Genomic DNA, 54,862 nt, shown 5'->3' on the forward strand with positions numbered 1-54,862 from the left:
TCGCCGACAACGGTCGGCGCCGCGACCCGAGGTCGCGCCTACCTCCGCGGCCTCGGACGCGTCGGCATCCTGGCACTGGCCGCATTCGTTCTTCTCGTCGTGGGAGCGCTCTGGGAGGCCTACTCCCTGCGGTACTTCCTGTACCCACTCACCGAGTTGCTCCTCTGACCCGCTTCGGAGGGGCTCGTCGGATGCGCGGTGGCAGAATGTGGGTGCCGCCGCGTTCCGCGGTCGCAGAGTGCAGAACCCGGGGGACCATCCATGACTCAAGCAGGCCACGTCGCGTCACCTCTCGACGGTGAGCGCGACGGCGAACGCCGACGGCCGGTCGCGCTCGTCACGGGAGCGACTCGCGGCATCGGCGAAGCCATCGCCCACGAGCTGAGCCGCACCCACCACGTCCTGGTCGGCGGGCGCGAGCCACGCGCTGTCGCCGAGGCCGCCGCCCGCATCCCGGGCGCGACGCCGTTCGTCGCAGACCTCACCGACGAGCGCCAGCTCGCCGAGGCGGCCCGCAGCATCCGCCGCCTCGACGTGCTCGTGCACTCGGCGGCCGTGCTCGGCGGGCACGACGCCATCGCTGAGAGCTCGCGCGAGCGATTCCGCCGCGCCTTCGAGCTCAACGTGTTCGCCGTCGCCGACCTCACCCGCCTCCTGCTGCCGCTGCTTCGAACGAGCGAGGGCACGATCGTCATGATCAACTCGGGTTCCGGCTACGCGAGCGGCGCGGGCACCAGCGTGTACAGCGGCACGAAGTTCGCCCTGCGCGCGCTGACCGACGCGCTCCGCGAGGAAGAACGCCAGCACGGCGTGCGCGTGTCCAGCATCCACCCGGGCCGCGTCGACACCGACATGCAGCGTGAGCTGCGGCAGCTCGAGCAGGGCAGCTACGAGCGCGAGCGCTACCTGACGCCGCAGGCGGTCGCGCAGGCGGTGCGTCTCGCCGTCGACACCCCGGCTGGTGGGGCGGTCGACGAGCTCAAGATCCGGCCGATGCGCTGAGCTGACGCAGTCATGGCCGGCACCAATCAGATCTTCACCATCGTCGCGTTCGCGCTGCTCGTCGTGCTCGTGCTCGGCCTCGGTCTGCTCGTGGCGATCCTCGTGCAGCGTCGCCGAACGAAGAAGGCCAAGGCCGCGTCGGAGCTCCGCAAGGCCGAACGGCGCAAGGCGGTAGAGGCGGGAGTCGCGGGCCTGCACGAAGACACCGACACCAGTGGCGGAATCTCGCTCCTCGGGCTATCTGTGCAGCAGCCGATCCCGGATGCGGCTCCCAGCTCGCCCAGCGCTCCCTCGCCCTGGGCCGCCGCGCCTCGACGGACCGAGCGGCCAGCGTCGTGGCTTCCCGCGTCGGTGCAGCAAGCCTCGGGATCGCAGGGTTCAGCGCCCCATGCCCCTGCGCCACACGCGCCTGCTTGGCCAGCGCCTGCCTCGCCTGCGCCTGTCTCGCACGCGCCTGGCTCGGAAACATCGCCCAGCGGACCCGAACCGACGCCGCGACCCCGTGATCTCGGACCCGCGCCGACGCCGCACTCCTACGGCTCGACGTTCTCCGGAGGCGGCACTCGCAAGCACTGACCCGCCCGTGGTCGCGCCTGCACCAGCTCTCTTCCGCATCCGCATCCACACGAGAAATGCCTGTTCCCTTGCTCAGGAACAGGCATTTCTCGCGTGAATGTCCCCCACGGGGTGGGGTGGATGCGCCTGGCAGTCGAGCCGCGCGGCCGGGAGGACTAGGCGTGCGAGGCGACGTGGTCTTCGACGGCGTGCTCCGCCTCGGAGTCGTCGCCCGCGATGACGGCGTCGAGGCTTTCGCGCACGATGCGGAGGCCCGTCTGCAGCTCCTCGCTCGTGAGCGTGAGCGCGGGGAGGAACTTCAGGACTTCCTCGAAGGCGCCAGCGGTCTCGATGACGAGCCCGCGCTGGAACGCCTCAGCGGAGACGCGCGACGGCAGGTCGCGGTCACGGAGGCTGACGATGCCGTACATGAGGCCGCGGCCGCGGACCTTGAAGTCGAGCTGCGGGTAGTCGGCGGCGATCGACTCGAGGCCCGCGCGGAGCTCGGCGGAGCGCTCGGCGACCGTCGTCATGAAGGCGTCGTCGGCCCAGTACTCCTCGAGGGCGACACGCGCCGTGACGAACGCGAGGTTGTTGCCGCGGAAGGTGCCCGTGTGGGCGCCCGGCTTCCACACATCCACCGACGGGCGGAGCAGCACCAGCGACATGGGCAGGCCGGATGCGGAGATCGACTTCGACACGGTGACGAGGTCGGGCACGATGCCGGACTCCTCGAACGCGAAGAAGGAGCCGCTGCGCCCGATGCCAGCCTGGATCTCGTCGAGGATGAGGAGGATGCCGCGCTCTTCGGTGATCTTGCGGAGACGTCGCAGCCACTCCGGGCTCGCGACGTTGATGCCGCCCTCGCCCTGGATGGCTTCGACGATGACAGCGGCGGGCAGGTCGAGGCCGCTGCCGGTGTCGTCGAGCATCTTCTCGAACAGGTCGAGCGTGTCGAGCTTGTCGCCCAGGTAGCCCTCGAAGGGGAGGCGGGTGACATCACCCAGGGTCGTGCCCGCGGCGTCGCGGTACTTCTTGTTCCCGGTGACGGCGACGGCGCCGAGGCTGAGGCCGTGGAAGCCGTTCGTGAACGCGACCACGTTGGTGCGACCGGTGGCCTGGCGGGCGACCTTCAGGGCGGCTTCGACGGCATTCGCGCCGGTCGGGCCCGTGAACTGGATCTTGTAGTCGTAGCCGCGGGGCTCGAGCACGTACTGCTCGAACGCTTCGATGAAGGCCCGCTTCGCAGATGTCGCCATGTCGAGCCCGTGCAGGATGCCACCGTGTTCGATGTACTCGACGAGGGCCTTCGTGAAGTGCGGGTTGTTGTGCCCGTAGTTGAGCACGCCGGCGCCGGCGAAGAAGTCCAGGTACTCGTCGCCGTCCGCGGTCACCAGGGTGGAGCCGGACGCGCGGTCGAAGACCACGGGGAACGAGCGGATGTATCCGCGGACTTCTGACTCGCGACGGTCGAATACTTCAAGGGGCGAGAAGTCGCTCATGCTCAATTCACCTTCTGCTTGTTGACGTGGCCTGTTTTTGACGAGCCGGGCTTGCCTTGGAAAGAGGCGGAGGGCGGAAGCGCAGGGCGGGTTGCCGCGCATCCTGAGATTCCGAGCTTACGGCCATGCCCGGGAATCCGGAGGCTGGCTTGCTACATTGTGGCCGTTCGGGCGGCCTTCGCCCGCGGAGAGATGGGGGTTCCATGACTGATTTCACAGTGCCTGCACCGGTGCAGGCTCTTGTCGACGCGATCAACAGCGGAGACGAGCAGGCGTTTGTCGAAGCGTTCGCCGAGGATGGCTCGGTCGACGACTGGGGTCGCGTGCTCGAGGGGCGTGAAGGTGTCAGCAGCTGGTCGCAGAGCGACGCCATCGGGCAGAGCGCCCAGATGGTGATCAAGGACGCCAGCACCGAGGGCGACACGACCGAGCTGTTCTTCGACTGGCGCAGCAACCGCTTCAATGGCACGTCGCGTGCGTTCGTCACGGTCGAGGGCGACAAGGTGAAGACGTTCCGGATCCCGTCACACCGCTAGGGGTGTGGATGCGCGGGCCCGCCCCGACGGCGCGGGCCGGAGGGTCCGCGCACGTCGAGCATCCGGCCACCGGCGGCGTCAGCGCACGGTGAAGAGGAACCCGTCGATGAGGTCGGTGAGCTGCTTCTCGGTCAGCCGTTCGCGGGCTGTCGACAGCCACTCGGGACGGATGTCGTCGAGCAATCCCTCGCGCACCATCGCGTCGGCCTGCTGCGCGTAGCCGCGCGCCATGTCCTCTGACGACCCGTATCCGACGATGTCTGCGAAGCCGAGGTTCTCGGCGAACGCGTCGAGGTAGACGATTCGAGTGGCCCCGGTGCCGCGCTCGTCGAGGGGGAGCTCGTGCAGGTGCTGGCTCTCGGTCCGGTACCGCTCCCAGAGCTTCGTCCAGCGTCGCTGCAACGGCGGGCGGATGAACGTGAGCACGATGACCGTGGCAAGAGCGACGAGAAAGATCGGAACCGCCCATGCGGGGAGCCACGGGGTGAGCAGGAGCAGCCCGATCGGCACGATGATCAGTCCCGCGAACGCCCGACTGTACGGGCTGGCGAGCAGCCGCGAGACCCAGCCGTCGCGGTCAGTGCGGTCGACCCCGGCGCGGTCGAGCTCGGCGACCACAGCGGACTTCATGGCGGCGCGGCGGGTGGAGTCGTCTCCGCCAGTGCGGTCCACTCGCGCGCGGTTGCCGCGGGCGCGCCTGCCGCCAGGGAAGTAGGCGTCGATGACGGCGCCGGACCATCCGGGGAGAAGTGGGTCCGCGCCGAGCCACTCGATCTCCCATCCGGTCGATCGTGGGGCGCGGTAGCCGGCGTCTCCGATCCGCTGCGCGGCCCCCGCATCCGCTACCTCGTGGATGCGAAGCGCGCCGCGGTGGGCGAGCCACACGAGTTCGCCCGCGAACGCCGTCTCCCAGCCACGACTGTCGTCGTCAAGGCGGGTCAGGCGGTGCTGCGCTGCGAGCGGCGTGAGCAGCAGTCGCGAGCTGGGCCAGATCGGCAATCTTGTGAGGAGGAGCGCGATCGCGCCGGCGGTGACGAGCGCGAACACCACGAGAGCGAGGGCGCGCACGAAGGTCTCGGAGGCGGGGTCGAAGATGCTGGGCTCATTTCACGAGGCGGTGGGGGCGGTCAGATCCGCTGGGTGCTCGGCCGTCTGATGCGCTTCGGGATGCGGGGGAGGGGCAGGCCGGCGCTGCTCGACCCGCGCTCCCTCCCGCGCGCATCCGCTGCCCGACGAGTCAGCGCTTGCCGCCGCCGAGCAGCCCGCCGAGAATGTCTCCCAGACCTCCGCCGAGTCCTCCACCTGCTGGCTTGCTGGAACCGCTCGCGCCGCCGAGCACCTGCCCGAGGATGTCACCGAGTCCGCCGCCGGCCCCGCCGCCCGCGTTCGCGGAACCTGCGGAGGAACCGGACCCACCGCCCAGGATCCCGCCGAGAAGGTCCTCGAGCCCGCCGCCCGAACCCGAGCCCGCGGTCGTGGATGCGCCCTGCTGGCCGCCGAGGAACTTCTTCGCGAGCCACGCGAGCACGATCGGCGCGAGGATCGGGAGCAGCTTCTGCACGAGCCCCGAAGTCTGGCCGCCCGGTGCTGAGCCGAGGGCTGCCGCGACCTGGTCGGTGTTGCTGCCGAAGACGTTCTTGACGATCTTCTCGCCGTCGTTGGTGTCGATGTCGGCGAGCGAGACGCGGCCCTCGACGAGGGATGTGTCCTTCTTCTCAAGCGCGTGCTCGAGCGACTTGGCACCTGCGGGATCGGCCGCGTTCGCCTGGAGACCGCCGATGAGGGTCGGCAACGCTGCCTGGATCCCCTGCTGGGCGGTCTGCTTGTCGACACCGAGCTGGTTGGCGATGTCGTCGACTGGAATGAGCTTGAGCAGTTCGTTGATGTCGGTCATGGGTTCCCCTTGTTCGATGACGCGACACCGATCATGGGGTCGCGTGACCACGAGGGTAGCGCTGGGGGTGGTGCATTCGCCGCAGATCGTGCTGAGCTTGTCGGACAGATCGTCGACGCGTCGTGCGTCGAACCGACACGGCGTCCACCCAAACGGTAGGTAAGCAGGGTAGACACGAAGCAGCAGATGGCCGTCAACCCCCACCCGGAGGACATCAATGACCACGTTCGATCGAGCGGAAGCCGAGATCAGCGAGGAGCGCATTGCCGCGTCTCTCGCCGGAGCGAAGGCGACGACCTACTGGCTCGACGACCCGGCTCGTCCCGCCGCGTCGCCGCCGCTTCGAAGCAACCACACTGCCGACCTCGTGATCGTCGGTGGCGGATACACGGGGCTGTGGACAGCGCTGCTCGCGAAGGAACGCGACCCGAAGCGGAAGATCATGCTGCTGGAGGGAAAGCGACTCGGATGGGCCGCATCCGGCCGCAACGGCGGGTTCTGCGAGGCGAGCCTCACCCACGGGGAGTCGAACGGCAAGGACCGGCTGTCGCACGAGTACTCGAAGCTCGAAGCGCTCGGCCTCGAGAACCTGCGCGAGATCGGGGAGACCGTCAAACGCTACTCGATGGACTGCGACTACGAGGAGACGGGCGTGCTCAACGTCGCGACCGAGCCCCACCAGGTCGCCGAGCTCGAGCAGGCGGCGGTCGGCGACTCCGGCCTCGAGTTCCTCGACAGGAAGACGCTCCAGCAGGAAGTCGCCTCCCCGCTGTTCCTCGCCGCGAACTACGAACGCGAGGGCACCGCCCTCGTGAACCCCGCGAAGCTCGTGTGGGAGCTGCGCCGCGTGGTGCTCGGCATGGGCGTCGCGATCTTCGAGAACACTCCCGTCAGGTCGCTCGAGGCAGACGGCGGCGGCATCACGGTGACCACCGACGAGGGGAGCATCTACGCGCAGCGGGTGGCACTCGGCACGAACGCCTTCCCGGCGCTCATCAAACGCGACCGCTTCTACACGGTGCCCGTCTACGACTACGTGCTCATGACGAACCCGTTGAGCGACGAGCAGCTCGAATCGATCGGCTGGAAGCGGAGGCAGGGCATCACGGACCTCAACAATCGCTTCCACTACTCGCGGCTCGTCACGGACGCCGACGGCCGCACCCGCATCCTCTACGGCGGGTACGACGCCGTCTACAACTACGGCGGCCGCATCAAGCAGGAGTACGACCAGCGCCCCGAGACGTTCGAGAAGCTCGCGGCGCACTTCATCGCCACCTACCCGCAGCTCGAGGGTCTCGGCTTCTCGAACAAGTGGGGCGGCGTCATCGACACCTGCACGCGGTTCTTCTCCTTCTTCGACACGGAGTTCGACGGCAGGGTCGCGCACGCGGCGGGCTTCACGGGGCTCGGCGTCGGCGCGACGAGGTACGCGGCGAACGTGCTGCTCGACCTGCTCAGCGGCGAGGAGACGGAGCGCACGCGCATGGACTTCGTGAAGAAGAAGCCGCTGCCGTTCCCGCCGGAGCCCTTCGCGTCGATCGGTGCGAAGGTGTCGCTTGCCGAAATGGCGCGCGCCGACCGCAACGAAGGCAAGCGCGGGCTGTGGCTGAAGACGATGGACGCGGTCGGCCTGGGGTTCGACTCGTGAGCGCGGGCGGTGAGAGCGCAGCCGATGAGGCCGCTGCCGCGACCGGTGCCGGTGGTGTGACCGGGATGCAGCCCGGATCGGTCGTGCACGCGCGGGGCGCATCCCTGTCACACGAACCCGTCGAGGGATGGCAGAAGGTGAGCGGCGAGCCGACGACCGCGGCGCACGAGCTCGGCGCCTTCGCGGGCACGGAGTTCGGGCTGTGGGAGATGTCGGCCGGGTCGATGCTCGACGTCGAAGCCGACGAGGTGTTCCTCGTGATCGGCGGAACGGCGACGGTCGAGTTCCTCGAGCCCGAGCTGCCGTCGATCGACCTCGAACCGGGTTCCATCGTGCGTCTCGGCGAAGGGATGCGCACCCGGTGGACCGTCACCGGAGCGCCCCTGCGCAAGCTGTACGTCGTGGAGGGCGGGGAGTAGGTCGGCTGAGGTTCCTGAAGCTGCGCCCACTTTGATGGGTTCCTCCGACTCGTGATGGGGCGTTACCCACCACCGGTCGGCAAAACCCATCGAAGTCTGGCGCAGGGCTCGTCGGCCCTCACATTGATGGGTTTATCTGACTCGCGATGGGGGGATTCCCATCACGACTCGGCGAAACCCATCAGGATGATCCACCGGGACGGGCCGCCACGACCTTCGGTGTCACTTTCAACGCACCTTCGGGCTGTGGATATCTCGGAAGACAAGCTCTGCATCCCTCTACCCTTGGCCCATGCCTGAGCCTGAGGAGATGCTCTCCGGAGTGGGGAACGAACCCTTCGCGTTCAGGGATGGGCTGCGCGCGGGCCTGACACGGCAGGAACTGAACGGCCCCGAATTCTCCAAACCTCACCGCGGCGTGCGGGTGCGAGGGGCAGTGCGGTCTCCTCTCGAGATCGCACGCGCCTTCGTGCCGAGGATCAAGGACCGCTGTGTGCTCGGCGGGCTGACAGCGGCGAGAATCTGGGGTCTGCCCGTGCCCCGCCGACTTGACCGCGACTCGACCGTGTACCTCCTCGTGCCGGCTGGGAGGAACCGGCCCGCCGGTCTGGGGGTCAAGTCGCGAAGCATCAGGGCGTCGCTGTGGGATGCTCGCGAGCTGCGCGGCGCACCTGTCGCGTCGCCCGCGCTGACCTGGGCAACCTGCGCCCGCCACCTCGACGTCAACGAGTTGGTCGTGCTGGGGGATGCCCTCGTCGCCACATCCACGAACTATGAGGGCATCGTGCGGCCCGAGGAGCCACCGGAGGGCGCGCGGACGGCGCCGCCCCTCGCGACGCTGGAGGACCTCGAGGAGATCGCGCGAACCTGGGGCAACGGTGTCGGTGGGGCCTCCTTGCGGGCGGCCGTTGCACGGGTTCGTTCAGGCGTCGAATCGCCCATGGAGACCTGGACGCGGCTGGTGGTCGTCGCTGGCGGGCTTCCGGAACCGGAGGTCGGCGTCGAGGTCTGGAACGGGTCGGAGTTCGTGGGGCGTGTCGACCTCGCGTATCGGGCTCAGAAGATCGCCATCGAGTACGAGGGGGACCATCACCGCACTGACAAGCGCCAATGGCGCAAGGACATCGGGCGCGTGAACCGTCTGCAGGAGATCGACTGGTTCGCGATCCGGGCGACCACATCGCAACTCTGGCCCACGCCAACCCGTTTTGTCGAGCAGGTGCGCGCGGCGTTGCGCAGGGCCACGGACGGCGGAGGACCATAGTTCTCGCAACTCGGCTATGTCAGATACCAGGCTCCGTCTGATCGGACGCGTAGCTGGCTCTTCGATTGCTCTCGTCCGGACGGGGTGATTGTTCGTCGTGAGGAGGAGGCCGAAGGCCGCGACCGGCACGTCCGGTTCTTTGCACGTCCGCGATGTGCGGAGTCCCGCGCAGCGGACGGTGCTCAGCGAGAGTCTGTGCTTCGGAGCAGTTCGTCCACGCGATCGCGGTCGATCTCGAGAAGCAACGCGATATCGCGGTTCGCGTACCGTTCGCGGTGCATCGCGGCGACAGCAGTCCTGAGGCGCGTATCAGCGACGAGATGCGCATGGTGCGCTTTCTCGATCGCTTTCTTCGCCGTGTCGACCGCTTCTGTGAGCGTGCCGAGGTCGAAGGTGATGCTGAGGCTGGTCGCACTGTGATCGACCCCGGGCTCGCGCGTCTCGAGGTAGTCGAAGACCTGCCGTGCAACGTCACCGAGCGTCGCTCCTTGCGTCACGTCCTCAGGCCCGAGGTGGAACTCCCATCCGCCGCGCCACCTCTTGGCAACTACGTGCACCACTGACATGTCGATCTCCCCGTGCTCTCCGCGCGGCATCCCCGGCCGGCGACTCATGTGAGACCCCCAGTCTGTCCCTCCGTGCGGCGGGAAAACGGACCGCCTGTCTGCCTGGGGATAAGTCGCGCGGACGCAGGGGGAGGCCCTCAGCCCTTGCGGCCGACCATCACCGTCCGCGGCGAGTAGTCCTGCCCTTTCCAGTACAGCATCACGCGCTGTCGTCCGATGCGATACTCGTCGCGGCTTCGCTCTCCGTCGTCCGGGGGCAGGAACTCCTTGGGCTCCCCGAGATGCTCCAAAACTCCTTCGCGAGTGAACGTCGCAAGCCCCTCGATGAGGTGCGCCGTGCGCGGGTAGTTGGCTTCCGGGGCGTTGCGGTGCGGGTGGAAGGTAAATTCGACGCATTTCACGGCGCCTCCCTTCATCCCCACGATCAGGGAGCGGTCGGCGTTCCGGTAGGCGCACTGGTAAGCGCCAGAGCGGTTGATCTCGATGGGGCCGTCGATGAGTCCGAGGAGAGCGAGGGCCGCCGGATCCTCGATCTTCTTGCCGAGCGCGGCCGCGGCCAGGGTGAGGTCTCCCGCCACCGTGCGCTTCGCGTCGCCGTTGACGCGCATTTTCGGCGGTGTGGATGCGGTTGCGTCGAGCGCGTCGACGAGTGCGGTGAGACGAGCGACTTCCAGGGCATCCTCGTCAGCCTCGGCCGCCTGGCCGGCGCGCTCGCGAAGCCGGGCGGCGGCTCGTGCCGCGTCGCGGTGATGCGCGAACCGCGATACCTCGGGGGTCTCTTCGGCGGGCACGAGCTGCGCTTCGACGATGCGGTGTTCGTTGAGGAGCGCGAGGGCGCGTTCGCTGACCAGCAGCATCCCGTCCCGCTGGGCGAAGTCGTCGTTCCCATCTGCGCGGCCGGTCGGCTCGAGCCGCTCCCAACGCTCCGGGAGACCGCCGGCGTAGGAGACGAACTCCGGCGACGTCGTGACGACCGCCTCGCGCAACTCGAACCCCGAGAAGTCGGAAGCGCGCAGTGCATCGGCGAGTGAACCGGCCACGATGAAGTCCGGATGGACGCCGACGAGCTCGTCCCCGAGCCAGCCCGCGAACTCGCACCGGAGCGGATCCGTCTGGGTCCTCGATCCGGATGCGTCCTGCGTCCATACGGCGCCGTCGCCGACGGTTCCCGTGGCTTCTGGCTCCAGAGTGTGGTGGTTCATCGGGATCCTCGCGTCTCTTCGGAGTTCGGGGTCGGGCGGTCTGCTCGCGGCTCAGGAACGCGCCGGAGGTTTCGGCAGATCCCAGACGTCGGCGAATCGGGCCGAGACGATCGGCTGGGCCCAGATCAGGGAGAGTCCGGTGGCAACGGACGAGATCTCGTGCAGCTCGGGCGTGAACACCACGAACTCGTGAGTGATGGGCCTGCCGGCGCGGTCTGTGCGCCCTTCCGGGTCAGGGAAGCGCAGCGCCGCCCTGTCATCGCCGAGGTGCCAGAGCTCCGAGTCATCGCCGAGCTGCGCGAAGGCTCTGTCGTATTCGGGGAGCGGGTCCGCGAAACCGCCGTCGAGGAGAAATCGGTGCCCCCACGTGCGCCCACGGGTCGCCCAGATGAGCTTCACTTCTTGCTCCTGACGAGGATCCCCTTGCGTTCTGCCTCTTCGAGGTCGAGTTTGAAGCGGGTGAGCATCGCGGTCAGGTAGTCGTGCTTGGCGAGCGCTTCCGCGTTGACAGTCTTGAGCTTCTCGCCGGCGAGTGCCGCTCCCCGCTCGATGGAGTCCTTCGAGACGAGTGACGCCGCGAACCCCGCAATGAGTCCGAGGGGGCCAGGCAGCTTGATCTTCTTGACGACGAACAGGGCCCCCATCGCGGCGAGGCCGGCCATCCCGCCCGCCTTGCTGAAGATCTTCTCCGCGACCTTCCCGCCATCGTGGAGCTTCTTCGCCCAGCTGACGTGGCGTTCGAAGGGCAGGATCGCGGCGAGTGGGAGGACGGCGTCGACGCCGACGCGCTCCGTCACCTCGATCTTGCCCGGCTCGAACTTCGCGGAGGACAGCAGGATGAAGTCCTCGGCGAACGACATCGCCTCCGGCACCTGAACGAAACCGCGAAGCTCCTGACGCAGCTGATCGAGCTCGTCGCTGACCTTCTCGACGAGCAGCGCTTTGAAAGCGTGCGCATCCATCTGGGGAAGAAGGTCGGACTTCGAAAGAGCGAGCACCCAGATGCGCGGGAACTGCGCGAGGGGCTTGCCGTTCTTCAGGAGCTCGGGCTTCAGGCGGAGCAGTTCGGAGCGGATGTTCGTCAGCAGCGACTTCAGGTACAGCTCTTCTGAGCCCTCATTGTCGCGGAGCAGCTGACCGTCGACGAGCAGGAGCGCGACATCGGAGCTCAGGAGCGCCGTGAACGTCTCGACGCGCCTGCGGCTCTCCTCCTCGCCCTCCGCGGACTCCTCGAACCATTCGCCGGGGTAGTCGTGCCACACGAGGCGGAGTGCGTCGAACGGCTTCGAGTTCTTCGCGCGTTCCTCCGACCAGGCCTTTGGCCTCACCAGGAACGAGTACGCGGTGTGCGTGAAGCGGGTGGATGCGGGCACCTTCGCGGCGTTCTTCATGCCGAGGTAGCTCTGGTACAGCTTGTCGCTCTGCCCGGTGTCGTCGGCGACGACCTCATAGAGGTTCTCCTTCGCGAACTGCGGCTCCTGCGTTGGGCCGTAGAAGGAGGAGACGAGCACGGTCTTGCCGCTGCCGCTCCCGCCGAACACTGCGATGTGCTGCTCACGGGTTCTGCTCTTCGCCGTTGCCATGGGCACGTCTCCTGCCGGTGGGGTGTTCGACCATCCGCCGGTGCTGGCGGATGTGCTGCGCGGGAGCCTATGCGCTCGCGGAGTCGTCGTCCTGTGAGCGCTCGGCGTCGCCGCTCGCGAGCTCGGCGAACTTGCGCGCCATGGTCGGGTTGCCGCGGGTGAGCTTCTTGATGGTCACGTCCTGCGCCTTGTCGTTGGCGAGGCGCAGGTTCCGTTCGGATCCGAGCAGCGCATCCTTCACCTTCTGGAGTCGCACGATGGCCTTGTCGATCTCGTCGATGGCCTCCCCGAACCGGCGAGAGGCGAGCTCGTAGTTGCGTCCGAACGCGTTCTGGAACTCATCGAGGCGCTCCTCGAAGTCGGTGATGTCGACGTTCTGCGCCTTCACGGACGCCAGCTCGGTCTTGTACTTGAGTGCGTTCATGGACCCGTTGCGGAGCAGCGTGATCATGGGGATGAAGAATTGCGGCCGGATGACGTACATCTTCGGGAAGCGGTGCGAGACGTCGACGATGCCGGAGTTGTAGAGCTCGCTGTCGGGCTCGAGGAGCGTGACGAGGACGGCGTACTCGCAGCCCTTCTCCTGCCGGTCCTTGTCGAGCTCCTTGAGGAAGTCCTCGTTCTTCTTCTTCGTGGCCGTCGTATCGGCCTCGTTCTTCATCTCGAACATGATCGAGGTGATCTCGGTGCCGCCCGCGTCCGAGTCGCGGAAGATGTAGTCGCCCTTGCTTCCGGTGCGAGCGTCGTTGTCCTTCTCGAAGTAGGCCGTCGGGAACGCGGTGGCGCGGATCTGGTTGAAGACGGTCTCGCAGTGCTGCTCGAGGGTCTCGCCGAGCATCTTCGTGGAGAGGCGAGCCTTCATGTCCTTGAGGCGCTCGATGGCGTCGTCGCGGTCGCGGAGCTGCGTCTCGTACTTGTCCTTCAGCGACGTCTCGACGAACTGCCGTTCCAGGGCGGCCCGCTCGAGGGTGCCCTTCAGCTCGTCGCGTTCCTTCTCGACCTTCCCGACGGCTTCGTTGACGGCGAGCTTCTGCGTGATCTCGAGGCTGTCGAGCTTCGACTTGAGCGCCTGAACCTCGGCTTCCCGCTCGGCTGCAGCCTTCTGCAGGTCGCTCACGCGCTTGGCCGCCGCGAGTTCCTCTGCGGCGATCTTGTCGTGGCGGGCCTGCTCGAGCTCGTTCGCGAGCGTGTCGCGCTCCTTCTCCACCGACTGCAGCGCCTCGCTGACGGCGAGCCGCCGCGTGACCTCGCCGGCCTCGAGCTTCGCCTTCAGCTCCTGCAGCTCGATGTTCCGCTTCGCCGCGGCCGCCTCGAACTCCTGCGCGACCTTCGCCTGCGCCAGCTCGATCTCGGCGCGCTTCGCCGCCTCGGCCAGCTCGAGCCGCTCGTGGAGGTCCTTCTCGAACTCGCCGTCCCGCACCTGCTTCAGGATGTCCGCGTAGCCGGCCTCATCGATCGTGAAGGCCTTGTGGCAGTGGGGGCAGGTGATCTCGTGCATGCGGATTTCCTCATTTGACGTGAATCGGACCCGTGCTGCGCTGGTGACCGGTCAGTGACCGAATCTGTCGAGCGGAGCGTGGCTGGCAGCGAGCGACAACGACTGCCCAGTGCAAGCGTATTCGTGAAGGCTCACGCTGGACGAGCCCGTGAGCGGAACTGTGCATCGGAGTGTTGGCCAGCGGCGCGATCGCGGCGTGCGCCGTCGCAGCCGAGGTCGAGCGAAACCTGCGCGTCGGTAGGGTTGCTGCGTGACGAAGCCAGCATCCTCGAACATCGCCGCTCCCGACCACCCTCGCGTGCGCCTCCACTGGCTCGCTGTCGCGTTCTTCATCGTCGCTCCGCTGCTGATGCTCTTCGGCGGACTGACGGTCGCCGGGACGACCCGCGCCACCTTCGATCTCGCGGAGACACCCACCATGGTGGGCACGGTCATGTTCCTGGTCGGACTCGCCATGCTCATGGTCGCGTTTGTGCTCGTCGGGGTGCGCTCAGCTGCTCAACAGCAGCTCGATCTCCTGCTGGATGCGCGCCGACGCTGACCTGCGTCCGCGCGGGAGTCCAGGCGTCAGGCGTTCAAGCGCCCGATCACCACATCGACGCTGTCGCCGACGTCCTTTTTCAGCTTCTTCCGCAGCGCCGCGCTGACCGAGATGAAGTGGTCGCCCTGCCCTGTTGGCATGAGCGCCGACGTCACGACGACGCCGTCGACGGTCGTGTCGGCTTTCACCGACTTGCCGGTGCCGAAGAAGTCCTTCGAGCCGGGCACCTCGATGACGGACCACGAGGGCATCCACTCGGGGTTGACGATTTCACCGGTGTAGACGAGCTTGTCAGTCATGAGGCGAGCGTAGCGCGGCTGCTGAGGGCTTCAAGGGAAATGGGTCCGTTCTGGTTCTGCGATTATCGGCGGCAAGCAGTTCGGTCAGGGATTCGACTCGAGCGCACGAGTGGCGTGAAATTCCTCTGCTTGCGGGTCGAGTCTGAAGTCCAGCAACTCAACGCGGCGCTCGCGGAGCGCATCCCGGACTTCAGTGGGCGTGGCGCGGAAGTACTCCCGGCGAAAATTGACTTTGTTGATGCGCCGCTCCGCGAAATGCCTGTGCAGCTCTGCCTCGATGGAGACTGCGTCGTCGGCGAAGAAGAGCGCGTGAACATCGAAGCGAAACGGCACAGACGCATCGCCGAGCTCGTGCACCCGGTCCATAGGCTCGAGCCGCCGGGTGAGGCCGATCTTCACGACGTCGGGCCCGAAGGAGCCGACGTTGCTGATGACATAGACGTAGCCGGCCCGAATGTTGGCTGCTCGGTAGTCAACGTTCTCGATCGCATGCTCGACGTCTTCGAGGCGAGTCCTCATTCGCTCAGCACCCTCGAAGTCGCCTTTAGACTCGAGGGTTGCGATGGTGTTCGAGTAATGCGTGCGCTCCTTTTCGAGGCGAGCCTTCTCGGCCTGCAGCTCTTTCTCGGCCTTACGCTGTTCCCGCAACTCTTCCTTGTGGGCGCGCTCCGCGTCCTTCTCTCGTTGCACTGCACGGAGATGGCGGTTCGCCAGCTCGAGTTCCTCGAGGCGAAGCGCATGGAATCGCGGAGAGATGCGAAGCGAGATCATCGAACCGAGACGTTCGATTTGTTCTACCGCCTTGCTCAAACGCGTCTGCGCCGTGTGGAGATTGCCTGCCCGAACCGCCTTGACGCAGTTCTCTGCCTCGGCGTTGTACGAGCGGAGCATGAGCTTTGACATGTCCCGGACGAACTTGCGCCCCTGCGCTTCACTGTTATTGAAGGTGAACGAGTTCGACGCCTGTGTAGCGTGGCCGTCCCGGACGGCGACTTTGATGTTCGATCGGACGGTCTCTAAGCGAGTTGAAATGGCGATCGAGTCCTCCGCGGGGTGCTCAAAGTCGTAGAGGCCGTTCTCTTGCACCTCGACGGCCCCGCGAAGGTCGAGGAGGCTTCCGTTCAATGTGGAGATTTCTTGCTGTCTCTGAGCGAGGTCATCCTCGGCGCCCCGGATACGCGATCGGATCTGGTTTTCCTCGGCCATGAGTGCGTCCACCGCCGCGGCGCGCGCCTCGACCTCGAGCAACCCGTGGTGCTGGACCAATCTGGTCATCTTCGCGAGTTCGTCCCGTAGGAGTTCGGCGTGCCGACGCGTTCCGAGAAAAGGAATCTTTGCAGCTGTCAGTGGCGATAGCGCTTCAATCGCCTCAGCTGGTTTCAGCTCCAGTGCATCCACTGCCTGCTGACCCTCGCGCTGAACGTGCTCAGTCCATCGCACCCCATCCCAATAACGATGCTCGAACCGCTCCGTTGGGTCTGGGTGCCAGCCTGGAGGTGTGGAAGCCTCATGCGTATTCATGGAGCGATGCAATCAGCCCGGAGCCGCTCCCCACAACGTCCGGGGAAATTAGTAGACCGGGACTGACCGTAGGTCAGGTTCCAACCGCGGCTGCGACCTGCGCGACGGCAGCCTCGAGACCGGCCCTCGCCGCATCCGGGTCTTCCGACTCGCGGATGAACGCCTTCGCCCCTCGGGGCATGCCGCAGTAGTCGAAGACCCCGTGCTCGATCTGCGTGCTGAACGACTCCTCATATCCGTGCCGCGCGAACGAAGCCTCCGAGAAGCCGGACACGGGCAGCAGGTGCGCGGTCAGATGACCCAGCTTCGGCACGACCCGGTCGTTCTCGCCGAGCTCGAACGCCCAGCCGGTGATGAAGACGCGGTCGATCCACCCCTTTAGCAGCGCGGGCATCGACCACCAGAAGACGGGGAACACGAGCACGACATCCGTGGCACGGTCGAGGCGAGCCTGCTCCGCGAGCACGTCGGGCCCAGTGATCGAACCGCCCTTGTAATCGGCCCGGTCGTTTGCCGAGAAGCGCGGGTCGAAACCCTCCTGCGCGAGGTGGGCCACGTCGACCTCGACGCCCTCCGCTTCGAGGCGTTCGCGCAGCTGCTGCGCCGCCGTGTGAGTCAGGGAATCTTGATCGGGATGCGCGGTGACGATGAGAGTAGGCACCAGGAGAGTCTGCGCGGGCGACCTTGGAACCGCGCTCAGGGAGCACCGTCGGCGGCCGCGGCGAATCGCGCGGCGAGAGCGGCGGCGGCCTCGGCCAGCTCCGGAGGCCCGAGCACGTCGAAGTCGGCGTCGAACCTCGCGATCGAGGCAAGCAGGCCGGTCCACGACCACGAGCCGAGTCGGACCAGGCAGGAAGTCTCATCTACTTCGGTGATCAACGCATCCGGCAACCAGCTCGCCGCTTCGAATGCGGGCACACGCAGCAGCACGTCGCCCGTGCACGGCCACTCGTTGGCGTCGCCCGCCCCTTTGAATCGGGCTTCGAGGAACGTGCGCGCGTCACCGGTCGGGATGCTGCGTTCCTCGAACTGCGCCCCGAGTTGCACCCTGGGGGTGATGCGGTCAAGGCGGTAGACGCGCCACTCGGCGCTGTCGAGCTTCCAGGCCACCAGGTACCAGCGGCCGCCGCGCGCGATGACCGCGTGAGGTTCGACCCGGCGAGGGGCGACCGGCGTCGAGTCGTCGGCGCCTACTGACTCCGAGGTTGGGCTTGGCGTGTAGTCGAACCGGAGAACGAGGCGATCGCGGGTCGCCGTGCTCACGATCTCGAGGACGTCAGGGTCCACGCGCATCTCGACCATCGCATCCGCTGACCCAGTGAACCGGATGCCGTCGACCCGATGCCGCAACCGCGACGGCATGACCTGCCGCACCGTCTGGAGGGCCCGCGCTGCGGCTTCGTCGATGTCGACGCCCAGAGCTGGCGCGCCCCGCAGTGCCACGGCGATCGCGACGGCCTGCTCGTCATCGAACCGCAGTGGCGGCAGCTCAGAGCCCGCGGCAAGGCGATACCCACCGGCCGGCCCCTTCCATGCCTCTATGCGGTACTCGAGCTCGCGCAACCGGTCGATGTCGCGGCGCACCGTGCGCGGCGTCACGTCGAGGCGGTCGGCGAGCTCCTGCCCCGACCAGTCGCGCCGAGTCTGCAGCAGCGAGAGCAGCGTCAGGATGCGCGAAGAGGTAGCCGAGGTCATGCGCCCAGTCTCCCAGCAGTAGCGGACCGAACCCGTCCTCTACTGCTGGGAGGCTCACCGCAGCGGCAGGTGCCGCGGCCAGCACATCACCAAGGAAGCGGGAACACCATGAGCATCACCACGACAACCCACCTCAACTTCACCGGGACGGCCCGGGCCGCGCTCGAGTTCTACGCCGAGGTCTTCGGCGGCGAGGTCTCCATCGCCACCTACGCGCAGTTCGGGATGCCCGCCGAGTTGCCCGGCGCATCCAACGTCGTGTTCGGGCGAGTGGATGCGCCGAACGGCTTCCGCGTCCTCGCCTACGACACCCCGGGCCGGCCAGGGGAGGGGCTCGCCGGTACTGCGGGGGAGACGAGGCGCGAGCAGGGCGCCACCGTCACGAGCGCGCCGTTCTTCCTCGCGGCGAGCGGAGAGACGCTCGACGAGGTCACGGGCTACTGGGAAGCGTTGTCGGCCGGGGCTGACGTCATCGAACCGCTGGCCGCATCCGCCTGGTCACCCGGTTTCGGGATGCTGAGCGACCGGTTCGGCGTGACCTGGGTGCTCGACGTGGTTGTCACTCCCTGACCCGAGGCTGGAGTGGTACGCTATCCGGTACCATCTGGAGGTGCGTTATGGCAGCTATCAGCGTCACGGAAGCACGCAAGGGTCTGTTCGGGTTGATTCAACAGGTGAACGAGGATCACGCACCCGTTGAAGTCGTCTCAAAGCATGGAAACGCAGTCCTGATGTCGAAGGACGACTACGACGCCTTGGCGGAGACTGCGTACTTGCTGCGCAGTCCTGCGAACGCGAAGCGGCTGCTGGAGTCGATGGAGCGCGCTCGAAACGGTGATGTCACGGTACGCGACCTCATCGAAGAATGAGTCGTCAGCTGGCTTTCGACACGCACGGCTGGGAGGACTACGTCTACTGGCAGGCTCAGGATCGGAAGACCCTCAGGCGCATCAATCAACTCGTCGGTGATGTCCTTCGTGATCCATTCTCCGGAATCGGCAAGCCAGAGCCCCTCCGCCACGTGCTCAGCGGTGCGTGGTCGCGCAGGATCGACGACACCAATCGGCTTGTGTACCTGGTCGAGGACGAGCGGATCGTCATCCTGCAAGCACGGCATCATTATTGACGGATGCGCGGCCCGGTCGATCGCGGAGGAGTTCTGCATCCAGCCGAGGTGCACGTGGTGGCGCACCCACTGCGACGCGTGCCCTACTCGGGTTTCCAGGTGCTGTCGTCTCTCCACGGGGCGAGGTCGACCTCGTTGCCTTCGGGATCGGCGAGCGTCCAGTACTCGGGGGCGGAGGCGTCGTTGACGACCCGCCCTCCGGCGGCGAGGGCCGCTTCGAGGCGCGCATCGACCTGGTCGCGCGGCACGTAGACGTCGACGTGCATCGTGTTCCGCTCGGTGCGGGGCGCGTCGATCTGCTGGAGCCAGACGCTGGGGCCGACGGCGATAGGGTCGGCCAGGTCTTCACCACCTCGCCGCTCGTAGGCGAGGACCGCCTCCCAGAAGGGGAGCACAGCGTCGAGATCCACCACATCGATCGCGATCTGGATGCTCTGCACCGTGTCCGGGGACGCCTCGATGCCCAGCCCACGAGCGATCTCGGAGATGCGTGCCGCGAGGGTGATGTCGCGTTCGCTGAGGTCGCCGACGTCGTGGCTGATGAGGCGCACCATGACGGAGCCGTAGCGGAGGTCGACGTCCGGGTGATGGTTCGCGTCGTCGGCAGCCCGGGCGATCTCGGCGACGAACGCGGCCCCCTTCGAGAAGTCCCCGGTCCGGAAGTTCGCGCGGGCACCGTCGCCGACGACCCGCCAATCTCCGGTGCCGTCGGCTTGGCGGAACTCGCTAGGTGAGACTCGATCGCTCATGGCCGCGATTCTCCTCGACCGACCCGAGAAGCGCCCCCTGAAGTCTCGGACGGCTCAGGAGAGGTGGGCACCGCAGCCGCATTGCCCACTTCTGCCGTCGCCTTCGACTCGGCGGCCTCCGAGTTCGGCGGCTGGGTCTCCGCGTACGACTTCGACAGGAGCCGGTACTGCGGTGACGCGAACGCGACGATCACCAGTCCAAGCAGCAGGATGCTCGCGATCAGGAAGACCAGGGCGATGCCGCGAGCGTCCCCGTCGCCGAGCAGCCACCCGAGCGACTCCTGACCCTCGCGGGTCTCCATGAAGGGGATGAGCCAGAACTCGGCGATCGGGCCGATCATGAACGCGCTGATCGGCGTCGACGCCGACTCCACGGTCGCCGCGAAGCCGAACACCCGACCTTGCTTCTCGAACGGAACCACCCGCTGGATGACGGTCTGCTCGGCGGCCTCCGCGATGGGCATGATCGCCATGAACAGGAACATGCCGACGATGAACAGCCAGCCGTACTCGCGGATCGTGAAGGCCGCCCCGAGGAGCGCGACGCCGATGTTCACGAGCAGCAGCGTGCGGACCGGGTTCTTGCCGAGCCCGAACTTCGCGACGAGGCCACCGCCCACGATGAAGCCGATGCTCGTGACGCCGAGCCAGACGCCCCACATCTCAACGGAGAAGAGGGTCAGACCGTACGGGTCCATGAGCGCCATGAAGACGCCGCCGACGAGGTTGTTGAGCGTTGTGAAGAGGATGAGCGCAAGCAGGCCGGGCACGAGCATGACCGCGGGGATGGCGCCGCGGAAGTTGACCTTCGCTGCGCCGGCCGCAGGGTCGTGCGCGATGCCGCGCTCGGGGATCGACACGAACAGGAGATGGGCGAACGCAACGGCAGTCGCGACGATGGCGATGAACACGGTCGGCCCCATGCCCAGGAGTCCGACCGAGAGTCCAGAGAACACGCTCGTGACCATGAAGGCGATTCCCTGCACTGTGCCGACGAGGCCGTTGGCCTTGTCTCGGCGGTCGGCGGGCACGAGCAGCGTGACCGTCGTCGAGAGGGCGATGTTGCGCAGGTTCTCGACCACGCCGCCGACGAGGATGACGCCCGCGAAGAGCCAGAACCAGATGCCGTTCCAGTCGACCAGCGTCTCTTCGGGGAAGCTCAGATAGAGGACTCCAGCGAGGAGGTACGTGATGAGGGTGACCGCGCTCGAGATGAGCATGACGGCCTTCTTCTTCAGATGGTCGACGATCGCGCCGAAGATCATGCCGAAGACGGCGACGAGCAGCATGTAGCTGCCGCCGATGATGGAGGTCGCGAGCACAGAGCCGGTCTCGAGGTAGGCCCAGAACGTGAGCGCGAACCACAGGTAGCTCGTCGTGACGTTGGCGATGAGCGTGTTGACGAGCACCTGGTAGAAGCTGCGGAGCGTCGCGAGCGTCGGCACGTCCTGGTGTGGGAGAGCGGGCGGGGTCGGCTGGTCGGTCATGAGTGTTCCTGGTCTCGTGAATCGGTGATCTCATCATTCACCTGGCCGCCGACATTCGGAAGCGGTTCGGGTGATGGTTGCAGGACTGAGGTTTTCAGCCATTGCGGTCAGGTCTTGACCGCAATGTTCGTACGATGGATTCATGTCCACCGGCTCCCGCATGCTGCAGCTCCTCACCCTCCTCCAGAACCACCGGTTCTGGGCCGGAGAGGAACTCGCGACGAAGCTCGAGGTGAGCCCGCGCACCCTGCGCCGCGACGTCGAGCAGCTGCGTGAGCTGGGCTACCCGGTGGAGACCACGCGCGGTCTCGGCGGCGGCTATCGGCTCAGCGCGGGAGGTTCGCTGCCGCCGCTCATGGTCAGCGATGAGGAGGCGCTCGCGATCGTGCTCGGGCTGCGGGCGGTGACGGCGAGCGGGGTCCAGGGGGTCCAGGATGCGGCGGTCGGTGCGCTCGCGAAGATCGTCCCGGTGCTGCCGATGCATGTGCGCAAGCTGGCGGCGGGCATCGGCTCGACGGTCTCGGCGGCGCAGGCGCGCGACGGTGCGCCGCAGGTGGAGGTCGCCGTGCTCGCGAGCGTCGCCACGGCCTGCCGCGACCGCACGCTGCTCGCTTTCGCCTACGAGAAACGCGACGGTGCGCTCTCGGAACGCCTCGTGGAGCCGCACGCGTTGGTCCCGGTCGCCAGGCGCTGGTACCTCGTCGCGTTCGACGGTGACGCCGGCGACTGGCGCACATTCCGCCTTGACCGGATGCGCCGTGTCGAGTCTCGGCCAAAGCGCTTCGGGTCCCGCCCCATCCCCGGAGGTGATGCGGATGCGTTCGTGCAGGCCAGCATCCGGAACCTCCCTGCGCGATACGAGGCGGTTGTGCGCGTGAAGGTGCCGGCCGAGCTGGCGAGGGCGGAGGTCGGCCAGTGGGGAGGCGTCAGCGAGCTCGAGGGTGGCTGGAGCGAAGTCCGCATGCGCACTGACGAACTCGACTACGTGGTCTACCTGCTCGCCCGGCTCGAGGCGCCCTGTGAAGTGGTGGGGCCACCGGAGCTCGTCGACCGGCTCGAAGATTGGCGCCGACGGCTCTCTCGGGTCGCAGGGGTCGGCGGGGTCACGGAGCGGGCCGCGCAGGAAGACGAGCTCACAGGTAGTCGTTGATCGCGGCCTGCGCGATCGAGCCGTGCTCGACCTCATCCCAGCTCAGCGCTGTTGCGACGTCAGAGGCAGGTGCCTGCATGATCCGATCGTGGATGCGCTCGGCAAGCGTCCCGGGATCGACTGCGTCGGTGACGACGAGGAAGGTGACGACGACGTAGTCACCGTGCTCGCGCGCGACCTGCTCGTGGATGCGATTGGCTGCCTGGTCTGCGCATCTGAGGACGAGTCGGGACGGGAGCGTCGGGTTGTCCAGGACGACGACCACGTGGTGAAGCGCCGGGAGTCGCGACGACAGCTCGATCGCCGTCCTGATCGTGGAGTCCAGCGTCCACGCGAGCTGGCGTCGCGTTGTCGCGGAGGAGGCGTCGGCGCCGATCACCGCGGCGGCTGGATTCTTATCGAAAAGCACCGAATTCGGTGCCGGGTAACCGGTGGGGGAATATCTCGCCGAGAATGCGGAAAGGCACGTCAGGGGGTCGCCGAGCAGAAATAGACGCATTTCGCGACGACGAGGTCCGCGAGAGATCGCCGCGAAATCTGCGGCCGCCTCGGGCGAGGTCATGGCGTGACTCCTTGTCCACAGCAGTGACGCTTCACAATGTATTGATCGACGATTCCGGCGAGCTCTGGCCGTCAGCTCGAATCGCACTGGCGCGGCCGGCGGCGGAGTGGTGCGGGCGCAGTCGCACCGTGGCTGCGCCCGCCCGGCGGGCTAGCTCTTCCGCTTGAACGGATCGGCTGCCTGCGTCTTCTCGCGCTTCTGCGCCCGACGTTCCTTCAGGGTGAGCTGCGGTGCCTTCTTCGCGCTTTCCCTGGATTTTCTCTCTGCCATCGAAATACTCGCTTCCCTTTTCTTCAGCTGGCGGTATCCGGATGACCATAGCCCATTTCAAGGAATATATCTCGGCCGTCACCAATCGCTCGCTCCGGTGCCTTCTGGGCTAGGCTGGGGGTTTTACCCGCGCCGCGTTGCGGCATCACATGGAGGACGTCGTGGAAAAGATCTGGATGACGCCGACGGCATTGCAGCGACTTCAGGAAGAGCTCGCCGAATTGACGCGCGGAGGTGCCCAGTCGTCGGCGCGAGCCCGCGAGCTGCGTGGGCTCATCGAGCACGCCGAGGTGGCGGCGAAGCCCGACGACGGCCGTGTCGAGCCGGGCATGCAGGTGAGCGTCCGCTTCGAGAGCACCGGTCGGGAGGCGACGTTCCTGCTCGGCAGTCGAGCGCTCGCCGGGCTGGATCCCACGGTCGAGGTCGATGTCTATTCAGCCGACTCGCCTCTGGGCCGGGCGCTCGTCGGCAGCACGGTCGGCAGCACCGTGACCTTCACGCCACCGGCGGGACAGCAGCGCGTCAGCGTCCTCGCAGCGGTGCCGTTCGCCTGAGCTCGACGGGCGTGAGAGCCCTCACCGGTCGGCGATGAACCGCCTCGTGACGGCGATGTCCCGCTCGCCGAGGCCAGCATCCACGAGCTCGTCGAAGGCCGCCCGGAGGGTTGGGAGCAGCACGGTGTTCGTGCCTGTGGCCGACGCCACGTCGGCGGCGAAGGTGAGGTCCTTGACCATGTACTTCGCGACGCCGGAGGGGGAGTCGTCGCCGGAGACGAGCTTCTCCCGCCTGCTCTCGAGCAGGTTCGAGCCGGCGTAGCCGCCGCCCAGCAGATCCCAGAGCACGCCGAGGTCGATGCCGCTTCGTTCGGCGAGGACGCTCGCCTCCCCGAGGGCCAGGATCGTGGACGAGACGATCATCTGGTTGCAGGCCTTCGCGACCTCGCCCGCGCCGAGCGGGCCGAGGTGCACGGGGCGGCCGCAGGCGTTCAGGATGCTCGCGGCGGTGGCGACGTCGTCGTCCGGGCCGCCGAGCATGATGGAGAGCGTGCCGGCCTTCGCGCCGTCCTCCCCGCCGGAGACGGGGGAGTCGACGACGCGCACTCGGCCGTCGGTTTCGGCGGCGAGGCGGTCGGCCAGCTCGCGGAGCCCGGTCGGCGACACGGTCGATCCGACCATGATGAGCAGTTCGCCGGCGCCGGCGAGGAGTCCGTCTTCGCCGCCGAGCACGGCCTCGAGCTCGGGCAGGTCGGGCAGCATCACGAGGACCGCGTCGCTGGCGGCGGCCAGCTCGCGCGGTGTCTTATGCCAGGTGGCCCCGGCGGAGACGAGCTCGGCCGCTCGCTCTGGGCGCCGGCCGGTGAGGTGGAGCATGCCGTGCGCAGAGAGCAGGTGGCCCGCCATCGGCAGGCCCATGGCGCCGAGGCCGAGGACGCCGATGCGAGGGGAGTGAGCAGCAGTGGTCATGAGCACACCCTAGCTCGGAGAACATTGTGTAGGACAGTGTTCACAGTGTTGAATCAGCGTAAGCTCTCCCTGTCGCCACCGAATCGAAGAGGATCCTATGACTGACAGCCCCCAGACACTGCGCGCGGTCGTCGCCGTCGACCTGAGCGAAGAGCTGTGCCAGCTCATCGAGCGTCTCGAGCCCCGCCTCGAGGTCGTGCGCGACCACTCCTTCTACCGTCCGATGCGCGGACCCGCCGACTGGTCCGGCGACCCGAGCGTCACACGCACTCCTGAGCAGCAGGCGGCATTCGACGAGCTCGTCGACTCGGCGGACATCCTGTTCGGGCTTCCCGATGTCGACCCCGCCTCCCTTGCGCGCACCGTCGCCGCGAACCCGCGACTCCGCTGGGTGCACGCGACCGCCGCTGGCGGCGGCGGGCAGGTGAAGGCTGCCGGTCTCGACCAGGATGCGCTCGAGCGCATCGTCTTCACGACGAGCGCCGGCGTCCACGGAGGAACCCTCGCGGAGTTCGCGCTCTTCGGTGTCCTCGCCGGGGCGAAGGACCTCCCGCGTCTCCAGCAGCAGCAGGTGGCCAAGCGGTGGACGGACCGCTGGGAGATGCGCCAGCTCGATGAGATGACCGTGCTCATCGTCGGGCTCGGCGGCATCGGCAAGGCGGCCGCAGCGAAGTTCTCAGCGCTCGGCGCAACCGTGCTCGGCACGACGCGCAGCGGCGAGGCCGTCGAGGGTGTCGACCGCCTCGTGCCCATCGATGAGCTCGCGTCCGCGGTGTCCGAAGCCGACGCTATCGTCGTCACCCTCCCCGGAACCGACGCCACGACCGGTCTGCTCAGCGCCGAGGTCTTCGCGAACGTGAAGCCAGGCGTCATCGTCTCGAACGTGGGGCGTGGAACGGTCATCGACGAGTCCGCGCTGCTTGAGGCGCTCGATGACGGCCGCGTCGGCTTCGCCGCGCTCGACGTCTTCGAGGTCGAGCCGCTGCCGACCGGGAGTCCGCTCTGGTCGCATCCGAACGTGCTCGTCAGCCCGCACACGGCCGCACTCTCGAGCGCCGAGGAGCCGCGCATCGCGAAGCTCTTCGCCGAGAACGCGCGCAGGCTCCTCGACGGCGAGCCGCTCAAGAACGTTGTCGATATCGTCGAGTTCTACTGATTCCACGGCCGGTGCTCGTCGCAGCGTGACGAGCACCGGACGTTTCGACACGAGGGGCGACGCCGTGCCAGACGCAACGGATGCATCACCGAAGACCGGCGAGCAGGACGCACCGGAGCGCGACCTCGCGCCCGCCGTCACGCGCTCGCTGCGCATCCTGACGCTGCTCGCCGAGGCGGACGGCGCGCCCATGACGCTCAGCGATATCGCGAGAGCCCTCGGCATCGCGAAGTCCTCGACGGCGAACCTCGTGACGGTGCTCGAGGAAGGGCGGATGCTGCAGCGCGTGCCGCAGGGGTACCAGCTCGGCAGGCGCACGGCCGAGCTCGGCGGAGCCTACGCGCAGCAGTTCAACCAGATCCGCGAGTTCTTCGGGGTGTGCGACGCATCGCTGGTGCTGCGCAGTGAACTGGTGCAGGTGGTCATGCTCGACGGGCCTGACACGGTCTACCTCGCCCGGCACGAGGGGCGGCGACGCTATCAGCTGGGCACGCCGCTCGGGTCGCGCCTGCCAGCGGCTCTCACCGCGTCTGGCCGGGCATTGCTCATGCGCCTGGACGACGAGGAGGTTGTCGACCTCGTGGGCGCATCCGCACCCTTCCCGAAGCTGACGCCGCAGAGCATCGGCACGACGCAGGAGCTGCTCGACTGCCTCGCGGTCGCGCGTGAGCGCGGCTACTCGATCGACGCGAACGGCTCGGTCGGCGGGGTGACGGGGGTCGCGGTGCCGCTCGCGTCCTGGTCGCCGAGCGATCCTCCGTTCGCGCTCGGGGCCGCGCTGCCGACGGAGCTCGCGAGTGAAGAGCACGTCGCGAGGGTCGGCGAGGCGCTCATCGAGGCTGCCAAGGAGCTCACGAACCCGCTCGCCGGGAGGTAGTTCCCCAGGTCTCACGAAACCGTCGCGTTCAAAGTGTTGAACGTCGTCCAGTGGAGTGTTAGCTTGGGGTGAGAAGCATGCACCACCGGACGCCTCGGTCACCCACGCCGCGGCAATCCGCACATCAAAGGAGATGTTCCGTGACTGAGACCCCCCGGCCCCCCGTGCCGTCCGACGACCCGGAGTACGCCGACAACCTGCGCCGAGCCACGCTGGCCTCCAGCATCGGCTCCGCCCTCGAGTACTTCGACTTCGCGCTCTACGGGCTCATGACGGCGCTCGTCTTCAACAAGCTCTTCTTCGACCAGAGCGACCCGGCCGTCGCCGTCATCGGCGCGTTCGCGATCTACGGCGTCGGCTTCGTCGCCCGCCCCTTCGGCGGTCTCTTCTTCGGCACCATGGGCGACCGCCTCGGCCGCAAGGGCGTGCTCGTCATCACCATCCTCCTCATGGGCGGCGCCTCGACGGCCATCGGGCTTCTCCCCACCTACGAGACCATCGGCCTCTGGGCTCCAGCGCTGCTCGTGCTGCTGCGCCTGGCTCAGGGCTTCGGCGCCGGAGCCGAGCAGGCCGGAGCCACCGTGCTCATGGCCGAGTACGCCCCCGTCAAGCGTCGCGGCTTCTTCTCGGCGCTGCCCTTCGTGGGCATCCAGGCCGGCACCCTCCTCGCCGCCGTCGTCTTCAGCCTCCTGACCCTCATGCCGGACGAGGCGTTCCTCTCTTGGGGCTGGCGTGTGCCGTTCCTCGCATCGTTCCTGCTCATCCTCGTCGCGCTCTTCATCCGCATGCGCCTCCGCGAGACGCCGACGTTCGTCGAGCTCGAGAAGAGCGACCAGGTCTCCGACCGCCCCATCCGCGAGATCTTCACGCGCGGCATGCCAGGCGTCATCACCGGCATCGGCCTTCGCATGGCCGAGAACGGCGGCTCGTACATCTTCCAGAACGTGTCGCTCGCGTTCGTGGCGGGCACCTTCATCGCGAACCCCGTCGACCGTGGCGTCGCAACGTGGGGTGTCACGATCGGCTCGCTCATCGGCATCTTCTCGGTGCCCCTCACCGGCCACCTCTCCGACAAGTTCGGCCGCCGCGCCGTCTACCGCTTCGGAGCGGTGTTCATGCTGCTCTTCGCCTTCCCTGCCTGGTGGATGCTCTCGCTCGGCAACGGGCCGCTCACGATCGCGGTCATCGCGGTGGGCATCGGCGTGGCCGTCAACTCGATGCTCGGACCGCAGTGCGCCATGCTCCCCGAACTGTTCGGCAACAAGCACCGCTATCTCGGCGTCGCGATGGCACGAGAGATCTCCGCGGTGCTCGCCGGCGGCCTCGCCGGTGTGCTCGGCACCTGGCTGCTCACCCTCACCGGCGGAAACTGGGTGGTCATGGGGCTCTACCTCGCGACGCTCGCCGCCATCACCACCGCAGCGACGTTCCTCGTGCCCGAGACGAAGGGGCGCGACCTGCTCCGCAAGGAGGACGCGATCCGCGTCTCCACCGACGAAGAGGACACCGGTCTGATCGACCTGCAGGATGTCTACGAGGCCGCGCCGGTTGCGGCCGGGAGCGGGCGATGAGCCTGCCGGTCGGACTCAAGTCGTTCGATCTGACCGGGCGGACGGCCCTCGTCACGGGGTCGAGCCAGGGCATCGGCCGCGCACTCGCGGGCGGTCTCGCAGCAGCGGGCGCGCGGGTGGTGGTGCACGGGCGCGACCGAGCGAAGGCAGAGCGCACCGCCGCATCCATCGCCGAGACACTCGGCCTCGCGGGCACAGCGTCCGAGCCGATCGTCTCGACCTTCGACGTGACCGACGCGGCGGCGGTGGATGCGGGCATCAGCGAACTCGAGGCGAGCATCGGCACCGTCGACATCCTCGTCAACAACGCGGGCATCCAGCGGCGCGCCCCGATCGCCGAGTTCTCCGATGCCGACTGGCACGAGCTGCTCGCCACGAACCTCACGAGCGCGTTCCTCCTCTCGCGACGGGTGGCCAGAGGCATGCAATCGCGGGGCAGCGGGAAGATCGTCAACATCGGCAGCGTGCAGTCGCAGATCGCCCGGCCCTCGATCGCGCCGTACAGCGCGACGAAGGGCGCCATCGTGATGCTCACGAAGGGGCTCTGCGCCGACCTCGCCCCGTCGGGGATCACGGTGAACGCGCTCGCGCCCGGCTACTTCGCCACCGAGCTCACCAAGGCGCTCGTCGACGACGCAGAGTTCTCAGCCTGGGCCGCGCAGCGCACCCCGGCCGGGCGTTGGGGCCACGTGGATGAGCTTGTCGGTACGCTCGTGTTCCTCTCCAGTGACGCTTCGGCGTTCGTGAACGGCCAGACGATCTATGTCGATGGCGGAATGACGGCGGTTGTGTGATGCGAATCTCCAGGATCCAGACCAGTGACGGAACGGTCACGCACGCGTTCGCCGAGGGCGACTCGTGGGTGCCGTGCAGTGACCCCTACGAGGCCTTCGCGCGCGGGGAGGAACCCGCGCGGCAGGGCGATCCGGTCGCCGACGCGACGCTGCTCGCGCCGGCCGAGCCGCGCATCGTCGTCGGCATCGCGCAGAACGGGCCAGAGCATCCCTCACCCGTGCAGGCCTGGCTGAAGAGCCCCCGGACGGTCGTGCCGAGCGGCACCCCCGTCGAGCTGCGCCGCAACGTCGGCAAGGTCGTCATCGAGGGGGAGGTGTGCATCGTCATCGGTCGTGACGCGGCCGACGTATCCGCCGAGGACGCCCACACCGTCATCCTCGGCCTCACCGCCGTCAACGACATCTCCAACCCCGAGCGCGGCAGCGTCGACCCGCGCAACTTCGAGGGCAAGGGCGGCGTCGGCTACACGCCCCTCGGTCCGTGGATCGAGACGAGCGCCGACCTTGCGAGCGCCGAGCTCGAGGTCCGCATCAACGGCGAGCGCACGGTGCTCACCGGCAGCCACGAGCTGCCCGCCGGCGTTGCCGAGTGCGTCGCCTACGTCACGAGCTGGGTGCCACTCGGCCCCGGCGACATCATCATGACGGGCGCCCCGAGGTCGGCGTTCCCCGCCGAGCCGGGCGACCTCGTCGAGATCACCGTCGCGGGCGTGCCCCTCGTCACCCCGTGCGTGTGAACCAGGCGCGCCCCGACACCAAGGGAGGGTGCTCGTGACCCAGGAGAACCTCGCAGTCGTCGCCCACGGCAAGGTCGACCTGCGGCTCGACGCGCTGCCCGAGCCCACGCCGGGCGCTGACGAGGCGGTCGTCGCGATCGCCTACGGTGGCATCTGCGGGTCCGACCTGCACTACTGGATGCACGGGGCTGCCGGCGAGTCCATCCTCCGCGACCCGCTGGTCCTCGGCCACGAGATCGTCGGCACCGTCCTCCACGCCGCCGCCGACGGCAGCGGCCCCTCCGTCGGACAGCGCGTGGCGGTCCACCCGGCGACGCCCGGCGACGACGGAGAGACGCCCTTCCCGGACGATCGACCGAACCTCTCGCCCGCCGGCACCTACCTCGGCTCTGCCGCGCGCATCCCGCACACGCAGGGGGCCTTTGCGCGCCGAGTCGCCCTCCCGGCACGCATGCTCCGCGTGCTGCCGGACCGGCTCGACCTCAAGCTGGCGTCGCTCGCAGAGCCAGCCGCTGTCGCGTGGCATGGCGTCGGACAGGCCGGCGATGTCCGGGGCAAGCGGGTGCTTGTCATCGGCGCCGGCCCGATCGGGGCGCTCGTGGTCGCCGTGCTGAAGCACCATGGCGCGGGCGAGATCATCGCGAGCGACCTCCACGAGCTGCCGCTCGCCGTCGCGACCGAGCTTGGCGCCAACCGCGTCGTCGACGCGCGCGATGCCGACGCGATCGCCGCAGTGCACGCCGACGTCGTCATCGAATCGTCCGGCACCGTGCCCGGGCTCGCGAGCGCCATCCGCGGCGCGGGGCGGGGTGGGCGTGTCGTGCTGCTCGGCCTGCAGCGCAGCGGCGAGGTGCCAGCACTCCTCTCTCTCGCGATCACCCGCGAGCTGACCCTGGTCGGCTCGTTCCGCTTCGCCGACGAGATCGACGCCGTCATCGACGCCCTCGCCGACGGATCGCTCGTCGTGGATGCAGTGCTCACCCACGAGTTCCCCGTCGAGCAGGCGCTCGACGCGTTCGCCGTCGCCGGCGATGCATCCCGCTCGTCGAAGGTGCTGCTCTCCTTCGACCCCGAGGATGATGGATCACCAGAAGAAAGGGGTACCTCGTGAGCTCTGACCAGGCCGAACGGCGGGCGCGCGCAACCGCAGCCGGGCATCCCGCCCTCACCCACCCGCCCATGATCGTCATGGGTGTGCAGGGCACGGGCAAGACGACGATCGGCTCGGCGCTGGCGGAGCGGCTCGGCGTGACCTTCATCGACAGCGACGACCTGCACCCGGTCGCCAACAAGACGAAGATGGCGGCCGGGACGCCGCTCGAGGACGAGGACCGGGTGCCGTGGCTCAAGGTCGTCGGTGCGACCATCGCCGCCAACGCGGCGGAGGGTCGGACGACGATCGTCGCGTGCTCGGCACTCAAGCGCTGGTACCGGGAGCTGCTGCGCTCGAGCGTGCCCGAGCTGCAGTTCGTCCACCTCGCCGGCCAGCGTGACCTCGTGGCCTCCCGCCTCGCGACTCGTCAGCACGAGTACATGCCGACGACCCTCCTCGACAGCCAGTTCGAGGTGCTCGAACCGCTCGCCGCCTGGGAGGCGGGGGTCGTGGTCAACGTCGACGATGCTCCTCCAGTGATCGTGGACCGAGTCATGGCCTTTCTGGAGGCCCGGGAATAGTTCCGCTCGCACCACGTTGTATGCATATGCATGGAGTTGGGACTCAGGATCCAGCCCCTTCCGGACCTACCAGCCCCATGCATCCACAACGAAAGGGCTGATCATGCAGTTCGGAATCTTCTCCGTCAGCGACATCACACGCAACCCGGTCACCGGCGAGACGCCGAGCGAGGCCGAGCGCATCGACGCGATCGTCAAGATCGCCCAGAAGACCGAAGAGGTCGGCCTCGACGTCTTCGCGATCGGCGAGCACCACAACCCGCCCTTCTTCTCGTCATCGCCCGCCGTGCTCCTCTCGCACATCGCCGCCCTCACGAAGACCCTCCGTGTCTCCACCTCCACAACGCTCATCACGACCAACGACCCCGTGCGCATCGCCGAGGAATACGCGATGCTGCAGCACCTCTCCAAGGGGCGCATGGACCTCATGCTCGGCCGCGGCAACACCGCCCCCGTCTACCCGTGGTTCGGCAAGGACATCCGCTCCGGCCTGCCCCTCGCCCTCGAGAACTACAACCTCCTCCACCGCCTCTGGCGCGAGGACGTCGTCGACTGGGAAGGCAAGTTCCGCACACCCCTGCAGGGCTTCACCTCCACGCCCCGCCCCCTCGACGACGTGGCACCCTTCGTCTGGCACGGCTCCATCCGCACCCCGGAGATCGCCGAGCAGGCCGCGTTCTACGGCGACGGGTTCTTCGCGAACAACATCTTCTGGCCGAAGGAGCACTACATGCGCCTCATCGACTTCTACCGCCAGCGCTACGAGCACTACGGCCACGGCAAGGCGTCGCAGGCGATCGTCGGCCTCGGCGGGCAGGCGTTCATCGCCAAGAACTCGCAGGACGCGAAGGACCAGTTCCGCCCCTACTTCAACGAGGCGCCCGTCTACGGCCACGGCCCGCGCATGGAGGACTTCATGCAGCAGACGCCGCTCTCCGTCGGCAGCCCGCAGGAAGTCATCGACAAGACCCTGACCTTCCGCGAGCACTTCGGCGACTACCAGCGCCAGCTGTTCCTCATGGACCACGCCGGCCTGCCCCTCGGCATGGTGCTCGACCAGCTCGAGCTGCTCGGCTCCGAGGTCGTGCCCGTGCTGCGTCGCGAACTCGAGGCGCTCCGCCCCGCCGAGGTGCCGGACGCCCCCACCCACGAGTCGCTCGTCCTCGCCAAGTACGGCGACGCCGCCCCGCGTCAGCCGCGCCCCAACGAGAACCGCGGCGACAACGTCACCGGCTCCTCGCCCTACCAGGACACCGCGCTCGTCGCTTAGCTCCCGCCGTTGAGCGGATGCGCGTGGCCGGCCCCGTCGGCCGGCCGCGCGCATCCGCCCACCACCGTTTCCGCATCCCCGCTCGAACATGCTCAGAAGGACTCTCATGACCAACGCACAAGGCGCCTACCGGCTCGTCGTCGTCAACGCCGGCATCAGCGATCCGTCATCGACGAAGCTGCTCGCCGACCGCATCGAGCGCGGCGTCGCAAAACTCGCGTCCACCCGTGGGCGCGACGTTGCATCGACACACATCGATCTGCGGATGCTCCTCCCCGAACTCCCAGCCGCCCTCGGCTCGCAGAGCTTCGGCCCGCAGTTCGAGCGCGCCATCAGCGCGCTTCGCGACGCCGACGGCATCATCGCCGCCGCCCCCGTCTACAAGGCCGGACCCAGCGGACTCTTCACCTCGTTCTTCCAGACGCTCGACAACGACCTCCTCATCGCGAAGCCGGTCGTCCTCGCCGCAACGGCGGGCACCGCGCGCCACGCGCTGGTCGTCGACGAGCAGATGCGGTCAATGTTCGCCTACCTGCGCACCATGACCGTGCCGACGTCGCTGTTCGCCTCCACCGAGGACTGGCAGGACACGGGCCTCGGATCCCGCATCGAACGCGCATCCGTCGAACTGCTCGCCCTCATGGAAGCCGGCGTCGAGCAGACGATCCGCGACGACAACTGGGGCGGCTACCAGCACGAGCTCGGCAGCGCGGGCGGAACCGAGCTGGGTATCGAGCTGGGCTCCGACCTCATGCGCATGGCCGCGGGCGGCGGCGCAAGCTAGCCTCACTCGACTCGGGATGGCAACGTCACTTCGTTGAGGAAAGTTCTCTGAGGCGAAGTGACTTCGCCATCCCGAGTCGGTGGCTGTGCGGCCGGTGGCTGCGCCGTCATTGGATGCGCAGCGGCTGCGGCGGATGCGGCGCCGACGGGACGACGCGGAGGGTCTGGTCAGGTGCACTCGGGAGACTGCTCCTCATGACTTCCCAGAGCAAGGCCTTCGGCAATCGCGCGATCCTCTCGACCGGGCAGGGGCTGCTGACCGCCGCCTATTACGCCACCCCCGACTTCATCCCCTCGAAGGCGGCTCGCGGTGTCCTGAAGACCGCGATCACGCTCGGCATCACCGGGCTGGCGGTTCTCGAGTGTCGCGACGCGAAGCAGGGAGCCCTCGAAGACTCGGATCTGCTGGTGCAGCCGGCGGCGCAGGCACCCGGCGAGCTCATCGGCGGCCCGCGCGACGAGAACGACGCGCCGCATCCAGCCGAGGGATCCCGTGACGAGAGCGGTACTGGCTCGGAGGAGAACAGCTTCTCCGCGTTCTGGCTCTCGCTCACGCCGGCCAGGCGGGCGGCCCTCGGCGGCCTCGGCGTCGCGGGTGCGCTCGCGACCGTCGCCGGAATCGCGGCAGCCGAGCGTGGGATCTATCGGTTCGGCGAGCGCCGCGCCGAACGAGGAGTGACTGCCGCGCACACCAAGACCGGGCTTGCCATCGGCGGCATCACGACGCTGATCGCGCTCATCCCGACGCCCAAGGGCAAGTAGCGCGCGTCCCGCGGCCGACGCGCGCGAACCTTTGCGGACGCGGGTTTCCGGATGGCTTTCACGCACGCAGATGGCTTGCAACGCATCCGCGTGCGCGGAAGCCATCCGGAAACGCTTGCGGTTACACGCTTGGTCTGCAGCGCATCCGCCGAGCCGCGTGCTGGCGAGCGCCTAGAAGCCGGCCAGCACCTCGTCGATGATCGCGATGCCACGGCGTGCATCCGCGTCGGCGATGACGGCGGGTGGCACGACGTGGATGCGGTTGTCGGCGACGAAGGGCAGCAGGCCGCGCGCGACGAGCTGCGACTTGATGGTGGCCATGTCGGCGGCGGCGAGCGGCGACCGGGTCACGGGGTCGCTCACGAGCTCGATCGCCCAGAAGACGCCCTTGCCTCGCGCCTCGCCCACCACCTCGTGGCGGGCCGCGAGCTCGTGCAATGCCGGGCCGATGACGTCGCGGCCGAGGCGGGCCGCGTTCTCGACGATGCCCTCTTCCTCCATGGTCTCGAGCGTCGCGACGATCGAGGCGGCGGCGAGCGGATGCCCCGAGTAGGTGAGACCGCCGGGGAAGACCTGCTCGTCGAACTGGGCCGCGATCTCCTCGGAGATGACAACCCCGCCGACGGGCACGTACCCGGAGTTGACGCCCTTCGCGAAGGTGATGAGGTCGGGGCGCACGTCGAAGGCGTCGAACGCGAACCACTCCCCGGTGCGCCCGAATCCGGCCATGACCTCGTCGAGGATGAGGCGCACGCCGTAGCGGTCGCAGATCTCGCGCACACCCGCTAGGTAGCCGGGCGGCGGCATGAGCACGCCGGCCGTGCCCGGGATGCTCTCGATCAGGATGGCGGCGACCGAGGCGGGCCCTTCGGCCTGGACGACGCGCTCGAGGTGGTGCAGCGCGCGTTCGCTCTCCTGCTCGGGCGTCTCAGCCCAGAACTCCGAGCGGTACAGGTACGGCCCGAAGGCGTGCACGTGCCCGGTTGCATACTCGTTGGGGATGCGCCGCCAGTCGCCGGTCGCGACGATCGCCGCGCCCGTGTTGCCGTGGTAGCTGCGGTACAGGGAGACGACCTTGTCACGCCCGGTCGAGAGGCGGGCCAAGCGGATCGCGTTCTCGATCGCATCCGCTCCGCCGTTCGTGAAGAACACCTTCGAGAAGCCTTCCGGGGCGTGCGACAGGATGAGCTCCGCGGCCTTCGCCCTGGTCTCGTTGGCGTGCGCGGGGGCGATCGTGATGAGCTGCGCGGCCTGCTCCTGAATGGCGGCGATGACCTTCGGGTGCTGGTAGCCGATGGTGACGTTCACGAGCTGGCTCGAGAAGTCGAGGTACTCGTTGCCGTCGTGGTCCCAGAGCTTGGCGCCCTCCCCCCGGGCAATGGGGAGCGGGGAGATCTTGCCCTGGGCAGACCATGAATGGAACACGGACGCGAGGTCGCGGTCACGAACGTCGGTGTTGCTGGCGGCACGGCTCACGGTTGGGGCGGTCATGCGTCAACTCTGGGGCCGCGGATGCGCGCAGCAGGTGAACAAATCGGCGAGAATGGGTGCCATGACTCGACAAAAGCGTCATGCGCCCCCGACAGGGTGGGGCCTGTCATGAGCGTCTCGCTGCGCGAACTCGTCGAAGAGACGGAGTTCAAGCTGCGCGTGCTGCACGCCGCAGACGACAGTGCCCTCGAGCGCGCGGTCGTCTGGGCGCACAGCTCCGACCTGGTCGACCCCACGCCGTGGCTCGAGGCGGGCCAGCTCCTCCTGACCGACGGAATGCAGTTCGCCGTAGCCGAAGCCCCGGAAGACCCGGAAGCGTCCGGCCTTGATGCGGCGGTGGACACGTCCGCCGCGATCTCCCGCGCACCGGTCTCGCGCTCACCGATCCTGCGCTCACCCGTGTCGGCGACGGCCACCGTGCGGTTCCAGGCGCTCGCGAGTGAAGGCTTCTTCGACGCCTACGTGGCGAGGCTTCGCGCAGCGGACGTCGCTGCGCTCGGCTTCGCGACGGAGGTCATCCACGCGGAGGTGCCCGCCGACCTCGTCACCGCGTGCACGCGTCACGGCCTGACGCTGGTCGAGGTGACCGAGCGGACCCCGTTCATCGGCATCATCCGCTACCTCGCCGACCAGCGAGCCCTGGAGCAGCGGGCTCGCCTCGAATGGTCCCTGCAGGCGCAGCGAAAGCTTGCACGAGCGGCGCTCAGGCCCGGCGGGCTCGGTGCGATCCTGGTCGAGCTCGAACGGCAGCTGGAGAGCTGGGTCGCGCTCTACGACTCGACGGGGCTTCGTGTGGATGCGCCGACGCGCATCCGCGTGCCCGAGAGCGAGGTGCCCGAGGTGGAGCGGATGGTGCAGAGCCTCCTCGCTCGCGGGGGTCGATCGGGCGCGCGTCTGCACGGTGACAGCGGCGACGTGACGCTGCAGACGGTCGGCCAGCACGGGCAGCTGCGCGGGGTGCTCGCCGTCGGCGGCCGGGCGCCGCTCGACCTCGCCGGCAATGATCTGGTGGCGAGCGCCATCGGCCACGCGTCGATTGCGCTCGAACAGAATCGGGAGCTCGACGCAGCGCGCGGGCATCTCCGCGTCGGCCTGCTCGAGCTGCTGCTCGCTGGCGAGATGGAGGTGGCGAGGCGCGCCGCGGAGACTGTCTGGGGCGAGCTGCCTGCGGCTCCCGTCCGCGTCGTGCAGGCGAGGGGCGGGGAACCCGGCCAGGCGCTGCTGGACCGACTCGAGCGACTTGCCGGTTCTGGCGGCGAGCCCCTGTTCTTCGCGGCGAGGGAGCAGGAGCTCATCGCGATCGTCCCCGCTGGCGGCGGGGCCACTCTCGTCGAGGCCCTCGCCGACGCTGGCTTCTCGGCGGGAGCATCCGCACCGGGTGACTGGGCCGAGCTGCCTCGGCTGCTCGCGGAGGCGCGCAAGGCGGCGGAACGCAGCACACCGAGCCGGCCCTCGGTGCGCTTCGAGGACCTCGCGACAACCGGCATGCTCGGTGCACTCGAGGCCGCCGACGGCCGCGTCACCGCACGCCGTGTGCTGCAGCCCCTGCTCGAACACGGAGAACAGGGACGACTCCTCCTGGACACGCTCGCTGCGTGGACCGAGGGGAACTGTGCGTGGGACCCGGTCGCGAAGTCGCTTGGCATCCACCGGCACACACTGCGCAGCCGCGTCACGACCGCCGAGCAGCTGCTCGGCATCGACCTGCAGACCTTCGCCGGGCGTGCCGAGGTCTGGTCGGCGATGCGGCTCCTCGACGACGCCTGAGCTGCGGCTGCTTGGCCGCGGCGCGACGCGGCCCGAGACTCGGCTCGGCCGTGACGTGATTCGGCTGGCGGCCCGCGCCGGGCCGTCAGCGCTCGTCGCGGAGCTTCGCCGCGAGCTGCCGCATGCTGAGGGCGCGCTTCTGCCAGAAGGCCCACATGCCGAGCCACACGAACGGGGTCAGGAGGCCGGCGCTCATCTTCAGCTGATCGCGGTAGAGCGTGCGGCCGCCGGGCAGCGGCGAGACGACCATCCGGTGATCGAAGGTGGTCATGACGGCCATGAGCCCGGATTCCGGGTACCCGCGGTCGCGGAGCTCGTGCATCCCGTCTCCCAGGTCGCGATACTGGCCGTCGATGACCTGCGTGCCCAGCGGGACCACGCCGAGCAGGCGGATCTCGACGCGGTGCGGGCTGTCGGGTGACCACCGCTCGGGGAAGCCGCCAGGTTCGAGCGAGCGCACTTCCGCGAGGGGGCCCGCCACTGCGCGGAAGGCTTCCGGCCGCTGGAGAGCGTCGGCGAGCAGTTCGGTTGGGCAGTCGAGCTCGAGCTTCAGGAGGATGCGCACTGGCACATCCTCACCTGCTCGCCTCGGAAGACGCCTAGGCTCCGGCAGGCCCGGGGGTTGCGCACGCACGCAGTCACAGACCTCGGGCTTGCACACGCGCGCAGTGGCAGACCTCGGGCTTGCGCATCCGGATTGCTTGCGAGGGACGCACAATCCCGAGGTCTGTCCCGGCGTACACACGCACGCAGTCACAGACCCCGGGTTTGCGCATCCGGACCGCTGGAAACGGATGCACAAGCCAGGGGTCTGTCCCGGCCTGTCGTGAACGGGGCTCAGCCGTGGTGGGCTGCTCAGTCGTTCTCGGGGAAGCCGAGGTTGATGCCGCCGTGCTTGGCGGGGTCGAGCCAGCGGCTGGTGACGGCTTTCTCGCGGGTGTAGAAGTGGAAGCCCTGCAGGCCGTAGGCCTTGCTGTCGCCGAAGGCGGAGTCTTTCCACCCGCCGAAGGAGTAGTAGGCGACGGGCACGGGGATGGGCACGTTGATGCCGATCATGCCGACCTGGATCTCGTTCTGGAAGCGTCGTGCGGCTCCGCCGTCGTTGGTGAAGATCGCGGTGCCGTTGCCGAACTGGCCGGTGTTGATGAGCTCCACGCCCTCCTCGAACGACTTGACGCGGACGATGCCGAGGACGGGGCCGAAGATCTCTTCCATGTAGGCGCGGCTGGTGGTGGGGAGGTTGTCGATGAGGGTCGGGCCGAGCCAGAACCCGCCGTCGGCGCCTTCCGCCTTGATCTCGCGGCCGTCGACGAGCACGTCCGCGCCGTCGTCTTTGGCGATCTGGATGTAGGAGGCGATCTTGTCGCGGTGCACTTCCGACACGATGGGGCCCATGTCGGGCTCCGTGTGGGTGTCGGTGGGGGTGCCGTCGCCGATGCGGAGCTTCGCGATGCGCTCCTTCACCTTCTCGATGAGCTGGTCGGCGACGGGCTCGATCGCGAGGACCACGCTGATGGCCATGCACCGCTCGCCCGCGGATCCGTAGCCGGCGTTGATGGCCTGGTCGGCGACGAGGTCGAGGTCGGCGTCGGAGAGCACGAGCATGTGGTTCTTCGCCCCACCGAGCGCCTGGACGCGCTTGCCGTTCTTGGAGGCGGTCTCGTAGATGTACTGCGCGATGGGCGTGGAGCCGACGAAGCTGATCGCGGCGACGTCGTCGTGGTTCAGGAGGCCGTCGACGGCCTGCTTGTCGCCGTGGAGGACGTTGAAGACACCGTCGGGGAGGCCGGCTTCCTTCCAGAGCTCCGCGAGCCAGAGCGCCGCGGAGGGGTCCTTCTCGGAGGGCTTGAGCACCACCGTGTTGCCGACGGCGATCGCGATGGGGAAGAACCACATGGGCACCATCGCGGGGAAGTTGAAGGGGCTGATGATGCCGACCACGCCGAGCGCCTGCTTGATGGAGAACACATCCACACCGGTGGACGCGTTCTCGGTGAAGTCGCCCTTGCAGATGCTTGGGAACCCGGTCGCGAGCTCCACGACCTCGAGGCCGCGCTGGATCTCACCGGCCGCGTCGGACACGACCTTGCCGTGCTCGGACGTGATGATCTTCGCGAGCTCGAGCTTCCGCTCGTTCAGCAGCTCACGGAAGCGGAACAGCACTCCCTGGCGCTTCGCCACGGAGGCGTTCGACCAGACGGGGAACGCGGCTTTGGCTGCGGCGACCGCGGCGTCGATCTCCGCCTGCTCCGCCAGCGCGACGTTCGCGGTGGCGACACCCAGGGCAGGGTTGAAGACCGGGGCTGTGCGAGCCGGCGTCGTCGTTGCGAGGGCGCCGTCGATCCAGTGCTGGATCGTGGGAAGTGCAGAGTCCACGTGTTACTCCTCGGGCTTGCTTGGCTGGTGGGATGGCTGGTGTCTGCGGAGCAGAAGCATGGTCAGACTACGGACGGCCACCCACGCCCGAGTGGCGGCTTTGTAGAGTCGAGGGTCAGCATTCGACCAAACTGGCAACGGGTTTTGCGTCAGACTGGCTTCGACACGATGGCCGAGCTGAGGAGCGACATGTCCGAGTACCGAGTGCAGAATCCTGCGACTGGCGAGATCATCGAGACCTTCGACGACGCGACGGATGCGCAGATCGAGCAGGCCGTCGCGAGCGCGGACGCCGTCTACCGCGAGTGGCGGGAGCGCAGCGTGCAGGATCGCGCCGCCGTCGTGCGGCGGGTCGCCGAGATCTTCCTCGAGCGCAAGGACGAGCTCGCGCACCTCATCGCCGTCGAGATGGGCAAGTCGGTGCAGGAGTCGATCGACGAGGTCGAGTTCGCGGCGTCGATCATCGACTACTACGGCGTGCACGGCCCGAGCCTCATCACCGACTTCGAGATCCCGAGCACGATCCCGGGCAAGGCGTACGTCGAGCACCGCCCCGTCGGCACGCTGCTCGGCGTCATGCCGTGGAACTTCCCGTACTACCAGGTGGCGCGCTTCGCTGCCCCGAACCTCGTGCTCGGCAACACCATCCTGCTCAAGCACGCCGACATCTGCGCGCGGTCTGCGCTGACCATCCAGGAGATCATGGAGCAGGCTGGCGTGCCGGTCGGTGGCTACCAGAACGTCTTCGCATCCCACGACCAGATCGCGACCCTCATCGCGGACGACCGCGTCCAGGGCATCTCGCTGACGGGATCCGAGCGTGCCGGCGCGATCATCGGCGCCCAGGCGGGCCGCAACCTCAAGAAGTGCGTGCTCGAGCTCGGGGGCATCGACCCGATGGTGGTGCTCGACTCTGACGACGTCGCGGCCGTCGCGCAGCAGGCGTGGGACTTCCGCGTCTACAACGTCGGCCAGGTCTGCAACTCGAACAAGCGCCTCATCGTCATGGATGACATCTACGACGAGTTCGTGGAGGAGCTCAAGAAGCTCGCCACGGGGCTCGTGCCCGGCGACCAGCTCGACCTCGCCGATGGCGCCTTCGCGCCCATGTCGAGCCGCACGGCCGCCGAGACGGTGCACGCCCAGGTGCAGAAGGCCGTGGCAGAGGGCGCGACCCTCGAGGTCGGCGGAGCGCTGTCAGACGGACCTGGCGCCTACTACTCGCCAGCCGTGCTCACGGGTGTCCCGCGCGACTCCGAGTCGTACGGTGTCGAGATGTTCGGCCCCGTCGCCACCGTCTACCGGGTGTCGAGCGACGAGGAGGCCCTCGAGCTCGCGAACGACTGCGCCCTCGGCCTGGGCGGCTCGGTCTTCTCGACCGACGAAGCGCGGGCCACCCGCGTCGCCCAGCGACTCGAGGTCGGGATGGCGCATGTGAACACGATCGCCGCGGAGGCCGCCGAGCTGCCGTTCGGCGGCGTCAAGAACTCCGGCTTCGGTCGCGAGATGGGCCCCATCGGCATCGGAGAGTTCGCCAACAAGCGCCTGTTCTTCGTCTCCGCCTGAACCGGGCGGGCGCCCCGCTCAGGCGTTGGCGCCGGTCAGTTGCTGCGGTTCGTGCGCTCGATGACTTCCTGGCCCGTGTTGGGGTCGATGACCTTGCGGGTCGTGGAGGTCGACTGCTTGCGGCGGAGGGCGGTCACGAGGCTGATGATGAACACGACGGCACCCGCTCCCATGAGGATGTAGCCGATCGTCTTCAGGTCGACGAAGCCGTCGAGGTCGATGTTGATGGCGAACGCCAGGATGGCGCCGATGACGATGAGTGCGATGCCGCTGCCGTAGCCCATGGGATGACCTCCGTGTCGGATCGAGCGGACGTCGCTCGGGGTGCATCAAGTTTCGCACCGCTCGCGGCGTATATCGATGCTCAGTCTCCGATTCGTGGGCCTGGTGCGAAACGGTCAAGCGGTTCAGCCTGTCGCAGGCCATGATGGACGCATGGAAGACGAGCAACTCATCACCGTCCTGACCGACGAGGAAAGCCGCGAGCTCCTGCGGGCCACGAAGTTCGGGCGCCTCGCGTTCGCGGTGAACGGCCGCGTCGAGATCTATCCGCTGAACATCGTGTTCAGTGAAGACGACGGCGAGCTCGTCTTCAAGTCGGCGCCCGGTTTCAAGCTCGCGGGGGCCTCCATCGCGAAAGAGGTCGTCTTCCAGGCCGATGCGGTCGGTGACGGCTTCGCGACGAGCCTCGTCGCCCGTGGTGTGGCGCGAGTGCTCAGCACTGAGGCGGAACTCGAGCGGGCAGAGCAGCTCGACGTGCGCCCCCTCATCGCGACGCCGAAGAACGAGTATGTCGCCATCACGGTGGCGGAGGTCACCGGCCGCCGGTACATCACCGGTGACGAGCCCGAGCCGCTCATCGACACCGTCGCGTGACCGTGAGCGATTCCTCTCCGGGCCTGCCCTTGCTCGGCGTTCAGCCTGACCCCGTCGATCGCCTCATCCTCGATGAGGCTTCCGAACTCGAGGGTGTGGATGCGCCGCTCGCGGTCGTCGGCGACGGCACTGGTGCGCTTGCCGTCGCGGCTGCCGAGCGGTTCGAGCTCGACACGATCCGCACGTTCCACGACTCGGTCACGGATGAGCGGGCGAGTGACGAAGCGGTCCGGGCGAGTTTCCGCTCACTGAAGGCGGTGCGCTTCGGGCTCGAGCCAGCTCTTTTCGACGGGGTGCGGCTCGTTCTCCTGCGCCTCCCGAAGTCGCTCGCTGAACTCGACGAGGTCCTGCGGCTCGTTGCCGCGCATGCGCATCCGGACGTGCGCGTCGTGGCCGGCGGGCGCATCAAGCACATGAGCCGCGGCATGAACGAGACTCTCGAGCGGTCCTTCGCGTCCGTGTCCGCGAGCCTCGGCAGGCAGAAGTCGAGGGTGCTGCACGCGAGCGGTCCGAAGCCCGAGCTGCGCGACGCGGAGACCGGGTACCCGATCGTGCAGAACTCCGACGAACTGGGCTTCGCGATCGCGAGCCACGGCGGTGCGTTCGCGGGTCCTCGCCTCGATCTCGGCACGCGCGAGCTGCTTGCGGCGCTTCGTGACGTCCCCGCCGACGTGCTGCCAGAGCATGGTGTCGGCGTCGACCTCGGCTGCGGCACCGGTGTGCTGGCGGTCTCGCTCGCAAGGCTCCGCCCGCGCTTCGAGGTCATCGCCAGCGACCGCTCCTGGACGGCGGTCGCCTCTGCCCGCGAGACGGCGCGGCGGGCGGGAGTCGAGGACCAGGTGGAGGTGCGTCGGGAGGACGCGGGGTCGAGCATCGAGTCCGCGACCGTCGACGTGGTGCTCCTGAACCCGCCCTTCCACGACCGCCACGAGGTCGTCGAGGACATGGCGCATCCGCTCTTCCAGCAGGCCGCGCGCATGCTGAAGCCGGGCGGCGCCATGCTGACGGTGTTCAACTCGGGCCTCGCTCATCGTGCGGCGCTCGAGCGGATCGTCGGCCCGAGCACGCAGATCGCTCGAGGCGCGAAGTTCACCGTCGTCCTCAGCCGAAGACGCGACTGATCGTCGCCTGCGCCCTGCCAGGCAACACAGCGGCGGATTGACGCGAACCGGCGGGCATCCGGTCGGTAGGCTGATCATCTGAACCGGAGGCGCAATGACCGATCTCATCCACATGCTTCGCGACTGGATGCCGAAGCAGCGCTGGTACTCGGGCGGTGAGGGCCGAGCACCGCAGCTCACCCACCTCGGCAGCTACGTGCTCGCCAACCCGAATGGCGAGGCGGGTGTGCACCTCGTGACGGTGCCGTGCATGCTCGATTCCTCCGGGGACGTGCCGGTCGTCTATCAGGTGCCGATCGTGCTCCGCGAGGTGGATGCGCGCGTGCCCGCCCTCGGGTACATCGGGTCGATCAGCAACGCGGCCGGGCGCGTGAGCGCCGTCGTGGACGGACCTCACGACATCGCGTTCGCGAAAGCGCTCCTGGCGCTGCTGGAGCGGGAGGGACATGCGACGGGGGCTGGCGGGCGAAGCGACATCGCGGCGTACGGTCTGCCGATGCCCGGGGCCGTCGTCGGCAGCTTCGTCACCAGCCGGGTGCTGTCGGGTGAGCAGTCGAACACGTCCATCATCTGCGAGATGCGGCTGCCGGATGGCAGCGATGCTCCACCGCTCATCCTCAAGGTGTTCCGGATGCTGCACGACGGCGAGAATCCGGAGGTGACGCTCCAGTCTGCGCTCACCGCGGCCGGATCGGTGCGGGTGCCCCCGGCCATCGGGCATCTCTCGGGCTTCTGGCCTGACCCGCGCACGAGCAGCGGTCGTGCGTCGGGAAACTTCGTGTTCGCGCAGGAGTTCCTTCCGGGCGTCGAGGACGCGTGGCGCGTCGCGCTTCGTGCCGCTGAGACGGGCGACGACTTCGGTGACGCCGCGTACACCCTCGGAACGGCAACCGCTGAGGTGCATCGCACGCTGCGCGACGTGCTTCCGAGCGTCGAGGCGACCGCCCCGAAGGTGCAGGCCGAGGTCGCCGCTATGCGCCAGCGGCTGGATGCGGCCATCGCGGTCGCGCCGTCGCTGGAGCGCCTGCGTGGTGCGGCAGAGGAGGTCTACGCGCGCGCGGCGGACATGAACTGGCCCCGCCTGCAGCGAGTGCACGGGGACCTTCACCTTGGCCAGGTGCTGGCCGTCGAAGATCGCGGCTGGGTGTTCCTCGATTTCGAGGGTGAGCCGCTGCGCAGCATCGAGCAGCGCAACACGGCGGATGCGCCGCAGCGTGACATCGCCGGAATCCTTCGCTCCTTCGACTACGTCGCAGGGTCGCTCGAGATGACGACCGGCCGCAACGTCGCGGGCGATTGGGCCGCGCGGGCCCGCCAGTCGTTCCTCAACGGCTACGCCGCAGCAGTGAGCGGTGAGCCGCGGGTCGGTCGCCACACCGGTGCGATCACCCTTGACGGACGGGCGGCCCGCCGACAGGCGCAGGATGCACGCGACGGTGGCAGCGCTCGGGAAGGCGCGGGCGAGGGCCCGTCAGGCGGCTATCCGCGACCGGACGCGTCGGAGAATCGACCGCTGAGCGCCGCCGAGGCTGCTGCGCTCATCCGCGTGTTCGAACTCGACAAGGCCCTCTACGAAGTGATCTACGAAGCATCGCAGAGGCCGGCCTGGCTGCGGATCCCCGTGCGGGCGGTGCAACGCATCCTCGCCTGAGCGGAGGCGGGGTTCCCGCTCGGCCCCTGGTCCCTGATGGCTGGTCGTCGGTTTGGGATGCAGACGAAGTTATCCACAGATCAGGCACGCCATCGTTCCGGGTGCGTCCTCGCGACTACGTTCGCGAGTACGCAACCGGAAGGACGTACGTGACGCGTGACAACACTTTCAACAGCTTCGTGACCGACCCGCGAGGGGTGCCGAGCGCCGGAGGCTACTCGCCCGAGGTGTACGACCTGCTGCTCGACGCGGGTGGGCGACTGGCTTCGTTCTACGCGGCAAGAGCCGCCCGAGCTCGAAGCGCCCACGAGTACCGGCGCTGGCAGGACAAGCTCGCCGCGCTCCGCGAGGAGATCGCCGACGTCGATGCGCAGTCGAACGTGAGCGTCGTCGCGAAGCGCAACGAGCTGATCGAGCGCTACCGCGCCGAGACGCGCGGCAGCGAAGGGGCGGGCACCGTGCGCGGCGCGAGCTGACCGACGGCGATGCGTGCAGACAACCACGATGAGAGGACGAGCATGACCGAGGAACCCCAGAACGACGAGCGCGTCGAGCCTGTCGAGCCCGCCGACGACTACGACCCCATGATCTACGACGCGATGCGGGAAGCCGCGAACCGGCTCGGCGGCTTGTACATGGAGCGCTGGCACCAGGCGAGGGACGAAGCCGGAAAAGCCAAATGGCTTGCCCTAAACGATCAGGTCTGGCGTGAATCACGCGAGGTTGACCCGGCCTCGCTCGAAGACGTGCAGCGCGCGCGTGCAGACTTCGTGGCTCGATTCACTGCAGAGGGCCACTGATGTACCGCGACGAACTCAGCAGGGATGAGCTTGCCGAGATCTTCGACCGATCCATCCGGGGCAAGCTGCCGACAAGCACGTCTGCACCGCATCCGACTCTGGTGCTGGTTGGTGCGCAGCCCGGCGCCGGGAAGACACGCGTCGTTGCCTTAGCAGAGCGAGCCCATGCAGACGCTACTGCAGTGGTGGGGGACGATCTTCGACAGTTTCACCCCGACTACGCGCGTCTCATGCGTGAGGATCCGCTGCGGATGCCGGAGGTGACGGCGCAGGCGGCGGGTGCGTGGGCGCGCATGTCGAGCGACTACCTGCGGGAGCGCCAGGCGTCGGTTGTGTTCGAGACGACGTTCAGGCAGCCGGACGCGGTCGTGGCGACGGCGAAGGAGTTCCGGGATGCTGGCTACCGCGTCGAGGTGCGTGCGCTTGCCGTTCCCGAGGCCGTCTCACGCCTCGGGGTGCTGTCGCGCTATGCGGAGCAGGTGCGCGACCAGGGAGTGGGCCGTTGGACGCCGCAGGAGTTCCACGACAACGCCGCCGAGCAGATGCCGAAGTCGCTCGAACGGGTGATCTCCGAGGGCTACGTGGACAGGGCGCTCGTCGTCGACCGCGCCGGCCGCACGCTCTACGCCGCCGACATCGACCCCGCCCTGGCGAGCTCGCCAGACGCGAGAGACGGCGCTCACGCTCGCACCGCTGTCGACAACGGCAGGGCGCTCCAGAACCTCGACCGTGCCTCCGCCCGCTCATGGCTCGGCACGCTCGACCGAGACGCGAACGACGTCCTCGACCGCGCCACCCTGGGCCGCGACGTGCTGTCCACCATCGACGACCTCCGCCGCGACGGAGCCCGAATCGCACCCCTCGCGCACGAACCGAACAGCGCGGCAGCGTCCACCGCAGCCGCCAGGCTCGCAGCCCTCGGCGACCGAACCAGCCAAGCGCGAGACGCTCTGGAACGCAGAACAGGGCACGACCAAGCTGCCGCTGCGCCCACGCAGCAGCTGCAGTCGCAGCTCACCACCACACTCGACACGACACTCGGCACCAGTTCCCGGCTGCAGCCTGAAGCCGTGCGCACGCACACGCAGCAAGCAGCCCCTGTCCAAGAACGCTGAACCGACACCGAGGTCGCCGGGCTGCGTCAGGTCAACCGACCCGGCGCAGCTCCGGCTCCCGCACCCGCAGGAACGGCGCATACGGCAGCAGGAACCGCTGCGCCAGCCGACCGAGCACGCCGGCGTCCGGAGCCAGCTCCACCTCAGCTCCACCACCCACCAGCACCGCAGCCAGATTGCGCTTCGCGGTCGTACCCCACTGCTCCAAGATCGACGTGTGCCCCGTCAACAGGTCCCTGAAGGCCAACGGCGCCCCAGAGGCGCGCTTCTCCTGCGCCGCACCCAGCACACCCGTCTCAAGACGAACAACACCCTGCGCGTGCGCCGGATCCGCTCCGTGCCCGAAATGCCCCGCCCGACCCAGGAACGGGAGATGCACGTTGATGCCGAGAATCGGACCAACCGACGGATCCACAGGGGACAGCAACGCATAGTGCGGCACACGAGCCGACGCCGGCAGATCATCAAGCGACGTCACCCCATGCCCAAGACCAGCGCTCGACACATGCACGACCCGATCTACGCGCATCCCCAACGACATGGCACGCCCCGTCACCCCACCGCCGAAGCTGAAGCCGAACGCGGTCAACGCCACCCGTCCATCCCGAGGAATCGCGTTCACAAACGCCCCGAGCTTGCGGGCGAGGCCATCCGCCATCGCGGCCGACAACGCCAGCGGGCCACGAGGGAAACGGCCACCCTGCCATACCACCAGCCCAGCCTCCCCAGCTGGTGCGAGCTTCAACAACTCCGACATGGTGTGCGCCTTGCCCTCGAAGTCCAACAACCTCGCCTCATTGCCAGGCACGAAGATGCCCACCGAGGAGACACCCTCCGCAAACGGAGAAGCCATGGGATCCTCCGACTCCGAGATCGCAGTCCCCACGTACTCGACGATCGAATCCCGTTCAGGATCGAACGCGAGCACGAATCGAGGCTTCCCACCACGATCCACGAAACCGCGACCGCCGTGCAGCTCCTTCAACTGATGCACAAGACGCTCGCGGTCACGCAGCTCACCCCGGCTCGCGTCCGCCAGGATGCTCTTGATCTCGCCACCCGCGAACGCGCTCGCACTACCGAGAGCCCGCTCGATGGAGGCGCCGGACTCGAGCGCCTTGATGGCCCGCCCAAGCGATTCCTGATTCGCGCGCACGCGCAGGGCCCACGGAATGCCGTCGAGGTTGCCGACGAGAAGCGGCACCTGCTGCAGCAGCCGCGCCCGCTCCGAGGCAGACAATGCACCCCACCACTCCCGCGTCGTCGCGGCCGAGGGCGGCGCGTTCAGCACGCGGCGCAGGCGCCCGCGCGAGATCGGCCTCGACTCGATCAGGCGGGTGAGGTCAGCTAACGAAGAACGGGCTCGCACGCAGAAAGCGTAGCGAGCCCGTCCGACAATCCACGACGTGAATCTGCCGAGGCACAGGAGGCGGTCAGCCCCCGGCGCCAGCCAGAATCAGTAGTACTCGCCCTGGCGGAAGTCCCAGCTGTTGAACGATTCGGCGAGGATCGCCATGATGCGGTTGATGTCGAGGCCCTTGCGGATCACGACGGGCGCCGGCGAGATCGAGCGCTGGCCGCCCTGCTCGGGGATGAGGGTGCCGTCGGCGTCCACCATCGAGATCATGACGCCCTGCTCGTGGCGCGTCTCCGTCGTCGCCTCCGGCTGGATCGACGCGACGTAGTCGTTGGCCTCGATGATGAGGTCGGCGCGGTCGTGGATGCGCTCGCCGATGCCCTCGACAAGGCCGCGGTTACCCTTGCCGGACGGGTTCGCGGAGCTGGCGAACGCGAAGCGGCCGTGCTTCTCGTAGAGCTCCTTCGCGAGCTTCTCGCCGGGAACGCCGAACTTGATGACGAAGCAGCTCGTTCCGCGGCCGTCCATCATGAGCTCCTTGGTGCCGTCATCGGGAAGGGCCGCGACGGCCTCTTCCTTCCACGGCAGGATGCAGCCGAGGAGGATGTCGTCGTTCCAGTGGCGCTCGTAGAACGCGTCGATCTCCGGGGTGAGCTGCGCGAGCGCACGGAGCTGCTCGAGCGAGCCGCAGAGCACGACGCCCGGCTTGTTGCGGTTGCGCTCCTTCGCCTCGAACTTGCGCTCGAGTCCCTCCTTGTCGGAGGTCATGATGATGTAGCCGACCTTCGTCGGGACGACGACGAGTCCGCCGTCTCCGGTGAGGATGTCGACGGCTTCTGGCTGCACGTCGCCGTTCCACGCGATCAATTTGCTGTCCATAGCTGCGTTTCTCTCGAGAGTGGTGCTCGGGCTCGTCGAGCCGGAGTGAACTGTCGCGTCCGCTTGGGTCGCGTCGAGCATCGATCCTACTTGGTGTTGGCGCTCGACCAGGGTCGGGGGAGCCTCCGCCCGTAGGCTTGAGGGCATGGAGACTCCCCAGCAGGTCCCAGAAGACGGTGCTTCTCCGGAGCCCGAGCTCGAGGCGCTGGTCGTCGCATCCGGCTCCCGCCCGACCACGTCTGACGAGGCGGCTGCGGTGCTCGAGCGGTTCCTGCGCGAGACGGTCCCCCCGATCTTCGCCCTTGACCCGACCATGGACGTGCGCGGTTTCGATGCGGCGCGCGTCACCGCGCATCCTCTTGCCGGCGACCTCGTGGGGCTCGACCTCGACTTCACCGGCCTCGAGGTGACCCTCGATCCGACGGTCGTGGACACCCCGCCGGCGCCCGACTTCCCGGCGTTCGGCACCGAGGTGTCGAGGGCGGATGCGAAGGTCGCCGAGGTGCGTGCGCGTGCGCTCCCCATCCGCATCCAGGACGTCGACGTCGATGCGACGGTCACGGCGACCGGGGTGCACGTCGACTGGGCGGAGGACGATCTCGGTCAGCTGGCCCTCGCGCTCAAGCGCGGCACGGCCGGGGGTGAGGCCGTGACGGTCTTCCCCGTCGATGCCCTGTCGATCGATCTCTCGGCGCAGCAGCAGGCGGTGTCGGACGCGGTGATCAGGTTGGTGCAGGAGTCGGCTGCCAGCCAGGGCTTCAGGGTGCCGCGCCTGGAGTTCGAGCTGACGCAGGCCGGGCCTCGCGGAGTGCACGTGCAGGTCTCGGGCAAGGTCAAGCGCGGACTGCTGGGGGCCAGTCTGCTCTTCACGACGGAGGCTCAGCTCGGTGACGACCTCAAGCTGCGGCTGCTCAAGCCCGCGCTCACGAGCCACAACCCCATCATCGGGCTACTGCTGCTCGCCGTGCGGAAGCAGATCCGCGAAGAATTGAAGGACCCCATCGATCTGCGCGACCTGCAGCTCGACCCGTTGAAACTCGACGATGTGCAGTTCGAAGTCGGCGAGCGCCTACGGCTGCGCCTCGACTACAGCTAGTCGATGTGGTGGTAGTCGTTCACTCGACATCGTCCGAGGCTCGGAGGCGTGCGAGGGCGAGGGCGATCTGCTCGTTCCGTCCAAGTGTGCTGAGAGGCACCCAGAGCATCATGGCCATCCCCGCGAACCCAGCGAAGGGCGGGAGATCCTCGCCGTTCGTGAGGACGAGCTGGGCGACGCAGCTCAGAATCAGGGCGCCCGAAGCGCACATCGCTATCGGGAGCAGCAGCGGGTAGACGGCCCGCCGTTGCTCGACGGCTTGGTCGATCTCATGCGTCCGAGCGAGGTTGATGCGGATCCGGTCGTTGACGGGATTGATCGAGTTCTCGAGGAGTCGGCGCACATCGCGGGGAAGAGGCGAATCGCGATGTGCGATGGCCGTCCAAAGGGCCAGCGGCACCAGCGGGGCCGCGAGCGCGCCGCTGAGAGCGCAGAGTGCGACGCTGAGCGCCAGGTGTCCGGGTGCGAGATCCTCGGCCAGGTCCATGCCGAGAAGTCCGGCCGCGGCGGCGCCCAAGCCCGCGACTAGCGCGAGGCCGACGCGTCGCGGCGCGGGAAGAAGCGCAGGGAGGTGCTGCCAAGCCGACCGCCACCCGAGTCTTGTCATGGGCTCATCCGGAACCGGCACCTCGCGGATCTCGCCGGGGCCGAGCGCGGACAGCACGCCGGGGCCTGCCTTCGCCATCCTCGAGTCGGTCGCGCGTAGGCCGATGATCGCCGCGAAGGCGAAGAGGAAGGGAAGCCCGCCGAAGATCAGGAGGGCCATCCAGCTCCCCGGGAGCCCGAGCAGTCCCGCGATCGTGACGATCGCGAAGAACACGCCTGTCGCGATGCAGAAGGCGAGCAGTGGACGCCGTCTCTGCTTCTCTGCCATCCCACATCCCTGATTCGGCGTGCTTGATGAGCCTTTCGGCGCTGCGATCGAACACCACCGTAACGAAGTCGCTCCGCCGCTGGCTGGGCGCCGCATCCACCTGCGATACGGCGCCCACCCAGTGCGTGCGGCTACTTCGTGACCGAGACGGTGTGCGTGGTGCTCACCGTGCTGCCTGCGGCGTTGATGAACTCGACCGTGTACTCGTACTGGCCAGGGGCATTGCCCTCGACCTCCAGCACCGCCTTCTGGGCCGCGGGGCTCGCTGCGGTGAGCGTGCCGGCGCCGACCTCGACACCGTTCTCGAGGAACCGGTAGGAGGTGGCGTTGGTGCCCCACCAGAGGTTCGCGGTGACGGTGTAGCTGCCGTCTCCGTCCCAGTTGTCCGAGGAGAGGGACGGTGCGCCGGGGGAGGCGTTGGTCACCGTCACCGTGAGCGATTCCGTCGCGGTGATCCCCTTCGAGTTCACCAGCTCGCCGGTGAAGACGTAGGTTCCGTTCTTCAGGCCGGCGATGTCGACGACAGCTGACTGAGCCGCCGGTGAGTTCATGCCGAGCGGTGTCGTGCTGACCAGCTGGCCGTCTTGGTAGAGGCGGAAGACGGAGCCGTTCTCACCCCACCACAGGTTCATGGTCAGCTGGAACTCGCCGTCGCGGAGGCCGGTGTTCCAGCCGTCGTTGGAGGAGAGCACGCCCTTGCCTGGCGCCTTCGTCGCACCGTCGTCCGTGGGAGCTTCGCTCAGGGTCACGGGTGCGGTCGCAGCCGAGCGGGGGCTCTCTCCGGAGGCGTTGACGCCGGTCACCTCGTAGGAGTGCGTCGAGCCGGGAGCGAGCCCCTCGACGGTGCAGCTCGTCTCGGTTGCCTCGCAGACCGGGTCCGAACCGCCCGCTTCGTAGACGCGGTAGCCGGTGAACCCTGCACCGGTGTCCTGGAGGTCGTCCCAGGACACGGTGATGGCGGTGTCGCCCGCTTGCGTCGCGACAGCGTTCTGCGGGGTGCCGGGCAGCGTTTCGTCGGCGACTGCCAGCCAGGAGATGACCGGCTTCTCGCCGCCAGCGCCCTCGTTGGTCACGAGGTAGTCGACCGTGGCTGCCTCCGAGAGCGTGAAGGTCAGCCCTGCGGAGAGCTTGGGGGTGGAGCCGGAGAGCGGGATGCTTCCCTTCGCGAGCTCCGTGCCATTGACCGACACGGTCTGGTACATGGTCCTGCTCAGGTTCCACCACTCGGTGAAGCCACCGGTCAGCGTGTAGGTTCCGGCCTCGAGTGGGAGCCGGTAGCTCAGCTTGGTGGTGTCCTGGTAGAGACCCGTCGAGTACTTGTCCTTGAGGTCGGTTCCGGTCTTCAGCTTCATGCCATCCGCGACATGCCCCCATTGCTCGGCCGACGTGGAGACCTGGTCGACCTTGTCGTTTCGCAGTCCGTCGACGGCGGCTGACACTGCCGCGTACTGCGGCGAGGCGACGCCGTTCGTCCCGGCGTCGATGAAGTAGACGAGCCCGGGCGGGACGATCTCGAACTGCGCGACGACCGGTGCGTCGCTGTCGTCGAGGCGTCCGTGCGCCGTGATCGTCTCGTACTCGGTGCGGGCCTGCTCGTGGGCGGCTGGCTCCCACGTGACGGCCCGTTCGACGTCTGCGACCATCACCGTGTCGGGGAGCGGGTCATCGGTGTCGAGCACGCCCTGCACGCCGAGGTCGCGGGGCAGCGTCTGCACGTAGACGAGCGCGAGTCGGGCGTTGTAGCCGCTCGTCCCGTTGGTGCCGAACTCAAGCTCGACGACGGCTTCCTCGTCGAGCGTCAGCGTCTGCGCGATCGGCGTCGCCGACCCTGTCGAGACCGCTGTCTTCGAGGTGGTCTCGCCGTTCGCGGTGAGTTTCGCGGACAGGTTCGTCGTGAGTCCGGCACGGGGTGCCTGCACGCCGACGATGTTGTAGGAACCGGCGGGGAGAGTGAGGTGGTAGGTCACCGGCTTGTTGAAGTCGGCGCCGATGTACGACGACCCCCAGTCCTGTGGGGTGCCGCCCGCGAGCGTCGTCGCCGCAGTCGAGTACCCCCACGTGCTGCCTGGGGCCGCGCCGTCCCACTTCTGATCGGCAGTCTCGTTGCGGAGCTCGGGCGAGACGGCCGCCGCGGCCGCATGAGCTGAACCTGCTGCTGACCCGCTCGAGCCGGAGTCGATGAAGTAGTCGAGGTCCGCGGGGATGACGAGCACGCTCGCCGAGAACCGCTGGTAGACGCCGGCTTCGGTCTTCTCCGCGGTCCGGCCGGTGGCCGTGAAGGTCGCAAGCTCACCCGTGGTCTTCGCGCTGGCGTTCGACGCGGCAGTCCAGATGACATCCGCCTCGGTCCCCGAGAGCGTGAGGGAACCGGGCAGGGCACGCTCGGCGGTGGTGATGGCGACGGAACCCAGGTCGGTCACGTCGGCGCTCACATCCTTCGGGGTGAGTGCGTCTGCAGCGGATGCGAGTCGCGCTTCGATCGCCGTCGCGCCTTCGACGTCGAGTCCGTACCCGACCGGGTCGGCGACCGCGGACTGCGCCGCCGTTCGAGCGGCAGCGAACGGGGCCCATGACTGGGGTGCGTAGTCAGCCTCGACGAGCTGCGCGACGGTGGAGACGGCTTCGGTGAGTGCTCCCGTGTCGACGCGCGTCGAATCCGCGACTGCACTGATCGTGGCGACCGAGTCGACGTTGAGCGAGCTGTCGTTGGCCGTCTTGACGACGACGGTGTGAGCGCCGTTCGCGAGGCCGCGGAGCGTGAACGTCGTTCGGGCGCTGCCCGCGCTCCAGGTCGGGGCTCCGAGCGCGACGGGGATCCCATCCACCTCGACATCGAGCGTTGCAGTTCCGGGGTTGGAGCCGATGATGTCCAGGCCCGTTCCGGTGAAGGAGTAGCTCAGCGCGGCGCCCTTGGCGGTGCTCTTGGATGCGGTTCGCTGCCACTCGAACATGCCCTGTCCGTTGACGTGGCTCCAGTTGGCGTCGAACTCGAGCACCGGCGTCGACGTGTTCGACCAGCTGCTCTGGTGCATCCCGTCGATGATCTGCGTGGCGTATGGCGTGTATCCGGGCAGCGTCTCGATCTTCAGGTTGTCGAACTGCACGAAGTTGAAGCTGGACCCGAGTTGGATGCGCCCGGTTGCCTGCGGCGCGGCGTCCGTGTACGTGGCGATCTGCACGCCGTTGATCGAGGCCGTGTACGTGTCGGCGGCGACGGTCACGGCGATGGTGTTCCAGACGCCCGCGCCCGCGTTGAACGCGACGTCCGCATTGCCTGCCACGGTGCCCGTGGCGAGCGTCGTGCCGTAGCGGGTGAAGGTCCACGCTCCGGTGGGCTCGACCTTGAGCTCGGCTGCCGAGACGTTCTGCCCGTTCGCCGTGCCGCCCTGCTCTCGGGCGCCGATGGTCGCGTACTGCGCCCCCGCGGCTTCGAAGAGCACGTCGGCCGACACGGTGTAGTTCGCCCAGCGGGCGTCGCCGATCGTCGTCTTGGGGTCGCCGCTGTTCCAGGCGCCTCCGGCCATGCCTGGGCCCACCTGCTGCCTGAGCACGCGGCCGTGGGCGGCATCGGCCGTTGCGACCGACTCGAATGCGCCGTTGGTGTCGTTGGTATAGCGGGGCGTCACGCCCTGATCTTCTGGCTGCAGGGCTGGCGTCCCGCTCGGCTTCGCCTTGGCGCCGCGGCTGTCCAGGAATGACTCGCCGGAGTCGACGAGCGATCCGTTGGCAGGGTC

Annotated in this window: 56 protein-coding genes (2 of these 56 running past the window's edge); 32 read left to right on the forward strand and 24 right to left on the reverse strand. The window is 68.1% G+C overall.

The features are described 5' to 3' along the window. The 3 genes from ACQFZP_RS11720 to ACQFZP_RS11730 all read left to right on the forward strand — a co-directional run. Nucleotides 1-168, forward strand: partial view of a hypothetical protein gene (locus ACQFZP_RS11720; RefSeq protein ID WP_211891408.1) — the 3' end only. 477 nt of this gene lie to the left of the window's left edge; only the last 168 of its 645 coding nucleotides appear in the window; its start codon lies beyond the left edge, outside the window; it ends in the stop codon at nt 166-168. Between the two features lie 93 nt (nt 169-261). After that, nucleotides 262-1,002 (forward strand): SDR family oxidoreductase, encoded by a 741-nt coding sequence (locus ACQFZP_RS11725; protein ID WP_179555677.1) that lies wholly within the window; start codon nt 262-264, stop codon nt 1,000-1,002. Between the two features lie 12 nt (nt 1,003-1,014). Then, nucleotides 1,015-1,578 (forward strand): hypothetical protein, encoded by a 564-nt coding sequence (locus ACQFZP_RS11730; RefSeq protein WP_211891409.1) that lies wholly within the window; start codon nt 1,015-1,017, stop codon nt 1,576-1,578. A gap of 155 nt (nt 1,579-1,733) precedes the next feature. On the opposite strand, the gene ectB is transcribed toward ACQFZP_RS11730, so the two are convergent. Then, entirely contained in the window at nt 1,734-3,059 is a 1,326-nt protein-coding gene (ectB, locus tag ACQFZP_RS11735) for a diaminobutyrate--2-oxoglutarate transaminase (RefSeq protein ID WP_211891410.1), read from the reverse strand. Nucleotides 3,060-3,262: 203 nt separating this feature from the next. Between ectB and ACQFZP_RS11740 the strand changes: the two genes are divergently transcribed. After that, nucleotides 3,263-3,595 (forward strand): nuclear transport factor 2 family protein, encoded by a 333-nt coding sequence (locus ACQFZP_RS11740; protein ID WP_211891411.1) that lies wholly within the window; start codon nt 3,263-3,265, stop codon nt 3,593-3,595. A gap of 78 nt (nt 3,596-3,673) precedes the next feature. Here ACQFZP_RS11740 and ACQFZP_RS11745 read toward each other — a convergent pair whose 3' ends face one another. Then, nucleotides 3,674-4,663, reverse strand: a complete 990-nt coding sequence (locus tag ACQFZP_RS11745) for a hypothetical protein (RefSeq protein WP_211891412.1) — start codon at nt 4,661-4,663, stop codon at nt 3,674-3,676. A 169-nt stretch (nt 4,664-4,832) separates the two neighbouring features. Beyond that, nucleotides 4,833-5,489 (reverse strand): DUF937 domain-containing protein, encoded by a 657-nt coding sequence (locus ACQFZP_RS11750; protein ID WP_211891413.1) that lies wholly within the window; start codon nt 5,487-5,489, stop codon nt 4,833-4,835. A 217-nt stretch (nt 5,490-5,706) separates the two neighbouring features. Between ACQFZP_RS11750 and ACQFZP_RS11755 the strand changes: the two genes are divergently transcribed. From ACQFZP_RS11755 to ACQFZP_RS11765, 3 genes are all read left to right on the forward strand, one after another. Next, nucleotides 5,707-7,140: an NAD(P)/FAD-dependent oxidoreductase gene (locus ACQFZP_RS11755; RefSeq protein ID WP_211891414.1), complete on the forward strand. Its 1,434-nt coding sequence runs from the start codon at nt 5,707-5,709 to the stop codon at nt 7,138-7,140. Next, nucleotides 7,137-7,559 carry a cupin domain-containing protein gene (locus ACQFZP_RS11760; RefSeq protein WP_307852821.1) on the forward strand — a complete coding sequence of 141 codons (423 nt, stop codon included), beginning with the start codon at nt 7,137-7,139 and terminating at the stop codon, nt 7,557-7,559. The genes ACQFZP_RS11755 and ACQFZP_RS11760 overlap by 4 nt, the downstream gene beginning before the upstream one ends. A 292-nt stretch (nt 7,560-7,851) precedes the next feature. Continuing rightward, nucleotides 7,852-8,823, forward strand: coding sequence for a hypothetical protein (locus ACQFZP_RS11765; protein ID WP_211891415.1), 972 nt, complete (start codon nt 7,852-7,854; stop codon nt 8,821-8,823). A gap of 182 nt (nt 8,824-9,005) precedes the next feature. On the opposite strand, the gene ACQFZP_RS11770 is transcribed toward ACQFZP_RS11765, so the two are convergent. From ACQFZP_RS11770 to ACQFZP_RS11790, 5 genes are all read right to left on the reverse strand, one after another. Beyond that, on the reverse strand, nt 9,006-9,389 hold the full coding sequence (locus tag ACQFZP_RS11770) for a hypothetical protein (RefSeq protein ID WP_211891416.1): 384 nt from the start codon (nt 9,387-9,389) through the stop codon (nt 9,006-9,008). A gap of 137 nt (nt 9,390-9,526) precedes the next feature. Then, nucleotides 9,527-10,591, reverse strand: coding sequence for a hypothetical protein (locus ACQFZP_RS11775; RefSeq protein ID WP_211891417.1), 1,065 nt, complete (start codon nt 10,589-10,591; stop codon nt 9,527-9,529). 51 nt (nt 10,592-10,642) lie between these two features. Beyond that, nucleotides 10,643-10,990 carry a hypothetical protein gene (locus ACQFZP_RS11780; protein ID WP_104313071.1) on the reverse strand — a complete coding sequence of 116 codons (348 nt, stop codon included), beginning with the start codon at nt 10,988-10,990 and terminating at the stop codon, nt 10,643-10,645. Further along, nucleotides 10,987-12,174, reverse strand: coding sequence for an ATP/GTP-binding protein (locus ACQFZP_RS11785; protein ID WP_211891418.1), 1,188 nt, complete (start codon nt 12,172-12,174; stop codon nt 10,987-10,989). Before ACQFZP_RS11785 ends, ACQFZP_RS11780 begins: the two co-directional genes overlap by 4 nt. Nucleotides 12,175-12,241: 67 nt before the next feature. After that, complete coding sequence (locus tag ACQFZP_RS11790) at nt 12,242-13,672, reverse strand: DUF2130 domain-containing protein (RefSeq protein WP_211891419.1); 1,431 nt, start codon at nt 13,670-13,672, stop codon at nt 12,242-12,244. A gap of 250 nt (nt 13,673-13,922) precedes the next feature. Here ACQFZP_RS11790 and ACQFZP_RS11795 point away from each other — a divergent pair, with 250 nt between their 5' ends. Further along, nucleotides 13,923-14,213, forward strand: coding sequence for a hypothetical protein (locus ACQFZP_RS11795; RefSeq protein WP_211891420.1), 291 nt, complete (start codon nt 13,923-13,925; stop codon nt 14,211-14,213). Nucleotides 14,214-14,239: 26 nt separating this feature from the next. On the opposite strand, the gene ACQFZP_RS11800 is transcribed toward ACQFZP_RS11795, so the two are convergent. The 4 genes from ACQFZP_RS11800 to ACQFZP_RS11815 all read right to left on the reverse strand — a co-directional run bounded on the left by ACQFZP_RS11800 (nt 14,240) and on the right by ACQFZP_RS11815 (nt 17,728). Then, nucleotides 14,240-14,512, reverse strand: a complete 273-nt coding sequence (locus ACQFZP_RS11800) for a DUF1905 domain-containing protein (protein ID WP_211891421.1) — start codon at nt 14,510-14,512, stop codon at nt 14,240-14,242. Between the two features lie 84 nt (nt 14,513-14,596). Then, the gene (locus tag ACQFZP_RS11805) at nt 14,597-16,033 is read right to left on the reverse strand and encodes a DUF4041 domain-containing protein (protein ID WP_211891422.1); all 1,437 of its coding nucleotides are present in this window, start codon (nt 16,031-16,033) and stop codon (nt 14,597-14,599) included. Between the two features lie 73 nt (nt 16,034-16,106). Further along, on the reverse strand, nt 16,107-16,694 hold the full coding sequence (locus ACQFZP_RS11810; protein ID WP_211891423.1) for an NAD(P)H-dependent oxidoreductase: 588 nt from the start codon (nt 16,692-16,694) through the stop codon (nt 16,107-16,109). 35 nt (nt 16,695-16,729) lie between these two features. Next, nucleotides 16,730-17,728, reverse strand: a complete 999-nt coding sequence (locus ACQFZP_RS11815) for a helix-turn-helix transcriptional regulator (protein WP_211891424.1) — start codon at nt 17,726-17,728, stop codon at nt 16,730-16,732. A 108-nt stretch (nt 17,729-17,836) separates the two neighbouring features. Here ACQFZP_RS11815 and ACQFZP_RS11820 point away from each other — a divergent pair, with 108 nt between their 5' ends. From ACQFZP_RS11820 to ACQFZP_RS11830, 3 genes are read left to right on the forward strand one after another with little or no spacing between them, the layout of a single operon-like run. Continuing rightward, complete coding sequence (locus ACQFZP_RS11820; protein ID WP_211891425.1) at nt 17,837-18,298, forward strand: VOC family protein; 462 nt, start codon at nt 17,837-17,839, stop codon at nt 18,296-18,298. 47 nt (nt 18,299-18,345) lie between these two features. Then, nucleotides 18,346-18,597, forward strand: a complete 252-nt coding sequence (locus tag ACQFZP_RS11825; RefSeq protein ID WP_104254138.1) for a type II toxin-antitoxin system Phd/YefM family antitoxin — start codon at nt 18,346-18,348, stop codon at nt 18,595-18,597. Then, a complete protein-coding gene (locus ACQFZP_RS11830; protein WP_211891426.1) occupies nt 18,594-18,854 on the forward strand; it encodes a Txe/YoeB family addiction module toxin in 261 nt (86 codons plus the stop codon). The genes ACQFZP_RS11825 and ACQFZP_RS11830 overlap by 4 nt, the downstream gene beginning before the upstream one ends. A gap of 83 nt (nt 18,855-18,937) precedes the next feature. On the opposite strand, the gene ACQFZP_RS11835 is transcribed toward ACQFZP_RS11830, so the two are convergent. After that, on the reverse strand, nt 18,938-19,603 hold the full coding sequence (locus ACQFZP_RS11835) for a VOC family protein (protein ID WP_211891427.1): 666 nt from the start codon (nt 19,601-19,603) through the stop codon (nt 18,938-18,940). After that, nucleotides 19,600-21,090, reverse strand: a complete 1,491-nt coding sequence (locus tag ACQFZP_RS11840; RefSeq protein ID WP_211891428.1) for an MFS transporter — start codon at nt 21,088-21,090, stop codon at nt 19,600-19,602. Before ACQFZP_RS11840 ends, ACQFZP_RS11835 begins: the two co-directional genes overlap by 4 nt. A gap of 142 nt (nt 21,091-21,232) precedes the next feature. Between ACQFZP_RS11840 and ACQFZP_RS11845 the strand changes: the two genes are divergently transcribed. Continuing rightward, complete coding sequence (locus ACQFZP_RS11845) at nt 21,233-22,240, forward strand: helix-turn-helix transcriptional regulator (protein WP_211891429.1); 1,008 nt, start codon at nt 21,233-21,235, stop codon at nt 22,238-22,240. Here the strand turns inward: ACQFZP_RS11845 and ACQFZP_RS11850 are convergent. Then, nucleotides 22,224-22,619, reverse strand: a complete 396-nt coding sequence (locus ACQFZP_RS11850) for a hypothetical protein (protein ID WP_179555696.1) — start codon at nt 22,617-22,619, stop codon at nt 22,224-22,226. The two genes, ACQFZP_RS11845 and ACQFZP_RS11850, sit on opposite strands and share 17 nt — an antisense overlap. Before the next feature lie 614 nt (nt 22,620-23,233). Between ACQFZP_RS11850 and ACQFZP_RS11855 the strand changes: the two genes are divergently transcribed. Continuing rightward, nucleotides 23,234-23,626, forward strand: a complete 393-nt coding sequence (locus ACQFZP_RS11855) for a GreA/GreB family elongation factor (RefSeq protein WP_258068326.1) — start codon at nt 23,234-23,236, stop codon at nt 23,624-23,626. 21 nt (nt 23,627-23,647) lie between these two features. Here the strand turns inward: ACQFZP_RS11855 and ACQFZP_RS11860 are convergent, their stop codons facing one another. Further along, complete coding sequence (locus tag ACQFZP_RS11860) at nt 23,648-24,535, reverse strand: NAD(P)-dependent oxidoreductase (protein ID WP_211891430.1); 888 nt, start codon at nt 24,533-24,535, stop codon at nt 23,648-23,650. A 97-nt stretch (nt 24,536-24,632) separates the two neighbouring features. Between ACQFZP_RS11860 and ACQFZP_RS11865 the strand changes: the two genes are divergently transcribed. The 10 genes from ACQFZP_RS11865 (at nt 24,633) to ACQFZP_RS11910 (ending at nt 34,159) form a co-directional block, all read left to right on the forward strand. Beyond that, entirely contained in the window at nt 24,633-25,691 is a 1,059-nt protein-coding gene (locus ACQFZP_RS11865) for a D-2-hydroxyacid dehydrogenase (RefSeq protein ID WP_104313057.1), read from the forward strand. 64 nt (nt 25,692-25,755) lie between these two features. Beyond that, a complete protein-coding gene (locus ACQFZP_RS11870) occupies nt 25,756-26,568 on the forward strand; it encodes an IclR family transcriptional regulator (protein WP_258068325.1) in 813 nt (270 codons plus the stop codon). A 140-nt stretch (nt 26,569-26,708) separates the two neighbouring features. Next, complete coding sequence (locus tag ACQFZP_RS11875) at nt 26,709-28,139, forward strand: MFS transporter (protein WP_258068323.1); 1,431 nt, start codon at nt 26,709-26,711, stop codon at nt 28,137-28,139. Next, entirely contained in the window at nt 28,136-28,933 is a 798-nt protein-coding gene (locus tag ACQFZP_RS11880) for an SDR family oxidoreductase (protein ID WP_211891431.1), read from the forward strand. Before ACQFZP_RS11875 ends, ACQFZP_RS11880 begins: the two co-directional genes overlap by 4 nt. Then, the gene (locus tag ACQFZP_RS11885) at nt 28,933-29,670 is read left to right on the forward strand and encodes a fumarylacetoacetate hydrolase family protein (protein WP_211891432.1); all 738 of its coding nucleotides are present in this window, start codon (nt 28,933-28,935) and stop codon (nt 29,668-29,670) included. The genes ACQFZP_RS11880 and ACQFZP_RS11885 overlap by 1 nt, the downstream gene beginning before the upstream one ends. Before the next feature lie 34 nt (nt 29,671-29,704). Then, nucleotides 29,705-30,781, forward strand: a complete 1,077-nt coding sequence (locus ACQFZP_RS11890; RefSeq protein WP_307852822.1) for an L-idonate 5-dehydrogenase — start codon at nt 29,705-29,707, stop codon at nt 30,779-30,781. Next, nucleotides 30,778-31,344: a gluconokinase gene (locus tag ACQFZP_RS11895; RefSeq protein ID WP_307852823.1), complete on the forward strand. Its 567-nt coding sequence runs from the start codon at nt 30,778-30,780 to the stop codon at nt 31,342-31,344. The genes ACQFZP_RS11890 and ACQFZP_RS11895 overlap by 4 nt, the downstream gene beginning before the upstream one ends. A gap of 103 nt (nt 31,345-31,447) precedes the next feature. Continuing rightward, nucleotides 31,448-32,614 (forward strand): LLM class flavin-dependent oxidoreductase, encoded by a 1,167-nt coding sequence (locus ACQFZP_RS11900; protein ID WP_104244763.1) that lies wholly within the window; start codon nt 31,448-31,450, stop codon nt 32,612-32,614. Between the two features lie 106 nt (nt 32,615-32,720). Next, nucleotides 32,721-33,398, forward strand: a complete 678-nt coding sequence (locus ACQFZP_RS11905; protein WP_211891434.1) for a CE1759 family FMN reductase — start codon at nt 32,721-32,723, stop codon at nt 33,396-33,398. A gap of 194 nt (nt 33,399-33,592) precedes the next feature. Next, the gene (locus ACQFZP_RS11910; RefSeq protein ID WP_211891435.1) at nt 33,593-34,159 is read left to right on the forward strand and encodes a hypothetical protein; all 567 of its coding nucleotides are present in this window, start codon (nt 33,593-33,595) and stop codon (nt 34,157-34,159) included. A gap of 171 nt (nt 34,160-34,330) precedes the next feature. Here ACQFZP_RS11910 and ACQFZP_RS11915 read toward each other — a convergent pair whose 3' ends face one another. Continuing rightward, nucleotides 34,331-35,650, reverse strand: a complete 1,320-nt coding sequence (locus ACQFZP_RS11915; RefSeq protein WP_211891436.1) for an aspartate aminotransferase family protein — start codon at nt 35,648-35,650, stop codon at nt 34,331-34,333. Nucleotides 35,651-35,758: 108 nt separating this feature from the next. Here ACQFZP_RS11915 and ACQFZP_RS11920 point away from each other — a divergent pair, with 108 nt between their 5' ends. Further along, nucleotides 35,759-37,417 carry a helix-turn-helix domain-containing protein gene (locus ACQFZP_RS11920; RefSeq protein ID WP_211891437.1) on the forward strand — a complete coding sequence of 553 codons (1,659 nt, stop codon included), beginning with the start codon at nt 35,759-35,761 and terminating at the stop codon, nt 37,415-37,417. An 85-nt stretch (nt 37,418-37,502) separates the two neighbouring features. Here the strand turns inward: ACQFZP_RS11920 and ACQFZP_RS11925 are convergent, their stop codons facing one another. Further along, nucleotides 37,503-37,982, reverse strand: coding sequence for a hypothetical protein (locus ACQFZP_RS11925; RefSeq protein ID WP_211891438.1), 480 nt, complete (start codon nt 37,980-37,982; stop codon nt 37,503-37,505). 290 nt (nt 37,983-38,272) lie between these two features. Next, nucleotides 38,273-39,793: a CoA-acylating methylmalonate-semialdehyde dehydrogenase gene (locus ACQFZP_RS11930; RefSeq protein WP_211891439.1), complete on the reverse strand. Its 1,521-nt coding sequence runs from the start codon at nt 39,791-39,793 to the stop codon at nt 38,273-38,275. A 189-nt stretch (nt 39,794-39,982) separates the two neighbouring features. On the opposite strand from ACQFZP_RS11930, the gene ACQFZP_RS11935 reads away from it, so the two are divergent. Further along, the gene (locus ACQFZP_RS11935; RefSeq protein ID WP_211891440.1) at nt 39,983-41,359 is read left to right on the forward strand and encodes an NAD-dependent succinate-semialdehyde dehydrogenase; all 1,377 of its coding nucleotides are present in this window, start codon (nt 39,983-39,985) and stop codon (nt 41,357-41,359) included. A 35-nt stretch (nt 41,360-41,394) separates the two neighbouring features. Here ACQFZP_RS11935 and ACQFZP_RS11940 read toward each other — a convergent pair whose 3' ends face one another. Further along, nucleotides 41,395-41,643: a DUF6458 family protein gene (locus ACQFZP_RS11940; protein ID WP_104310118.1), complete on the reverse strand. Its 249-nt coding sequence runs from the start codon at nt 41,641-41,643 to the stop codon at nt 41,395-41,397. A gap of 151 nt (nt 41,644-41,794) precedes the next feature. Between ACQFZP_RS11940 and ACQFZP_RS11945 the strand changes: the two genes are divergently transcribed. The 6 genes from ACQFZP_RS11945 (at nt 41,795) to ACQFZP_RS11970 (ending at nt 46,922) form a co-directional block, all read left to right on the forward strand. After that, on the forward strand, nt 41,795-42,235 hold the full coding sequence (locus ACQFZP_RS11945) for a pyridoxamine 5'-phosphate oxidase family protein (protein ID WP_181026828.1): 441 nt from the start codon (nt 41,795-41,797) through the stop codon (nt 42,233-42,235). Between the two features lie 2 nt (nt 42,236-42,237). Next, on the forward strand, nt 42,238-43,356 hold the full coding sequence (locus ACQFZP_RS11950; RefSeq protein WP_211891441.1) for a class I SAM-dependent methyltransferase: 1,119 nt from the start codon (nt 42,238-42,240) through the stop codon (nt 43,354-43,356). A 94-nt stretch (nt 43,357-43,450) separates the two neighbouring features. Further along, nucleotides 43,451-45,007 carry a maltokinase N-terminal cap-like domain-containing protein gene (locus ACQFZP_RS11955; protein ID WP_211891442.1) on the forward strand — a complete coding sequence of 519 codons (1,557 nt, stop codon included), beginning with the start codon at nt 43,451-43,453 and terminating at the stop codon, nt 45,005-45,007. A 149-nt stretch (nt 45,008-45,156) separates the two neighbouring features. Beyond that, a complete protein-coding gene (locus ACQFZP_RS11960) occupies nt 45,157-45,483 on the forward strand; it encodes a hypothetical protein (RefSeq protein WP_146080676.1) in 327 nt (108 codons plus the stop codon). A 42-nt stretch (nt 45,484-45,525) separates the two neighbouring features. Next, nucleotides 45,526-45,807 carry a hypothetical protein gene (locus tag ACQFZP_RS11965; protein WP_211891443.1) on the forward strand — a complete coding sequence of 94 codons (282 nt, stop codon included), beginning with the start codon at nt 45,526-45,528 and terminating at the stop codon, nt 45,805-45,807. Beyond that, nucleotides 45,807-46,922 carry a zeta toxin family protein gene (locus tag ACQFZP_RS11970; RefSeq protein WP_211891444.1) on the forward strand — a complete coding sequence of 372 codons (1,116 nt, stop codon included), beginning with the start codon at nt 45,807-45,809 and terminating at the stop codon, nt 46,920-46,922. The genes ACQFZP_RS11965 and ACQFZP_RS11970 overlap by 1 nt, the downstream gene beginning before the upstream one ends. Before the next feature lie 31 nt (nt 46,923-46,953). Here ACQFZP_RS11970 and ACQFZP_RS11975 read toward each other — a convergent pair whose 3' ends face one another. Together ACQFZP_RS11975 and ACQFZP_RS11980 are read right to left on the reverse strand one after the other, a co-directional pair. Next, the gene (locus ACQFZP_RS11975) at nt 46,954-48,291 is read right to left on the reverse strand and encodes an alpha/beta hydrolase (protein ID WP_211891445.1); all 1,338 of its coding nucleotides are present in this window, start codon (nt 48,289-48,291) and stop codon (nt 46,954-46,956) included. Nucleotides 48,292-48,378: 87 nt separating this feature from the next. After that, nucleotides 48,379-49,158, reverse strand: a complete 780-nt coding sequence (locus ACQFZP_RS11980) for an L-threonylcarbamoyladenylate synthase (protein ID WP_104254793.1) — start codon at nt 49,156-49,158, stop codon at nt 48,379-48,381. Nucleotides 49,159-49,303: 145 nt separating this feature from the next. Here ACQFZP_RS11980 and ACQFZP_RS11985 point away from each other — a divergent pair, with 145 nt between their 5' ends. Then, nucleotides 49,304-50,254 carry a hypothetical protein gene (locus tag ACQFZP_RS11985; RefSeq protein WP_211891446.1) on the forward strand — a complete coding sequence of 317 codons (951 nt, stop codon included), beginning with the start codon at nt 49,304-49,306 and terminating at the stop codon, nt 50,252-50,254. Between the two features lie 19 nt (nt 50,255-50,273). Here the strand turns inward: ACQFZP_RS11985 and ACQFZP_RS11990 are convergent, their stop codons facing one another. After that, a complete protein-coding gene (locus ACQFZP_RS11990) occupies nt 50,274-51,128 on the reverse strand; it encodes a hypothetical protein (protein WP_211891447.1) in 855 nt (284 codons plus the stop codon). 131 nt (nt 51,129-51,259) lie between these two features. Then, nucleotides 51,260-54,862, reverse strand: partial view of a fibronectin type III domain-containing protein gene (locus ACQFZP_RS11995; RefSeq protein WP_211891448.1) — the 3' portion only. Its footprint extends 1,800 nt past the window's final position; the window shows 3,603 of its 5,403 coding nt (coding positions 1,801-5,403); its start codon lies off the right edge, out of view; it ends in the stop codon at nt 51,260-51,262.

Origin of the sequence: Pseudoclavibacter sp. Marseille-Q434 (assembly GCF_050315415.1) — a bacterium.
Lineage (GTDB): Bacteria > Actinomycetota > Actinomycetes > Actinomycetales > Microbacteriaceae > Pseudoclavibacter.

What these genes read in the sequence shown, in the direction of transcription:
- ACQFZP_RS11935 (WP_211891440.1), top strand. Translation starts at nt 39,983, where the DNA reads ATGTCCGAGTACCGAGTGCAGAATCCTGCGACTGGCGAGATCATCGAG.
- ACQFZP_RS11885 (WP_211891432.1), top strand. Translation starts at nt 28,933, where the DNA reads ATGCGAATCTCCAGGATCCAGACCAGTGACGGAACGGTCACGCACGCG.
- ACQFZP_RS11730 (WP_211891409.1), top strand. Translation starts at nt 1,015, where the DNA reads ATGGCCGGCACCAATCAGATCTTCACCATCGTCGCGTTCGCGCTGCTC.
- ACQFZP_RS11765 (WP_211891415.1), top strand. Translation starts at nt 7,852, where the DNA reads ATGCCTGAGCCTGAGGAGATGCTCTCCGGAGTGGGGAACGAACCCTTC.
- ACQFZP_RS11910 (WP_211891435.1), top strand. Translation starts at nt 33,593, where the DNA reads ATGACTTCCCAGAGCAAGGCCTTCGGCAATCGCGCGATCCTCTCGACC.
- ACQFZP_RS11740 (WP_211891411.1), top strand. Translation starts at nt 3,263, where the DNA reads ATGACTGATTTCACAGTGCCTGCACCGGTGCAGGCTCTTGTCGACGCG.
- ACQFZP_RS11840 (WP_211891428.1), bottom strand. Translation starts at nt 21,090, where the DNA reads ATGACCGACCAGCCGACCCCGCCCGCTCTCCCACACCAGGACGTGCCG.
- ACQFZP_RS11985 (WP_211891446.1), top strand. Translation starts at nt 49,304, where the DNA reads ATGGAGACTCCCCAGCAGGTCCCAGAAGACGGTGCTTCTCCGGAGCCC.
- ACQFZP_RS11945 (WP_181026828.1), top strand. Translation starts at nt 41,795, where the DNA reads ATGGAAGACGAGCAACTCATCACCGTCCTGACCGACGAGGAAAGCCGC.
- ACQFZP_RS11775 (WP_211891417.1), bottom strand. Translation starts at nt 10,591, where the DNA reads ATGAACCACCACACTCTGGAGCCAGAAGCCACGGGAACCGTCGGCGAC.
- ACQFZP_RS11845 (WP_211891429.1), top strand. Translation starts at nt 21,233, where the DNA reads ATGTCCACCGGCTCCCGCATGCTGCAGCTCCTCACCCTCCTCCAGAAC.
- ACQFZP_RS11805 (WP_211891422.1), bottom strand. Translation starts at nt 16,033, where the DNA reads ATGAATACGCATGAGGCTTCCACACCTCCAGGCTGGCACCCAGACCCA.
- ACQFZP_RS11905 (WP_211891434.1), top strand. Translation starts at nt 32,721, where the DNA reads ATGACCAACGCACAAGGCGCCTACCGGCTCGTCGTCGTCAACGCCGGC.
- ACQFZP_RS11785 (WP_211891418.1), bottom strand. Translation starts at nt 12,174, where the DNA reads ATGGCAACGGCGAAGAGCAGAACCCGTGAGCAGCACATCGCAGTGTTC.
- ACQFZP_RS11825 (WP_104254138.1), top strand. Translation starts at nt 18,346, where the DNA reads ATGGCAGCTATCAGCGTCACGGAAGCACGCAAGGGTCTGTTCGGGTTG.
- ACQFZP_RS11920 (WP_211891437.1), top strand. Translation starts at nt 35,759, where the DNA reads ATGAGCGTCTCGCTGCGCGAACTCGTCGAAGAGACGGAGTTCAAGCTG.
- ACQFZP_RS11755 (WP_211891414.1), top strand. Translation starts at nt 5,707, where the DNA reads ATGACCACGTTCGATCGAGCGGAAGCCGAGATCAGCGAGGAGCGCATT.
- ACQFZP_RS11955 (WP_211891442.1), top strand. Translation starts at nt 43,451, where the DNA reads ATGACCGATCTCATCCACATGCTTCGCGACTGGATGCCGAAGCAGCGC.
- ACQFZP_RS11770 (WP_211891416.1), bottom strand. Translation starts at nt 9,389, where the DNA reads ATGTCAGTGGTGCACGTAGTTGCCAAGAGGTGGCGCGGCGGATGGGAG.
- ACQFZP_RS11970 (WP_211891444.1), top strand. Translation starts at nt 45,807, where the DNA reads ATGTACCGCGACGAACTCAGCAGGGATGAGCTTGCCGAGATCTTCGAC.
- ACQFZP_RS11830 (WP_211891426.1), top strand. Translation starts at nt 18,594, where the DNA reads ATGAGTCGTCAGCTGGCTTTCGACACGCACGGCTGGGAGGACTACGTC.
- ACQFZP_RS11800 (WP_211891421.1), bottom strand. Translation starts at nt 14,512, where the DNA reads ATGACTGACAAGCTCGTCTACACCGGTGAAATCGTCAACCCCGAGTGG.
- ACQFZP_RS11815 (WP_211891424.1), bottom strand. Translation starts at nt 17,728, where the DNA reads ATGACCTCGGCTACCTCTTCGCGCATCCTGACGCTGCTCTCGCTGCTG.
- ACQFZP_RS11860 (WP_211891430.1), bottom strand. Translation starts at nt 24,535, where the DNA reads ATGACCACTGCTGCTCACTCCCCTCGCATCGGCGTCCTCGGCCTCGGC.
- ACQFZP_RS11750 (WP_211891413.1), bottom strand. Translation starts at nt 5,489, where the DNA reads ATGACCGACATCAACGAACTGCTCAAGCTCATTCCAGTCGACGACATC.
- ACQFZP_RS11940 (WP_104310118.1), bottom strand. Translation starts at nt 41,643, where the DNA reads ATGGGCTACGGCAGCGGCATCGCACTCATCGTCATCGGCGCCATCCTG.
- ACQFZP_RS11820 (WP_211891425.1), top strand. Translation starts at nt 17,837, where the DNA reads ATGAGCATCACCACGACAACCCACCTCAACTTCACCGGGACGGCCCGG.
- ACQFZP_RS11900 (WP_104244763.1), top strand. Translation starts at nt 31,448, where the DNA reads ATGCAGTTCGGAATCTTCTCCGTCAGCGACATCACACGCAACCCGGTC.
- ACQFZP_RS11965 (WP_211891443.1), top strand. Translation starts at nt 45,526, where the DNA reads ATGACCGAGGAACCCCAGAACGACGAGCGCGTCGAGCCTGTCGAGCCC.
- ACQFZP_RS11865 (WP_104313057.1), top strand. Translation starts at nt 24,633, where the DNA reads ATGACTGACAGCCCCCAGACACTGCGCGCGGTCGTCGCCGTCGACCTG.
- ACQFZP_RS11880 (WP_211891431.1), top strand. Translation starts at nt 28,136, where the DNA reads ATGAGCCTGCCGGTCGGACTCAAGTCGTTCGATCTGACCGGGCGGACG.
- ectB (WP_211891410.1), bottom strand. Translation starts at nt 3,059, where the DNA reads ATGAGCGACTTCTCGCCCCTTGAAGTATTCGACCGTCGCGAGTCAGAA.
- ACQFZP_RS11990 (WP_211891447.1), bottom strand. Translation starts at nt 51,128, where the DNA reads ATGGCAGAGAAGCAGAGACGGCGTCCACTGCTCGCCTTCTGCATCGCG.
- ACQFZP_RS11915 (WP_211891436.1), bottom strand. Translation starts at nt 35,650, where the DNA reads ATGACCGCCCCAACCGTGAGCCGTGCCGCCAGCAACACCGACGTTCGT.
- ACQFZP_RS11980 (WP_104254793.1), bottom strand. Translation starts at nt 49,158, where the DNA reads ATGGACAGCAAATTGATCGCGTGGAACGGCGACGTGCAGCCAGAAGCC.
- ACQFZP_RS11790 (WP_211891419.1), bottom strand. Translation starts at nt 13,672, where the DNA reads ATGCACGAGATCACCTGCCCCCACTGCCACAAGGCCTTCACGATCGAT.
- ACQFZP_RS11835 (WP_211891427.1), bottom strand. Translation starts at nt 19,603, where the DNA reads ATGAGCGATCGAGTCTCACCTAGCGAGTTCCGCCAAGCCGACGGCACC.
- ACQFZP_RS11725 (WP_179555677.1), top strand. Translation starts at nt 262, where the DNA reads ATGACTCAAGCAGGCCACGTCGCGTCACCTCTCGACGGTGAGCGCGAC.